Genomic DNA, 57671 nt, shown 5'->3' with positions numbered 1-57671 from the left:
TTCTTTCTGCTGATTAGCCTCTTGTTTACGACTACCGCTTCGGCGCAACAGCCAACAACGTCACAGGACCCTACGGCGCTTGGCCATATGTTCTTCAAAGCTTTGCTCGATGAAGACAGCAAGACACTAGAGCGGGTCATTTCGAGCGACCTGGATGTCATCAGCTTCGATGGGCAGTCCGTAGACGGCGACTTACTGGTACAGGGTGTGAGTGACGGAGCGATCATTATCGAAACAGGCACCGTTTCGGATGAGGTCACGCGCGAGTACAATAACGACTCGGCAGTGATGACCGGCAACTGGAAATCGAAGGGCAACATTCAGGGCCAGGCCTTTGACAGTAGCGTTACGTTTTCGGTGATGATCGCCAAACAAGCGGGCATCTGGAAAATCGTCAATGTACAGTTTACGCCCACGCGCTAGTCACCGTTCAGTAAGTGAAACCCTAAAATTCAGCCCATTCACTAATCCTGAATGGGCATTTTCGTCTATCTTCGGCACCTCACAACCACCGTTCATGCAAACCTTACCCTACCTTCGCAACGTCCTCATCATTAGCCTGCTATTTTCTCTTCTCTCCCAATGTTCGCGCTTACCGTTCAGCGACGTCTCAGTTGTCGGGCGCAACTTCGACGACGAAGTTCAGCAGACCCAGAATTTGACCTTTACGTTCAACAAAAACGTCGGTCCGACCAGTCAGTTTGGTGATTGGGACTCAACACAGTATATACGCTTTATTCCGGCTGTACGGGGGAAGTTCAAATGGACGGCTCCCAACGAACTGGTGTTCTCGCCCACCCTTGCCTTTGATCCTGCCACGGACTACCGGGCCGAGCTGACCACCGATTTACTGAAGAATTCTGACAAAAAAGACCTGACTGTTTCGGGCGAAGCCATTGCCTTTCATACCCCGTATCTGCAACTGACGGGCGTCGAAAACTGGTGGGCGCGCGCTCGGGAAACGGGGCAGCCCGTTGCCAAAACCCGCCTGAATTTCAACTATCCGGTTTCGGCCGCAAACGTAGTTGAAAAAGTAGCCGTTTCGTCGGACGAAAAACCGCTCACGGTATTAAGCACACCAAACGATGCGCAAAATTCGATTGGCTTAACGCTCACGAATGCGCCCGCCCTGAAAAACGAGCAGCCCCTGTCCATAAAACTAAGTAAAGGGATAAAGGTGCCAAACACAGCCTTCGTTAGCAAAGAGGCCATCGAAGAAACCAGTACACTACCATCCCGCTACAAGGTTGAAATCGCCGATGTACAAACAAGTTTCGACAATAATACGGGTGTCGTCAAGATCATTACGACGCAGGAATTACAGGCCGGGGAACTTAGTCAGTACTACACCATTCAGCCACAGGTTGAAACAACGGCTGAACTAACGGAGAATGGCTTCGTGATCCGCGGACATTTCACCGAGACAGACACCTATGTCCTAACACTGACCGACCAGATCCGGGGCGTTTTGGGAACAAAACTGGAGGAGCCGACAACCCGTGATCTGTTTTTTGGGAAAATGCCCGCCAGCATTCAGTTTGCCAATAAGAAAGCCCTATACCTATCGTCGAAAGGCGCCCGGAATATTGGCCTTAGCATCGTTAATGTCCCCAAAGTACAGGTCAAGATTGCGAAAGTATATGAGAATAACATCCTGAATTATTTACGCGCAAACCGGTACGAAGAGTATAAAGAAAAAGCCAACGGGGAGTGGGGGCCATCCGGATCGTTTACTTACAGCGACGATGACGCGGGCGACCTAAGTGATGTGCTCGTCAACAAAACCGTCGAAACCGCCGATTTGCCCAAAGTAAGGGGCGTGTCGGCGTTAAATCTGGCCCTGCCCGACTATAATACTACCTTTCGGGAGCATCCCTTACGAGGTGTCTATCTCGTCTCCGTATCATCGAAGAACGAAGCCTATTTGCAGGCGAGCCAGCTCGTGTCGGTATCTGACATTGGGTTGGTAGCGCGCCATACAAACGACGAAGTACTGGTTTGGGCCAACTCGATCCGAACCGGCGAACCCTTGCAGAGCGTTGAGATCACCCTGATCAGCAGCAACAACCAATCGGTATATACACTGAAAACGGATGGCACGGGCTTCGTCAGATTCGAGAAGGTAAGCGAGAAGGCCCCTGGCTTCAAGATCGCTCTCATAACGGCCAGCATTACCAATACGGCGGCTGTAAGGCTATCGGATCAGGACGATTTCAACTTTCTGTTTTTGCCCGATACACAAGTCGAAACATCCCGGTTTGAGGTCGACGGCAAGCGGGATAATGAATCCGGTTTCGATGCGTTTGTGTACGGTGACCGTAACATTTACCGCCCCGGCGAAACGATACACATCAATACCATTATCCGGTCGCAGAGCTGGCAAAGCGTAGGCGAAGTACCCGTACTGGTCCGCCTTCTGGCCCCCAATGGCCGTGAAGTTCGGATATTCCGCAAAACGACCAATGCGCAGGGTGCCGTGGCTACTGATGTACTACTCGATCCGGCGGCCGTGACCGGCACGTATACCGTTGAGGTATTGAATGCCAACAATATCCTGCTGACATCGGAGCCAATCAGCGTCGAAGAGTTTGTGCCCGATCGGATCAAGGTAGATGTGACGATGGATCGACAGGTTGACCCAGCTATACCCGCGATCTACAAATCGGGGCAAACGGTCACGCTTTCGCTCACAGCAATGAATTTATTCGGCCCACCCGCATCCGACCGGGCTTACGAAGTGGAGCTGCAACTGAAACGGAAGGCGTTTGCGCCCAAAGGTTTCGGCGACTATGATTTTAGCATCGCCAACGGCCTGTCGCCAACAAATGGTGAAGCCAAAACCGATGTATTTCCAAAAGAGGTACGCCAGGGCCGAACGAATGCCAGCGGGCAGGCAAGCGAAAAATTCCCAATCTCAGCACTTTATCAGGACATTGGCTTGCTGGAAGGCAAACTCTTCGTCACGGTCTTTGATGAAAATGGTCGCCCAGTCAATCGGCTTCGGCGGCTGAACGTTCTGACGCAGGATACTTTTTTTGGCGTACGGATACCCAACAGTTACGTTGCCACCAACACCCCTCTCGCGGCCGATCTGGTTGCCCTTGATCCGGCTGGCCAGATACGTTCGGCGGCTTCGGCACTAGTTGAGGTTGTCCGCTACGAGTACCAGACAGTGATCGAAAAAGAAGGTAATGGAGATCAATCCCGCATCAAATACACGACCAAACGCCGGGAGAAACAGGTGTACGCCAACACGTTACTGTTCAAATCCGGGAAAGCGGCATTCCGGTATGTTCCAACGGTTTCCGGCGAATATGAAATTCGCGTTCGTCGGCCGGGCGCAGTGGCAGCGGCTTACGCGACCACCCGTTTTTATGCCTATGGCTTTGGGAGTACTTCGGCTTCATCGTTCGATGTCAGTCAGGAAGGTCAGGTGCTCATGACGCTCGACAAACCCGCCTACCAGACCGGCGACAAAGCAAAAGTACTTTTCAAAGCTCCCTTCGATGGCAAGCTACTGGTAACCGTGGAGCGCAACCGCGTGCTTGAACAACACTGGCTTACCACCAACAACAAATCGGCGGAGTGGAGCTTTTCGGTGGGAACGGATCATCTGCCCAATGTGTACGTCACGGCTACGCTTATCCGGTCCATTGATGGCACAAACCTTCCCCTCACGGTGGCACACGGGTTTGCCCCGGTTTCGGTACAGGACCCAGATACAAAGCTTCCCGTAACCCTCACCACCGTTGGACAATCCCGCTCGAAAACGAAGCAGACTATTCGAATCAAAACGGCGGCTAACGCCCAGGTAACGGTGGCCGTTGTCGACGAGGGTATTTTGCAATTAAAAAACTTTAAAACGCCGGATCCACATGGCTTTTTTTACCAGAAACGTGCCCTGGAGGTAGATAGCCATGACTTGTATGCCCTGCTTTATCCCGAACTTTCGCTAAAGTCAAGATCGAGTGTTGGGGGCGATGGCTATGACCTGGAACGGCGGGTTAATCCGCTCAGCAATGGGCGTGTTCGTCTGGTGGCGCTATGGAGTGGCATTCTGGAAACCGGCTCTGATGGTGAAGCCGAATTTGCGATAGACATTCCGCAGTTTTCGGGCGATTTGCGTGTCATGGCCGTTGCTTATAAGAACAACGCCTTCGGATCGGCCAATACCAACATGAAAGTAGCGGACCCCATCGTTATCAGCACCGGCGTCCCCCGTTTTTTAACGCCCGGCGATAACCTGGAGTTGCCCGTCAACCTTATCAACACCACCAAACAGGCGGTTACGGTCACTGCCGGTCTAATGCTGACAGGTCCATTGGTAGCCGATAGTGTGCGTATGCAGAAACTAACCATTCAACCGGGTCGGGAAAGTCGCGCTCTGTTTCGCATTTCGGCCAAACAGGCAATCGGAGCCGGAGCCATTACCGTAACGGTCAAGAGCCTTAACGAAACCTTTACGGAGAAAACGGACGTTACGGTTCGCCCGGCGGCCTCGTTGCAAAAAACTACGCTAGCGGGTGCCGTCGCTGCCGGATCGACCCAAACACTCCAGTTGGCCAATGGCTTTCTGCCCGGAACCGCTCAGGCAAGCCTGACGCTGAGCCGGTCACCGGTTGCACAGTATGGCCGGGAACTATCCTACCTGCTGGGTTACCCACACGGCTGCCTGGAACAGACCCTTTCCAAAGCTTTTCCGCAACTGTACTTTGCGGATTTATCCAAACAGCTATCGGCCAACACATACTTCGTTCGGGCAGGCGACAGCGATTTGAATCCGACCTCCAACGTCCGGCAGGCAATTCAGAAAGTCGAGGGGCTTCAAATACAGAACGGCGGGTTTAGTATGTGGCCTGGCATGGTCGTAGATGGTTCAACGACAGGTTCAACCGTCGACCCCTGGGTTACGGCCTATGCCGTGCATTTTCTGGCCGAAGCCCAGGAAGCGGGCTACGAAGTGCGCTCATCGGTGCTAAGTTCAGCCATCGACTATCTGACAACCCTTACCAACAGCCCCGCCACCGAAAATGCGGTTACAGTGCGTGAAGGTCAGTCGAGCCGAACCGTAAGTCAGGTAACAAGTCGCACCAGTGTCTACGCACTTTATGCGCTTGCGGTAGCGGGTAAGCCCAATCGGTCGGCCATGAACTATTACAAGCAGAATGTAGCCTCGTTGACACCAGATAGTCGCTATCTGCTGGCGTCGGCCTTCTTCCGTATTGGCGACACCCGCAGCTACGCGGCTCTCCTACCGAAGCGGTTCTCGGATACTACCACGGGGCGGCAAACGGGCGGGAGTTATGCATCGCCTTTACGAAACTTAGCCCTCGTCCTCGACGCCCTTGTAGATACCGACCGCGATAATATCCAGATTCCAGTTCTAGCCCGACAGTTAGCCAATACCCTCAAACAGAGCATCTACCTTAACACGCAGGAAGCTGCGTTCTCTTTCTTGGCACTCGGTAAACTGGCGCGCCAAACAGCTGGCAGTACAGCCACCGCCACCTTGACAGCCGCCGGAAAACCACTTGGCACGATGAGCACCGCGTTACTGAACATAAAACGGGTTCCGACCAACGTGCCCCTTAGCCTGAGTGCCAAAGGCTCCGGTAACGTCTATTATTTTGCGCAGAGCGAAGGCGTACCGGCAAACGGCAGAATCAGCGAGGAAGACAATGGTTTACGGGTTCGGCGACAATACCTTAGCCGCGACGGGAAACCAATTAATGCGATTCGTCAGAATGATCTGGTTGTCGTAAAAATTACGTTGACCAGTATGAATGGCCTGAATGTTGAAAACGTGGTGGTAACCGATTTGCTACCCGCCGGACTGGAAGTGGAAAACCCACGCCTTACCGGAGCACCGGGACGCGATGCCGGGGATATGACCTGGATTGGCAAGTCAGCGACCGGCGCGCTGGACCGTCCTTCACATTTTGATCTGCGCGACGACCGGATCAATTTTTACACGACAGCCACCGGTGCCGAACGAACATTTTATTACCTGGCACGCGCCGTGTCGAAAGGGCGCTTTGTGGTGGGTCCGGTTTCGGCCGATGCTATGTACAATGCTGAGTATCGTAGTTACAATGGGGCGGGAACTATACTCATTCGCTAGCGGGCATTTAGACAGACTAATTCCTAACATTTACTCTGTGTCGTTGTTATATCAGACAAAAACAGCGTTGACACATCGTCTGGCTGATTTTAAAGATATACTCAACACAATGATACTAACGTTATGAAACGCAAAACATGGGTAGTAGGTGCTCTTTTAGTGGCAATGGCAGGTTTATCCTCCTGCGCGTCAACGGAGCGACTGATTTACGGAAATAATGAGAATAGCCGGGAAGACATTGTTCAACGGGATTCAAGAAGCCAACAGCGTCCGAAAGCCCGCCGGAGCTACGACGACGATGAAGGGGGTATCTTCAGCCGTCGAAACAGAGATCGGGACGATGACCGCATGAGCCGGAACGACTCACGTGGTTCGCAGGAAAATAGCTCGTACCGGAATCCGTATCGGTCAGATGATCGGATGGGTTACCGCAGTGATAACTCAGACGGCCCAAACCGGATGTCTGGTAGCGATTCGTACAACAATCCATATAGCAGCCGCTCGTATGATCGGCAGGATTCGTACAATGACCGGGACCGCGACTACAACGATCGTTCATATAGCCGGCGCGATTCCTATAATGATCGCTATGATGACCGGTCATCGAACGACCGCTACGACAATCGGAACTCCCGCGATTCGTACAATGATCGCTACGACGACCGGTCAAGCAATAACCGCAATGATGATCGGTACGATGACCGACGCAGTTCTTACAATGACCGCTCATCGAACGACCGCTACGATAGCCGTAATTTCCGCGACTCAGACAACGGCCGGTCGGATAACTACCGGAATGATAACCGTAATTATGACCGTCAGAACGATGATCGTTACTCGTCGAACGATCGGAATGATAACCGCCGGAATGACGACCGTATGCGGGATGGACGCGACAACGACCGGGATTACCGGAACATGAACGACGACCGTCGGAATGATAATCGGGATAATCGCCGGGATGACGACCGCAATGATCAAACTAATGATCGCAACAGCCGCCAGGATAACTATCGCTCCGACGATCGTAACTCAAACTCGTCCAACGACCGCGACAGCCGTCGTAATTCCGATAATCGCGACGACCGAAACAACGGCGACAGCCGGGACAACAACCGCAACAGTGGTCAGTCCAACGACCAGAGTTCGGACCGCGACAAGCGTGATTTGACAGATCGTATTTCGGAGCAGATGGACAAAGTTGACAAGCAACTTGACGATGCGAAAGCCGAAGTAAAAAACGAAAGCAAGAGGGATCGCCGGAAACGCGAAGATCGCGTGAAAGACCTCGAAGACAAACGTCGTCAATTAGCTGATTCGTACTATAAAGTGCAGCGCTCGAGTTCTGACGATTTCGATAAAGTGAAGAAAGAGACGTCTAAAATGATCGACGACCTAGGCAAGGATCTTGACAAAGCCGCCGAGAAGTTAGAGAAAAACAAGTAATTGATTAAGATTGTACAGGAAGGGCTGGTTCGATGAATCAGCCCTTTTTTCGTAAGCGACTGAAACGATACGGTACATACCACGTCAGAGACCTATCTTTGCGTTATGGCACTCATTAAATCTGTTCGGGGAAACCACCCCCAATTCGGCGAAAACTGCTGGTATGCCGACAACGCAACGATCGTTGGCGAGGTTATCATGGGGCGCGACTGCACAGTCTGGTTCAACGCGGTTGTGCGGGGGGATGTCAACAGCATTACGATTGGCGACCGAACCAATATTCAGGATGGGGCGGTGATTCACTGCACCTATCAACGGCACAAAACCGTTATTGGCAACAGTGTATCGATTGCCCATAATGCCGTCGTTCATGGCTGCACCGTTGAGGATAATGTGCTGATTGGCATGGGCGCCATTGTGATGGACGGGGCAGTTATTGGTACGGGCAGCATCATTGCCGCCGGTGCCATTGTTACTCAGCATACTGTTGTTCCGCCCGGCACTATTTACGCGGGCAATCCGGCCCGATTCCTGAAAGCGGTTTCGCCCGAGCAGGCCGAGGTGTTCAGCAGAACGGCCAATAACTATGTCATGTACGCAGGCTGGTTCAAGGAATAGCGCATGGACGATTTTCTCATTTATCTCCGCTTAGGCTTCGACCATATTACGGATCCCAGCGGTTACGACCATATTTTATTTGTTGTCGCACTATGTGCCATTTACACCGTTCGGGAATGGCGTCAGGTGCTTATACTAGTTACGGCTTTCACCATTGGCCACTCTATCACACTGGCGCTGGCAACGCTTCAGCTCATTCATTACAAAACGGCCCTGATCGAGCTACTCATTCCAATTACCATTCTGATTACCGCCATTATTAACTTTTCCTTTCAGGAATCCAGATCGAGATCGTCAATCACACCACCAACATATCGCTCCGGGCGATATATTCTTGCCCTAGCCTTCGGACTGATTCATGGCATGGGGTTCTCCAACTACCTGCGAAGTCTGCTCGGCCACGAAGCTGCTATTGTTAAACCACTGCTGGCGTTTAATATTGGCCTGGAATTGGGCCAGTTGGTTATTGTAAGCCTCATTCTCGGGCTGGCCTTTATCCTTATTGATATACTCAAACGCAGCCGTTTACGCTGGACACTCGTCGTATCGGGCCTTGTTGCAGGCATGGCGTTATCACTGATTATCAATAATGAGTATCTACGCGAATTGATGAAGTGAAGAGAAACATAAAGCATCTCCGCTCATCATATTCAAAAACCGCACAATCTCTTTTTTTCGTACTTTTACCTCTCTTATCAACAACTACAATCTAACTTATGCAAAAGATAGTTTTGCTGGTGGCGAGTTTGGCCATTCCGCTAGGATTGGTGCAGGCGCAAGCCCCAACACAGCATGCTAACACACGCTTCGAGCAGCTCGGCCCCATTCTACCCACGCCGAATACCTTCCGAACAGCATCGGGCGCCCCCGGAAAAGATTACTTCCAGAACCGCGCCGATTATGATATAAAGGCTACGCTCGACGATACAAAACAGAAAATCACGGGATCGGAAACCATCACCTACCATAATAATTCAGGCGATGCGCTTCCTTTTTTATGGTTGCAGCTGGATCAGAATTTGTTCCGGCCCGATGCTACTGGCAATGTCGCCAAGACCAGCAGTATCAACCCCGAACAGGGCTCTTCGCTGCGGCAGATAGATCCCAGCGCAGCACTGGTCGGAAAAGATTATGGGCACAAAATCACCTCCGTTCGTGACCAGGCCGGCAAAGCCCTGAAATACACGATCAATCAAACCATGATGCGGGTCGACCTGCCACAGGCTGTAGCACCGGGTAAGACTGTGACCTTTTCTATTGACTGGAATTTCAACATCATCGACGCTAAAAACGTTGGCGGCCGGTCGGGGTACGAATTCTTCCCGAAAGATGGTAACTACGTGTATGAAATTGCGCAGTGGTTTCCGCGCCTTTGCGCGTATAATGACGTAAATGGCTGGCAGAACAAGCAGTTTCTGGGTCAGGGTGAGTTCACCCTCATTTTCGGCAATTACAAAGTAGCTCTGACCGTTCCCAACGATCACGTTGTTGGTGCAACCGGCGAGTTACAAAACCCGGCTCAAGTACTGACCGCTACCCAGCAGAAACGCTGGAACGAAGCAAAAGGCAAAGGCGATAAACCCGGCGAAAATCCAACGCTCATTGTGACACAGGCCGAAGCGGAAGCCGCCGAAAAAGGCAAGCCAACGGGCACGAAAACCTGGATTTATAAAGCCGATAACGTTCGCGATTTTGCGTTTTCGAGCAGCCGTAAATTTATCTGGGATGCCTTGAACCCAACAATTGAGGGAAAAAAGGTCTGGGCGATGTCGCTCTATCCCAAAGAAGCAAATCCGCTTTGGGGCCAATATTCCACCCGGCTCGTCGCGCATACGTTACGGTCCTATTCTCGCCGGACAATCGGTTACCCATATCCGGTTGCTTATTCCGTTCATGGTCCCGTTGGTGGCATGGAATACCCGATGATGTGCTTCAACGGAGCTCGGCCTGAAGAAGACGGTACGTATTCGCAAGGCACCAAAAACTTCCTGATTCTGGTAGTCATTCACGAAGTAGGACACAATTTCTTCCCGATGATCGTTAATTCCGACGAACGGCAATGGTCGTGGATGGATGAAGGCCTGAATAGTTTTCTGGAAGGATTGGCCTGTCTGGAGTGGGATGCCAACTTCCCGGCGCGGGGTATCGAGCCCCAGTCTATCGTTCCGTACATGCAGCTCGATTCGACCAAGCAAATGCCCATTATGAGTAGCTCGGACAACATTCTGCCGGGTACTTTTGGGCCAAACGCCTACAGTAAACCAGCAACGGCCCTGAATATTCTGCGTGAAACGGTGATGGGTCGTGAACTGTTCGACTATGCCTTCAAAGAGTACGCTCGCCGGTGGGCGTTCAAATCGCCCGAACCAGCCGACTTTTTCCGAACAATGGAAGATGCTTCAGGCGTTGACCTGGATTGGTTCTGGAAAGGCTGGTTCTACGGCGTACAGCCCGTTGATCAGTCGCTGGTAAAGGTGGATTGGTTTCAGCCAAATTCACAAAACCCGGAAGTAACGAAAGCCGAAGCCCGCGCTGCCGCGCAGAAACGAGCGAATACGATCAGCAAGCAGCGGGATGCGCTGAGCAAAGATCAGACGGTGGTGGCGCAGGATAGCACGATGAAAGACTTTTACAATCGCTACGATCCATACGCTGTTACCGACGAAGACCGCAAAAAATACCAGGACTATCTGGCCACACTATCGGCCGAAGAGCGGGCTATGGCCGAAGCAGGGACAAACTTTTACACGCTGTCGCTGAAAAATAAAGGGGGTATCCCCATGCCGGTGATTGTCCGGATGGAATTTGAAGATGGGACGGATTCCGTAGCCCGTTTCCCAGCCGAAATCTGGCGCTTCAATGACGTGTCGATCAAAAAAGTGATTGCTACCAACAAGAAAGTGAAGCAATGGACACTCGACCCCTTCTACGAGATAGCGGATATAAACACCGAAGACAACACCTTTCCACCGGTTTCGCAGCCAACTCGTTTCCAGCTATTTAAGCAACAGCAGCGGGGAGGTGGTACTGCGCCAAATCCAATGCAACAACAGCGGCAGCAGTCACCGGCGAAACAAGGCACTGGTCGAAACTAACGAATCTTAACTTTCAATAAACTATGAGAAAACTCGTGTTGATGGCTGGCCTAGCCTTTTGGTCGGCCGCTTCGATGGCACAGGCACCCACGGCCCCTACGCAAAACGCCAACAATCGTTTTGAGCAGCTCGGTCCGATTCTGCCTACGCCGAATACCTTCCGAACAGCCTCCGGTGCTCCTGGCAAGGATTATTTTCAGAACCGCGCCGACTATGATATCAAAGTCGAACTTGACGACGCGAATCAGAAAATCATCGGTACCGAAACGGTTACGTACCATAACAATTCGACGGACGAATTACCGTTCATCTGGCTTCAGCTCGACCAGAATCTGTTCGCTAAAGGTTCTACGGGAAGCATGACCCGGACCGGGGGCGTCAACGAAAGCGGTATGAGTTTCGCACAACTGCAAAACCTGACGTCGGTACGTGAACGCAGCAGCCAGCAGGCTTCCGACAAATACGGCTACAAAATTGTCTCCGTAAAAGATGCCAAGTCGGGTACGGCCTTGAAGTACACAATCAACCAAACCATGATGCGGGTTGATCTGCCGGCAGCTATCAAGCCGGGTGGGAGCTATTCGTTCAATGTTGACTGGAATTACTTTGTCACGGAATACTACGGACGTAGTGGCATGGAGTTTTTTGCCAAAGATGGCAACTATAACTACTTCATTGCTCACTGGTTCCCACGTTTGTGCGCGTATAACGATGTTAATGGCTGGCAGAACAAGCAGTTTCTGGGTCAGGGGGAGTTTACCCTCATCTTCGGCAATTACAAAGTAGCGATCACGGCGCCCGCTGATCACATTGTTGGTGCTACCGGCGAATGCCAGAACTATAAGCAGGTACTTTCGGCTACGCAACAGAAGCGCTTGGCACAGGCATCTACATCGAAGAAACCAGTCGTTATCGTAACGCAGGAGGAAGCAGAGGCCGCTTTGAAAACCAAGCCCGGCGATAAAGTAAGCAAGAAAACGTGGGTATTTGACGCAAAAAATGTACGTGACTTTGCCTTTGCCAGTAGCCGCCGGTTTATCTGGGACGCCATGCAGACGGATGTTTATGGCGACGGTCGTAAAATCTGGTCGATGTCGTACTATGCGAAAGAGGGCAATCCACTTTGGGGGCAATACTCAACCCGTGTGGTTGAGCATACACTGAAATCGTACGGTAACCGGACCATTAAATACCCTTACCCGGTAGCAATCTCCTGCCACGCCACGGCTGGCGGTGGTATGGAATACCCCATGATTTCCTTCAACGGCGGTCGACCAGAAGCGGACGGTACTTACTCTGAGCAGACCAAGGCGGGTATGATCGGGGTTATTATCCACGAAGTGGGTCACAACTTCTTCCCCATGATTGTCAACTCCGACGAACGTCAGTGGACCTGGATGGACGAAGGGCTAAACACATTTTGCCAATATCTGGCTGAAAAAGAATGGGACTATAACTTTCCCAGCCGCCGGGGAGAACCCCAGTACATTGTCGATTATATGAAGTCAGACAAATCGGTACTGTCTCCAATCATGACATCGTCCGACAACGTCATTGGCCTTGGGCCAAATGCCTACGCCAAACCCGCAACAGCCCTGAATATTCTGCGCGAAACGGTAATGGGTCGTGAGTTGTTCGACTACGCTTTCAAAGAGTACGCTCGCCGATGGGCATTTAAATCACCCGAGCCGGCTGATTTCTTCCGCACGCTGGAAGATGCCTCCGGGGTTGATCTGGATTGGTTTTGGAAAGGCTGGTTTTACGGCGTTGAGCCGGTCGATCAGGATCTGGTCGAAGTAGATTGGTTCCAGGTTGATTCGGGTAATCCAGAAGTAACGAAAGCCGCAGCCCGTGCCGAAGCAAAACGTCGCGCTGGTACCATCAGCAAGCAGCGGGATGCGGCTACACAGGCCGAAACGGTTGTTGCGAAAGACTCTACCATGAAGGATTTTTACAACAACTACGACCCTTACACGGTCACTGACGCGGATAAGAAAAAATACCAGGACTATCTGTCGTCTTTAAGCGCCGACGAGCGCAAAACGCTTGAAACGAATGCGGCTACGAATTTCTATACGCTGTCGCTGAAAAACAAAGGGGGCTTACCCATGCCAGTGATCATTCGTATGCAGTTTGAAGACGGCACTGACTCGGTAGCTCGTTTCCCGGCCGAAATCTGGCGCTTCAACGATGTGTCGATCAAAAAAGTGATTGCAACACCCAAGAAAGTGACCCAGTGGATTCTTGATCCTTATCAGGAAATCGCGGATATAGATATAGAAAATAACGCATTCCCACGGATGGCCCAACCCACCCGGTTCCAGCTGTTTAAGCAACAACAGCGGGGAGGTGGTGCAGCCCCTAATCCAATGCAGCAGCAGAAACGGGCGACTCAGCCGCCAGCCGCCCAGGGAAGTAGCAAGAATTAAGTAAGCGTGTAGGATGAGCGATGAAGTGTATAAATATTCGTTATTCTTCATTGTTCATTCTACACTCTTCACTACCTTTGCGAACCGATTCGGGATGTAGCGCAGTCCGGTAGCGTGCTTGCATGGGGTGCAAGAGGTCGTGGGTTCGAATCCCGCCTTCCCGACAGTAGTTTGAGAGAGATGCAACCATTGCATCTCTCTTTTTTTTGCCCTTTCAATAGGATTCCCCTGCGTGTTATGCCTCTCCCAAGGGGTCGAGAGTCTGCTGTTTTCTTAAGACACGCAAATAAATTTCAACTCTTTTTATGGAATTAAGAAGGCTGCAGCATCTATCCTAAGAGAATTAAAAAGCTGTTTTGAAAAGCGCCTTTCAATAATCTTAACAATTATTTTATGACCTACGCTCCGCCCTAACCCGTTATGAATAAGGCCTCCGAACATTTTTTTTTCGGTGCGATGGTTGAGAAACAAGACGTTAGGTAGCCGTTGCCAAAGGCAGGCATTCGGTTAAGAAGTGAGTTCTATCCAACAATATGTTGCTGGACTGCAATTAAGGAGAAACAATAGACTTTAAGAATTGTGTGGTTATTGGCAGAAAACACATATTTTTGTGGAGGTTTGAAGGCATTTCCTTTAAAAATTTAGATGCACAAACCGAAAGAGTCTAAATTTTTCACTTTTTTTACCGGGTAAACCAACTTTTAATATTTAACCCTACAGTCCAGTTCCAATGAAAACACAAACTCCTTCTCCAGCACCCGCCAAAGCAGCGGCACCAAAAAAGAAGTCAGGTGGTCTTAACCCCGCGTTCGTAATTCCGGTATTGTTGCTGATCGGTATCCTGACGTACATGTTCGTCTTCGGTGATGGCAGCCACTTCCAGGAAGGCGACAATACGAAAGAACCACTTCCAGGTGACTACTTCGGTACGGTTTACAAGGGAGGCTTTATCGTACCAATTTTATTTACCTGTTTTCTAACGGTACTGGTATTCTCGATTGAGCGTTTCATCACCATCGGCCGCGCAAACGGTTCGGGTTCTATCGATGATTTCGTTCGGAAAATCAAAAGCCAGCTTGATCGTAATGAAGTTGCCGCTGCTATCCAGGAGTGCGACCGTCAGAAAGGTTCGATCGGTAACGTTGTGAAAACAGCCCTTGTTAAGTATCAGCAGTTAGCTACCGACACGCAGTTGGATAAAGAGCAGAAACTGGTAGCTCTGCAGAAAGAAGTAGAAGAAGCGACGACACTTGAGTTGCCAATGCTGGAAAAAAACCTGACCATCATTGCTACGCTGGCTTCGGTTTCGACACTGATCGCCCTGCTAGGAACGGTACTTGGTATGATTCGCGCTTTCGCAGCCATGGGTGCTACAGGACAGCCTGATACAGGAGCGCTCTCAACGGGTATCTCTGAAGCCCTTGTAAACACGGCTCTGGGTATCGGTACAGCCGCTATCGCTACGATCATGTATAGCTACTTTACGAGCCGTATCGATGTACTGACGTACAACATCGACGAAATCGGCCTGAGCATTCAGCAGAATTTTGCCGCTCATTATTAAAATTTAAGTACAAATTATGCCAGCAGTTAAAGTAAAACGCGCCAGTTCCTCTGTGGACATGACCGCGATGTGCGACGTGGCGTTCCTTTTGTTGACGTTCTTTATCCTAACGGCCCAGTTCCGGTCGCAGGATGCTGCCGCCATCGAAACACCTTCGTCCATCTCCGGAATCAAGGTCCCCGATAACGATATCATGACCATTGGTCTTGGTAGAGATGGCAAAGTCTATTTCGGTATTGACAATGCGCAAAACCGCATTGCTATGCTGGATAACATTGCTGCCGCCAAAGGGCTTTCTTTTTCGAACAATGAAAAGAAAGAGTTTTCTCTAATGTCGAACTTCGGTCTGCCGATCAATCAGTTGAAATCTTACCTGAACCTTCCTAAAGAACAACAGGCAAAAGTAAAACAACCTGGCATCCCAACCGATTCGACCGGCGCAGCGCCAACGAATGAATTGAAAGAATGGGTTTACAATGCCCGGAAGGCCAACAACAATCTTCGAATTGCGTTGAAAGGCGATAACCTCGCTAAATTCCCCGAGTTCAAGAATGTACTGGCTACGCTACAAGCGCAAAACATCAACAAATTCAACCTGATCACGGGCACAGAAGCCCCCCCGGCTGGTTGGAAAGCTGATTAATTGCCTAGCGATTGCGACTATAGTTGATTTTCACCACGCGAATCTGTTAAGAAAACATGGCAGAAATTAATACCGGCGGTGGTGGTGGTAAGCATGATGGTGGTAAGGTACGGTCCAAGAAAGCGTCAACCCGTGTGGATATGACGCCCATGGTCGACCTGGGATTTCTCCTGATTACCTTCTTCATTCTGGCCACTACCCTGAGCAAACCATCTTCGATGACGCTCAACGTGCCGGATAAAACAAAAACAGAGGAAACGGAGCCGATCAAGGCATCCAACGTAATGACGATCTTTCTGGGGAAAGACAACAAAGCGCATTACATTTTCGGTAAAGCGGCTAACGAAGACCCTGAAGTGAAGACCGTTGGTTATGGCTACGAATTCCGCCAGGCACTTCAGGAAAATGCCCGGAAAGTAGGTGGCGAAAAGTTTGTGGTAGTTATTAAGCCAACCAAGCAGTCGACGTACAAGAACATGGTTGATGTGCTGGACGAAATGGCTATCACCAAACTCAAGCGGTATGCCCTGGTGGATGTACTCACTCCGGACGAGAAGAAGCTTCTCAAAGACAAAGTAAAATTAGACGCATAACACCATGGCAGAACTAGACTCCAAGGCAACACTCGATGATATCGTATTTGCCAACCGGAACCAAGCGTATGGTGCCTATGATTTGCGGAAATCGTACCCTAAAACTGTAACACGGGCCCTGGTCATCGGTGGTATCCTGTTCACCTTAGGCGTATTGACTCCAACGATCATTACCGCTCTAACTCCGGAGAAAACCGAACAGGCAATGGTCGAGGTGGACTTGATGAAGCTTCCACCACCGCCTATTGATCCGAACGAACCGCCACCACCGCCACCACCACCGGTAGAACTACCGAAGGTGAACACGGTGAAATTCCTCCCGCCGGAAGTGAAACCGGATGAGGAAGTACCCGAAGAAACGCCACCACCGGCTGTTGAGGAATTGAAGGAAGCTGTAGCTGCCGAAAAAACGCAGGAAGGTGACCCCAATGCCGAAAACATCATTGCCGCTCCTGAAGCATCGGCCGCTCCAACCAAAGTGGAAGTTGCCGTGGAGGCTGCCCCGAAAGAAGAGGAAATCTTTACGGTAGTAGAACAGCAACCTGAGTTTAGCGGTGGTATGGCTGCTCTTGGTCAATACCTAAGCAAAAACCTTCGTTATCCGGCAGCAGCTCAACGGGCTAACGTTTCAGGACGTGTGTTTGTCAGCTTCGTTGTTAACACGGATGGTAGTATTCAGGATGTACAGGTGCTGAAAGGTCTGGGCTTTGGCACAGATGAAGAAGCGCAACGCGTAGTAAAAGGTATGCCGAAATGGCGTCCTGGTAAACAATCAGGTCGGCCGGTTCGGGTAAAATACAACCTACCGATCAACTTCACGCTGGAATAAACCCTATGCGCGGACAAAATCGAGGTCCAGCGCGGCTAACGCTGTATATTTCAGTATTGGCTTCACTGGCATACTTGGGAGGAGGCATCGGACTGATTGCCTCCTCTCAGTCTTTTGGGGTGCTCCCAGAGCCCGGCCCGTTTCGGTATAGTATGGGAGCGTTGCTACTTATTTATGGCGCCTTTCGGGCGTACCGGGCCTATCAACGCTTTCAGGAAGATGATTAGACAACTTTTGTCCATTGCCTTATTGGCTGGTTTGATGGGCTGTGGCAATGGCAAACCGCCGTTAGACAACCCTTCGCGCGGAAACATCGTTATCGCAGCCGATGAATCATTCCAACCACTAGTCACTCAATTGACATCGGCTTACGCTGGTATTTACCCAAACGTTCATTTCGATGTTGTCTATAAGCCTGAGCAGGAAGCTATCAATATGATGCTTCATGACAGTGCCCGATTAGTCTTTACGACCCGTCCACTAAGACCGAGTGAGCGTGCTGTACTTGACAAAAGTAAAATCAGAGGAGCGACCGAGAAAATTGCGACCGATGGTGTAGCACTCATTGTTAACAAGGCCAATACAGATAGCCTGATTACCATGACTGACTTACAGCGCATTTTTAGTGGGCAGACGAAGACCTGGAACCAGCTAAAAAATGGTAATCAAAACAGCCCAATCACACTGGTATTCGATAACAACAATTCCAGTAATTTAGAGTTTGTTTTGAACACCTTCAAGGTCAAAAATGTTAATAACATACGAATCTTCACGACGCGCTCAAATCGAGAAGTTATAAACTTTGTGCGCAAGAATCCATCGGCATTGGGCTTCATCGGCGTCAATTGGATTAGCGATAGCGATGAACCTCTTTCAGTAGAATTAGCCAGGGACTTGCGTGTCATGGGCGTGTCGGATAAGCTGAATCCAACAAAACGCGATGATTACTTTCAACCATTTCAGGAAGATTTAGGCATGCAGCGTTATCCCTTGCGTAGACCCGTCTATATATTAAGCCGTGAAACGCACCCTGGATTGGGCGGAGGACTAATAAACTACATTGCCCGAGATGCAGGTTCGCTAATCATTCGTAAATTGGGCCTTTGGCCCAGAATTCCGTATGATCGCATAATAAATCTAACTAAATAAGTAAGTTTTTGGGTTTATCTGCAATTTTTTAGATTTGCTAATTCGTTTAATAGGTACTAACCAAATTCCCTAATTTCCAACTTGAATTACATGATGAACAACCAGAAGCAATCGCTGATGACCATCCTGTTCGTAGGGGCAACTATGGCGGCCCCTTTGATGGCGCAGGACGTCCAGACAGCCTTGAAAGATGTAGAGGCTGAGCGATATAATAAGGCGGGGCAAACGCTAACGCAGTTGGCCACCAGCTCGCCGACGGCTGACAATCAGTTTTATCTGGGCTATTATTACCTGAGAAGTGGGCAATTGGATAAGGCAAAAGCGACGTTCGAAAAAGGAGCCGCTGCCGATGCTAAAAACCAATTGAACAATATTGGCCTGGCAGGTGTGGCCCTGGCTAAAGGTGATGGAGCAACAGCTAAGTCGTTAATTGATAATGCCGTTGCGCAAACGAAAAGTAAGAATCAGGACGTTCTGATTCGTGCTGCTGAAATGTACACCCTTTCGGATCAGCCAAAGCAAAATGATCCGGCAGCTGCGTTAAGCTTACTGACGGTTGCCGACGAGAAGGATAAAAAGAACGAAAACGCCGAAATCGAAATGTTGATGGGCGATGCATACTTCCTGAAAAATGATGGTGGTAACGCCATTACGAAGTATGAAAATGCTCTGGCGATTAGTCCTAATCTGGCTGAAGCTAATTACAAGATTGGCCGTTTATACCTACGCGGTAAAAACTACGCGAAAGCACAGGAGTTTTTCAAACTGGCTATCCAAAGCGATCCCGAATTTGCTCCTACATATCGTGCATACGCTGATGCTCTGGCTAACTCCCGTGCGTATAAGCCAGCCGCTCAAAACTATGAACTGTATGTACAGAAAAGTGGAACGACAGATCCTGAGCAGTTACTTGATGTAGCTCGCTACAAATTCCTGGCGCAGGATTATCAGGGAGCTGTTGCTTATTTGGATCAACTCAAAGGGAAGGTTAACAACCCAATCATCGACCGAATGTACGGATGGTCTTACAGTGCTCTGGGTAAAAATGCTGAATCCGTTGAAGCGCTCAACCGGTTCATTTCAACGGCACCACAAAAAGTAATGGCCGACGATTACAAATACCTGGGACGGGCCGAAGCGCAACTGGGTACACCAGAGGGAGATTCGCTGAGTATTGTTAACCTGGAGAAAGCAGCTCCAATGGACACAACGGAGAACCTTTATCGTGAGATTGGTAAGAAATATTATGAGACCAAGCGTTACGATAAGGCGGCTAATTATTATGCCAAGACGATTCAGAATGACAAAAAACCACAAAACAATGATTACTTGTGGTTAGGTCTTGCTAATTATCAGTATGCGCCACGGGTTGGCCGGGACAGTTCGGCTGCTCCGATGGATACCGCGCAGATTCGTCAGGTAAAACAACAGTACTATTTGCGGGCTGATTCAGCTTTTGCCTTAATGGCACAGAAAATTGAAGCAGACGGCAAAAAGTACCCGCTGGCTTATTACTATCGTGCAGGAGCTAACTATTACGCCTATCCGAAAGAACAAGAGAAAGCAGCTAGTTTAGCAGGTCCATTGTACGAAAAATTCATTGAGCAGGCATTATCGCCAGACTCGACGGATAAAACGGATTACAGGCGTTATCTGGTAACGGCTTATAAAGCACTGGCTGGATTCGCTCTCTTGAAGAAAGACGATACTAAAGCTAAAGAGTATTTCGATAAAGTGCTGGCTATTGACCCTAATGACGAGAGCGTCAAACGGGCATTGGAAGGGCCTAAGGCTGCGCCAACACCAACGGCTAAGCCTAGTCCGAAAGCACCTGTTAAAAAGAAAGTGGCCAGTAAATAAATGAATTTTCTGATTTCAAGTTATAAAAGCGTAGGTTTAACACCTGCGCTTTTTTTGTTTTTTGGAATAAAGCGGGTGGCTATCAGGGAATACAGCAATTTTATCAAAGGGTATCGTAACTTTGCGAGCGCATTTTTCGACTGATCGACACTACCATTAAAACCGTATGCTTAATCTTGTACTGTTTGGCCCCCCGGGTGCCGGGAAAGGAACCCAAAGCGAGTATTTAATCAAAAAGTATAACCTGATTCACCTGTCAACAGGTGATCTGTTACGATCCCAGATTGCAGCCGGGACTGAACTCGGCTTACAGGCCAAACAATTAATGGATCAAGGTTTACTGGTGCCTGATGAGGTGGTCATCGGTATGATTGAGAGTAAATTACAGGAAAATAAATCTGTTTCAGCAACTTCGGCTGCGGGATTTATTTTTGATGGATTTCCAAGAACGGTGCCACAGGCTCAGGCACTGGATGAGCTTTTAAGCCAGCATAATACGAAAATCACCAAAATGATTGCGCTGGTCGTAGATAGTGAAGAATTAACTCGGCGACTTTTACTCCGGGGACAAACTTCCGGCCGACCAGATGATCAAAACGAAGAATTGATTCGTCGTCGGGTAAAAGAATACAATGACAAAACTGCTCCAGTAGCTGACTATTACAGTCAGCAGGGGAAATTCGCAGCCATCGACGGCATTGGCGAGATCGACACTATTTTCGAGAAAATATGTCATCAAATTGATGAGTCGAATGGGCAGTAATTAGTAACTATGGCTTCATCAAATTTCATTGATTACGTAAAAATAAATTGCCGTTCGGGTGCGGGCGGTGCTGGTTCTGTTCATTTTCGTCGGGAAAAGCATACCCCAAAAGGTGGTCCCGATGGCGGGGATGGTGGCCGGGGCGGTCACATTATTCTACGGGGTAATTCGCAGCTCTGGACGCTTTTACACTTAAAATATAGAAAGCACGTAAAGGCGGGTAACGGTGTGGCAGGCGAAGGTGGTCGTCGGAGTGGTGCTCAGGGTGAAGATGTCATTTTGGAAGTGCCGCTTGGCACAATTGCCCGGGATCCGGAAACGAGCGAAAAATTAGCCGAAATCACGGAAGATGGTCAGGAAATTATTCTTTTCCCTGGTGGAAGGGGCGGTATGGGCAATGACCATTTCAAAACACCTACACAACAGGCCCCTGACTATGCGCAACCTGGTGAACCTGGCCGCGAAGAATGGGTCGTACTAGAGCTAAAATTATTAGCTGATGTTGGGTTGGTAGGGTTTCCAAATGCGGGCAAATCAACATTACTATCTGTATTATCGGCAGCCCGGCCCGAAATTGCCGACTACCCGTTTACAACCCTTGTTCCTAATTTGGGGGTCGTAGCGTATAGAGATTACAAATCGTTCGTAATGGCCGATATACCGGGTATTATTGAAGGCGCTTCGCAGGGCAAGGGATTAGGGTTACGCTTTCTTCGCCACATTGAACGCAACTCTATCTTACTTTTTTTGATTTCAGCGACATCAGAAAATATCCGGCAGGAATATAATACGTTATTAAACGAGCTGCGAGAATTCAATCCAGAGTTGATGGACAAAACCCGCATGCTGGCTATTACAAAGATTGACCTCATTGACGAGGAAGCCCGCCTTAAACTGGCTAATGATTTACCCAAAAAAGTACCCGTTGCTTATGTCTCAGCGGTGAGCCAGCGAGGCCTGGATGAATTGAAGGATATTATCTGGCAAAATCTAACAAGTATCGAGCCAGTCTGATCATACCCATATTTGTTTATCAACAACTAGCCTATTAGGCTAGTTGCGCCTTTAATTATTATGAAAAACGTCTCCGTAACTTTAGGTACGGCCTTTATTTTATTGCTCCCATTTCTGGCAATAGCCCAAATTCAGGTTTCTTTTCCTACAAATCGAGCGGTTCTTCAGCGAAATAATGCCAATCAGGCGACCATCCGCATCACGGGTTATTATACGGCGTCGATAACCCGAGTAGAAGCACGGTTGCAAGCACGTGATGGACAAGGCACCTCAATAGATTGGCGAACTATTCAGAATAATACCGCGGGTGGGGTATTTGCAGGCGATATAGTCGGATCAGGTGGCTGGTATAATTTGGAAGTGCGGGGTATGAACGGCGACCAGCAAGTCGGCAATATAACAACCGTTGAACGAGTGGGCATTGGCGAGGTATTTATAGTAGCCGGCCAATCAAACGCACAGGGAATACACCAAAATGCGCCCAACCCACAAAACGACCGGGTAAATTGTGTAAACTACCGATATCCTGACAATGGTTTTCCAAACGACCCGGCGGTTCCGGTTTACACGCTACTTGATAATTCGCCCGGCTTCACTATTGCCCCCAGGGGAGTAGGGAGCTGGTGCTGGGGCCAACTCGGCGACCTTTTGGTAAAACGCCTGAACGTCCCGGTTATGTTTTTTAATGCGGCCTATACCGGCACATCGTCTCAAAACTGGAGTGATAGTGCTCCAGACGGCGGTGCAGCTTATGGCCCGGGTGGTGCCTATTTACCTCGTCAGCCTTATATAAATCTTAAAATCGCGCTGCAATTTTATGCCAGTTCGCTCGGCGTTCGGGCCGTTCTCTGGGAACAGGGGGAAACAGATAATCTGCTAAATGTTCCGACTAGTCAATACGTAAGGCAGCTTCAGGCAGTAATTGCCCGTAGCCGCTCGGATTTTGGGCAAGCTATTCCCTGGGTTATTACCAGGTCTTCGTATGGGGATAATTTCGGTGTCGATGCTAACATTATTGCAGGGCAGAACCAGGTTATTTCCTCAACTGCCAATGTTTTCGCTGGTCCTTCTACGGATGCTATTCAGGTACCACGAAACCGTCCTCCTCTCAATGATCCCGAAGGATTTCACTTCGACTTTAACGGTCTGATTGAAGTTGCCAACGCCTGGAATGGCAGTTTAAATGATGCTTTTTTTCAGAGTTCAACTCCATCGAGCCCGAAGCTATCCCCTACGCTCTCGGTTGCCTGCGCCAGCAACAATAATCTGACGCTGTCCGTGAACGGCGCGTTTTCAAGCGTTCAGTGGGAGTCGGGCGAGTCGGGTAATACGATTACCAAAGGTGCAGGGACTTACCGTGCTAAAGTGAAAGATGCCCAGGGAAATACCCTTTTTACGGGGCAGGTCAGGGTATCGGATGCCCCGGTAGCAGCTACGACCGACAACCGCCCACCATCTGTTTGCATCGGCAGTAGCCTGGCTCTAACAACAAATTATGATAACGTAACCTGGTTAAATCAGCAGAACAATCAAACAGTAGCTACCTCAAGAAACTTCTCTACGGTTTCAGCAGGCATATACTATGTTCGTTATCGGGATGTAAGTGGGTGTGATTTCACGTCAAATACCCTGAACGTTAGTGTAAATCCATTACCACCTACACCCACAATCTCCAATGAGAAATCAACAACGTTCTGCCAGGGCGACAATACCACACTACGGGCCAGCGCCGATAATATTCGGTACAACTGGAGTGACGGACAAAACGGTAAGGTGATCAGCGTTGGTAATTCAGGAAATTATTTTTTGACCGTCACCGACCAGAACGGTTGCACATCGGCCCAATCCAACACAATTACGGTAACGGCGAATCCAGTACCCGCTAAGCCTGTCATCGCGACAAGTGGTCCAACTACATTCTGTGCCGATCGCAATATTGTTCTAACGGCGCCCCAGAACGTAGCTTATCAATGGACGAGCGGCCAAAATAGCCAGAGCATTACACTTAACCAGTCGGGCAATTTTGCGGTACGGACCACGAATGAATTCGGGTGTACATCCGTCCAGTCAGACGTTGTAACGATCAAGGTAAATCCCTTACCAGACATCCCTTCGGTTTCGGCAGTGGGAGCAACCACTTTTTGCGATGGTAATCGGGTAACCTTAAATGCGAGTAGCCCAATTGATATCGTTTGGTCGAGCGGTCAAACAGATAAGAGTATTATCGTTGGTACATCAGGCAATTACGCGGCACAGGCTCGTGACCAGAATGGCTGTTTGTCACCTTACTCTTCTGTTCTGGCCGTAAAAGTTAACCCATTGCCTGCGACACCAGTCATATTGGCCAACCCATCCCCAATTATATGTGAGGGAGACCGCGCCACGTTGCGGGTCGATGGGCCTTATACGGTTTTTTGGAGTACCGGCGATTCAACGCAGCGAATTACAACAGGCACTCCGGGTAGTTACTCGGCCAGCGTTCGTGATGTAAATGGATGCCGATCGTTACAGGCAGGCTCAATTGCCGTTGAAACGAGACCTCTCCCTCCTGCTCCAACCATAAACGTGATCGGTACCTATACCCTCGAGGCTGTGAGTTCAACGAATGGAACTCAATTTCGCTGGCGTCGGGGTACCGACTCCCTAGCTGCTCAAACAGCTATAATTAAAGCAAACCAATCGGGAGTTTATACCGCCCGCTCCTCTATTGTTTATTCGCAAACACTGACCTGTTTTTCGACCCCATCGTCGCCAATCACCTTTACGATCGACCCCAACAATAGAGGACTGAGTATCTATCCAAACCCAAACCCGGATAAGATTTTGACTCTGGAAACCCAGTTCAATCTTACCAATGCTACTGTTACCGTTTATACATTGACTGGCCAGGTAACGCTGACAGCCGCTGTTCCGGTATTTGATGAACGTAAACAGCTTGTCTTAACGGCCCTTCCGTCTGGTTCTTATATTCTTCGCGTTCAGGCTGCCGACTTCGACGTTTCCAAGCGAATTCTAGTTGGATTGTAATATTAATCGTCTAGTGGCCGTTTAATCATAGAAATTAGCCTTAATTTTGCACTTTATCGGGAAAACGTTTTCGCCATTTAGTACCTTAATCTATACTAAATAGCGGTCTGTTTTTGCGTAGACCAGTATTTAGTAGCCACTTGTGGTAGTAGCTCAATTCAAAAGTTATTGAAAAACAAAAAATGAGAAACCGTTATTTTCTACATTACCTGTTAGCAGTCAGTTTGATGGCCGTTAGTACATCGGTATCAGCTCAGACGGCTAGCCAGGTAATAAAAATTACATACCCCGAAAGTAGGGCTATTTTTCAGCGTGAAAACGATAATACTAGCACGATTTATTTGTCAGGAAGCTTATACCAGCCCGCCGACAGTGTGCAGGCTCGTGTTCAGGCGGAGGAAAGTGGTCAGGGAACCAATACCAACTGGGTCACTATCCAGAAAAACCCACAGGGAGGTATTTTTCAAGGTGCATTGCGAGCTAGAGGAGGCTGGTATCGGTTGGAAGTTCAGGCATTCACGGGTGGTGTGGCTACCGGCACTGATGTCATTCGTAAAGTAGGCATTGGCGAAGTATTCATTATAACGGGTCAGTCAAACGCGCAGGGTTTTCAGAACTATGGCGCCGTGGGTGCTGGCGACGATCGGGTCAACTGTGTAACGTACGACAATAGCACCGCTAACTCGCTTGGCGACCCACCGGCACCAACTTTCCAACAGTTGACGGCCACGTCATTGATTGGACCTCGTGGCCAAAGTGCCTGGTGCTGGGGCTATCTGGGCGATTTACTTGTGAAGCAATACAATGTTCCTGTCTTATTCATCAACACAGCCTGGCAGGGCACTACCATTCAGAACTGGCGGGAAAGCGCCGATGGTAAGATCACAAAGAACCTGTTTGCCTTGGGCACGCCCAACGAAAATTTTCCAACGGGCATGCCTTATGCTAATTTGGTTATAGCGTTGCGGTATTACTGCTCGCTCCAGGGGTTAAGAGCCGTTTTGTGGCAACAGGGCGAGTTCGATAACTTCCCGCTGCACTCTACCCGGAAAGATTATGCCGATAATATGCAGTACCTGGTTAATAAAACACGGGGCGATACCGACCGATATCCTGCCTGGGTCTTGGCCCGTTCGTCGTATAACAATGGCCAGGTCAGTCAGGATATTATTCAGGCACAAAACGATGTGATCAACACGTACAATAACAACGTGTTTGCCGGTCCATTTACGGATAATATCCAGATTCCGCGCTTCGATGATGTCCATTTCGGCAACCGGACAACCAACAATCCAGGCGATAAAGGCCTGAATGATTTGGGACAGGCTTGGTTTGCGAGTATGAACGCCGTTTTTTTCTCCAGTTCACGCCCCTTACCACCTTTACCACAGCCAGTCATTAATGTAGCCTGCGCAACCAATAATAATTCCATCACACTCAGTTTGCCTAGCCTATACAATTCATATACCTGGAATTCAGGACAGAAGACCCAGAACATTACGGTTAATCAATCAGGTGTTTATCGCGCCGTCCTGAAAGACAAAGTAGGCAATACTTATCTGTCACCAGCGCTTGATGTACAAAGCCCTATTCAGCCAACGACACCGACTCTATCGCTGGCCAGCCAACCAGGTACTGTGGTGGCTAATCAACTACAGGTTTGTGCCGATTCTAGTTTATCCCTTCTGGCCAATACGTCGGCAAACAGTACGGGCATTTGGAGTGTAAGCACGACGACAACCGTTAGCAAAACGATCAATCTGAATCAATCAGGAACCTATTCGGTACAGGCGGTAAACGTTTATGGCTGTAAATCAGCTCAGCCTGCTACGATAACTTTAAATGTGCGCCCTAAGGTACCCGTACCCAGCGTCGAGCAAATCGGAGCTTATAGTTTGCAGGCTGTTTTGCCAGTCCCAACAGGTGGTCAACCCGACTTATTCGACTGGCGCCGGGGGGCAGAAGTGATTCCCCAAAGAAGTGCCGTAGTGAAAGTCGTCGTTTCGGCCAACTATTCGGCCCGCACGCAAACAACCTACACTTTGCCGAACAGTTCGACCCTAACGTGCTACTCTGATTTCAGCGTTCCTAAAGCCTTTACGTTCGACCGGTCCAACGGCGGTTTGAGCGTCTATCCAAACCCAGCCACCACAGGTTCGGTCACAATAGAAACTATTGAAGATCTTAAAAACGCAGATGTCAGTATCTTCTCGTTGAGTGGTCAAGAACTTTTTTCCACCCAGGTACCCTCTCTCGATGAACGTAAAGCGATTGATGTTTCAGGCCTGGCTCAGGGCATTTACCTCATCCGGGTCCGTTCGGCTAGTTTCGATATATCCCGGCGTATTATTATTAACAGATAGCGTTATTCTCAGACCTTAGTTGCAGAAGCCGCCTTGTATAAGGCGGCTTCTGCCTTTTAGCCCTTCTAATCTGCTTGTTTAGAGTTGATAAAATAACTCTTGTGGCTTATCTTTGAAAGATAGTGGAACGAACGCCTATGCGTAGGTAAATAGCTTTATTGGTTTTATCGCTACCTTTGCGCTGTTCCTGTCAACTACTACTATGAACGCAACTTATCTTCCGGCCGATTATTTACCGGTGCTTATTCAACTGGGTCTGGCACTTGGCTTCATCGTAACGACGATGATTGTTACACACTCAATCGGACCGAAGCGCAACAGTCAGAAAAAAGATGATCCGTTCGAATGTGGTATTCCTGTACAGGGTGACGCCCGTACTCCGATTTCGATCAAATATTTCCTGATTGCCATTCTGTTCGTCCTATTCGACGTTGAAGTTATCTTTCTGTATCCCTGGGCTGTTAATTTCAAGGGGTTGGGTGTAACTGGATTTATTGAAATGGTGCTGTTCATGGGGCTGCTTCTAGCGGGTTTTTACTACGTGATTCGCAAGGGAGTTTTGAATTGGGAATAAGCATTTAAATGAATTTTAGAACATATTTATTCGTTGTTACAGTAAGCAACTATAACCGCAACAGCGGACGTGTTTTTTATGGCAACTGATATTAAGCTGGCTGAGGCCCCCGCGAGTTATGATGGCCCGGGATTTTCGGCTACTTCGTTCGATAAAATTATTGGACTCGCCAGGGCAAATTCGCTTTGGCCCTTACCCTTTGCGACTTCGTGCTGCGGTATCGAATTCATGTCGACCATGGCTTCCCATTACGATCTGGCCCGATTCGGATCAGAGCGGCCCAGCTTCTCTCCCCGTCAGGCCGATATGCTGTTGGTAGCCGGCACGATTGCAAAAAAAATGGGACCAATCGTCAAGCAGGTATACCTTCAAATGGCCGAGCCCCGCTGGGTTATCGCTATTGGTGCCTGTGCGTCAAGTGGCGGTATTTTTGATACATACAGCGTTCTGCAGGGAATCGATCGCATCATTCCAGTTGACGTGTATGTGCCAGGTTGCCCACCACGTCCTGAACAAATTCTGGATGGTGTGATGCAGTTGCAGGAGCTAGCCAAAAACGAGTCGCTCCGTCGGCGCAATACAGAGGAATACACCAAGTTGCTGAATTCTTATAGCATTCAATAAATAGCAACTCATGGATGAGAGACGGAACGTCACAATTTCGGCTCCATCTCCTGGTTTGCTTAGTCACCCATTCACTCCCTGATAATGCTGACCAACGAAGAGGTTGCGCAGATACTAATAAACCAGTTTGGCGAAAGTGTTACGGACTTTGATGATCCGTACAACCTGTTAACGTGTTCGACCAGCCGGGATCAGATTATTCCGCTCGTTAAGTACCTGCAAGAGCATCCAACACTGAAAATCGGCTTTCTTACCGATATTACGGCGATTCATTATCCGGATTCGACCGGAAAGGAGTTTTGTGTGGTCTATCACTTGCATAGCCTGCCTAATAATTTCCGGGTGCGGATTAAAGTCTACCTAGCCAAAGAGGATCTTCACATCCCAACGATGATTCCGCTCTACGCCAGTGCGAACTGGATGGAGCGTGAAACTTTCGATCTATTTGGTATTCTCTTCGATGGTCATCCCGACTTACGCCGGATCCTGAATATGGAAGAAATGGACTACCACCCCATGCGTAAAGAGTATCCACTCGAAGACGCAACCCGAGAAGATAAAATTGATGCTCTGTTTGGACGATAAATATTAGTGAAAGAGCGAAAGAATGAAAGAGCGTTGAAAATCAGCTACTCGTCATTCTTTCACTCTTTCGCTCTTTCGCTTTTTAACTATGGTTTCCGAAGAACTCGATATAGCGAATAAAAACTTGCCTGCTGAGCAGGGTCCGGTTCAATACGTCAACGAACTGACTACCCTTAACCTTGGCCCGACTCACCCGGCAACGCACGGTATTTTCCAGAACATCCTCCAAATGGATGGTGAGAAAATCGTGTCGGGAGAGCAAACAATTGGCTACATCCACCGAGCATTTGAGAAAATTGCCGAACGTCGCCCTTTTTACCAGATTACAACCCTCACCGATCGCATGAACTACTGTTCGTCGCCCATTAATAACATGGGTTGGCACATGACAGTAGAAAAGTTGCTGGGCGTTGAGGTCCCCAAACGGGCGCAGTATATTCGCGTTATTATGATGGAATTGGCCCGATTGGCCGATCACCTCATCTGCAACGGTATATTGGGGGTGGATACGGGGGCATTTACCGGCTTCCTGTACATCTACCAGGAGCGGGAAAACATTTACGAAATTTACGAAGAAGTTTGTGGAGCCCGCCTGACGACCAACATGGGTCGCATTGGTGGTATGGAGCGGGACCTGTCTCCTACAGCTATTCGCAAAATAAAAGAGTTGCTCGTTCGCTTTCCGAAAGTACTGGCTGAATTCGAGAACCTGTTCAACCGCAACCGGATTTTCATGGATCGCGTCGTCAACGTCGGGGCTATTTCAGCTGAGCGGGCCTTGAGTTACGGTTTCACAGGCCCTAATCTCCGGGCTGCGGGTGTCGATTACGATGTACGGGTTATGAATCCTTACTCGTCGTACGAAGACTTCGAATTCGACATTCCGGTTGGCCAAAGTGGCGACACCTATGATCGCTTCATGGTTCGAAACGAGGAAATGAAGCAAAGTCTGCGAATCATTCAACAGGCAATCGACAACCTGCCCGAGGGTTCATATTTCGCCGACGCCCCTCAGTATTATTTACCTCCTAAACAGGAGGTTTATAAGAACATGGAAGCGCTCATTTATCACTTCAAAATTGTGATGGGCGAAATCGATGCCCCTGTTGGTGAAGTTTACCATGCGGTTGAAGGCGGCAATGGTGAGCTAGGCTTCTACCTGATCAGCGATGGTGGCCGAGCCCCATATCGCCTGCACTTCCGTCGGCCGTGCTTTATTTATTACCAGGCTTACCCGGAAATGTGTAAAGGACTGACTCTGTCGGATGCTATCGTGATCATGAGTAGCATGAACGTCATTGCCGGTGAGCTAGACGCGTAATCTAAAACACAATTGGCCATGAAAGTCGATTGGGAAGAGCTAGTAACAACATCTCATCTGAATACGGTTGGGCTGATTCGCCAACTTGTTGATGAGCACAATTACGAAGAAGCTGGGGAAGGATTAAATGGGCTGTATTAAGCTATGGGAAGAGCCGAACGGCATGCCTTAAGCAGTCAGCCACGTCGATTGATGGTTCATATTCTTACATGGAAATACCAACCAGAAAAGCGTAGTACCAATTGGGTTCGTACTATAGTAAATGCGAGACAGGAAATTAGAGAACTACAAGAATATATGCCATCGCCCAATCGCGACTATGTTGAAAGCGTTTGGCAGCGAACTATGAGTACGGCTATCGAGGGAGCCAAAGCTGAAATGAATCTTTCCAAAAACGATACATTTGAACCAGCTGAACTAACCTGGGATGAAGTTTTTGATGCTGAATACCTGCTGTAAATAATGACGACTGAGACAAATAATTCCGCTGTAACATTTACGCCCGAGCGGGTTGCTAAAGCGCAGGAAATCATCGCCCGCTACCCGGAAGGCAAGCAAAAATCGGCCCTGTTGCCATTGCTACATTTGTTGCAGGAGCAGGAAGGCTGGACCAGCCCCGAAGGCATGGACCATGTAGCCCGAATGCTCGATATCCAGCCGATTGAAGTGTATGAGGTAGCCTCCTTCTATACCATGTACCACCTCAACCCGGTTGGCAAACACGTTATTGAATACTGCCGTACAGGCCCATGTTGCTTGATGGGTGGTGAAGACGTATACGCTCACCTGAAGCAACGGCTGGGTATTGACACCGGGCAAACAACTGTAGACGGTCAGTTTACGCTAAAGGAAGTTGAGTGTTTGGCAGCCTGTGGTATGGGGCCGGTATTCCAGGTGCGGGAAAAATATTACATGCACCTCACCAACGAACGGGTGGATGAGATCATTGACGAATTGTCGAAATAACCCACTATGGCGACCAAGATATTAACCGAACATATCAACGTTCCCGGCATCGAGACCTTCGATGTGTACCGGAAACAGGGCGGCTATACGGCCGTTGAAAAGGCAATCAAGACAATGACGCCCGACGCCATTGTTGAAGAGGTGAAGAAAGCAGGTGTTCGGGGCCGGGGTGGAGCCGGATTCCCGATGGGTATGAAGTGGAGCTTTCTGGCCAAGCCCGAAGGCGTTCCCCGTTACCTTGTCTGCAATGCCGATGAATCGGAGCCGGGTACGTTCAAGGACCACTACCTGATGAAGAACATTCCCCATCTGCTTATCGAAGGGATGATCATCTCGTCGTTTGCACTGGGAGCGAACAAGTCGTTCATCTACGTACGGGGTGAGCTGATGTATGTTATCAACATTCTCGAAAAAGCCATTGCCGAAGCCAAAGCAAAGGGTTTTTTGGGCAAAAATATTCTGGGAAGCGGCTATGATCTTGAATTAGTCGTTCAACCCGGCGGTGGCGCGTACATCTGCGGTGAAGAAACAGCCTTGCTCGAATCGCTGGAAGGAAAACGCGGTAATCCCCGAAATAAGCCCCCCTTCCCGGCTGTAAAAGGACTGTACCAAAGCCCAACGGTGGTGAATAATGTTGAATCCATTGCCACAACGTCATGGATCGTTAACAACGGTGGCGATGCCTACGCAGCCATCGGTATTGGTCGTAGCACGGGGACCAAACTGATTTCGGCGTCGGGCCATATTAACAAACCCGGTGTTTACGAAATTGATCTTGGTGTTCCGGTCGAGGATTTTATTTACGCCGACGAATGGTGCGGAGGGATTCGGCCGGGTCATAAGTTTAAGGCGCTCGTCGCAGGTGGCTCATCCGTCCCCATTTTGCCTGCTAATCTGGCCTTAACCTTGGCGAATGGCGAAAAGCGATTGATGTCTTATGAGTCTCTTTCCGATGGAGGTTTTGCCACCGGTACCATGTTGGGGTCAGGTGGTTTTATCGTTTTCGACGAAACGTCCTGCATCGTGCGCAACACCTGGAATTTCTCGCGTTTCTATCACCACGAGTCCTGCGGACAGTGTAGCCCCTGCCGTGAAGGTACGGGCTGGATGGAAAAAGTTCTCCACCGAATTGAATACGGCCACGGCCATCAGCAGGATATTGATTTGCTGGTCGATGTAGCAAAGAAAATTGAAGGCAATACCATTTGTCCACTGGGCGATGCAGCTGCCTGGCCAGTTGCCAGCGCTATCCGGCATTTCCGGGATGAATTCCAATGGCACATCGACCACCCGACCGAAGCAACCCAACCAGGCGCTGTTTATCGGGGCGATATGGCTTTGGTCTAATTACACTGCGGCTATATGCCGTTTAAGAACAGATTGATTTGCGGTATCATTGCCGCAGCACACTATATGGAAGACGTAAAGCCGCAACTGTTAAAAGTCACTATTGACGGAATTGAAGTTGAAGTGGAGCCGGGAACGACCATTTTACAGGCCGCTCGCAAAATAGGTCCGGCGGTAGCTCCTCCGGCCATGTGCTACTACCAACCGTTGAAAGGGAGTGGCGGCAAATGCCGGGCGTGTTTAGTACGGGTGGCAGCGGGGTCGGCAAAAGATCCACGACCTATGCCAAAACTGGTTGCGTCATGCCTGACGGCGGTTCAGGACGGCATGATTGTCGAAAACGAAACCAGCCCGCAGGTGATTGATGCCCGTAATGGGATCGTTGAATTTCTGTTGATCAACCACCCACTCGATTGCCCGGTCTGTGATCAGGCCGGGGAGTGTGATCTACAGAACTTTGCCTTCGATCACGGCAAGTCGACAACTCGTTACGAAGAAGACCGCCGGACGTTTGAGAAACGGGATATTGGCCCGTACATACAATTGCATATGACACGCTGTATTCTGTGCTACCGTTGCGTATATACGGCCGACCAGATTACCAACAAACGGGTTCATGGGGTGATGAACCGGGGTGATGCATCAGAAATCAGCACGTACATCGAGAAGGCTATCGATAATGATTTCTCCGGAAACGTTATTGATGTATGTCCCGTTGGCGCGTTAACGGATAAAACATACCGCTTCAAAAACCGGGTATGGTTTACGAAGCCCGTCGATGCCCACCGCAACTGTCCGACCTGCTCGGGAAAAGTGACTCTGTGGTACCGGGGAGAAGATGTTATTCGGGTAACGGCCCGCAAGAATGAGTGGAACGAGGTAACCGAGTTTATTTGCAATACCTGCCGCTTCGAAACGAAGAAAACGAGCGACTGGACCATTGAGGGGCCAACCAAAATATCCCGGAGTTCGGTTATTTCTGCAAATAAATACCGCGCCGATACAATCAAACCCAGTTTTGGTGAGCGCCTGGCAGCCGCCGATTACAAGCCGATTCACGATGAACGTGATACTTCGCAATTATCGATTCAGCAACTACCCGCCGAACGGTTTGCCAACGTATTGCCATCCGCTTTAGCGCCAGAACCTTGATAACAGTTGGTATGTAGTTTACGGTTTTCTGCTGGCGGCCATACAATAGTTACCTGGAAACCAACTGAGAACAAAAAACCAAAAACGTTAAAAAATGGACTTAACCATATTACTCGTAAAAGGCATCATTATCCTGGTCATATTCGGGATAACGCTTCTGATTGCGACTTATTCAACGTACGCTGAGCGTAAAGTTGCAGCCTTTCTGCAAGATCGCCTTGGCCCAAACCGGGCAGGTCCCTGGGGCTTGTTGCAACCCATTGCCGATGCGGGTAAGATGTTCTTTAAGGAAGATTTCATTCCGTCGCAGGCAAGCAAGTGGTTGTTCATCCTAGGTCCTTGCCTTGCTATGTTGACCGCGCTGATGTCGAGCGCCGTTATTCCTTTTGGAGACAGCATCCGGTTCGATAATTATTCCATTCCTGTTCAGGGAATCGAGATCAATATCGGCGTATTGTACATCTTCGGCATTGTATCGCTGGGCGTTTATGGCGTGATGGTGGGTGGCTGGGCATCGAATAACAAGTTTTCGCTTTTAGGTGCTATTCGGGCTGCTTCGCAAAACATCAGTTATGAAATTGCCCTGGGACTATCCCTGATCGCTATTCTAATGATGACCGGTTCGTTATCCGTACGAGCCATTGTCGACCAGCAAGCCGGTTTCTTCGAGTGGAATATCTTCACGCAGCCAATCGGGTTCATTATTTTCCTGACTTGTTCGTTTGCCGAATGTAACCGTACCCCTTTCGATTTGCCCGAGTGCGAAACGGAATTAGTGGGCGGCTACCATACAGAATATAGCTCTATGAAACTGGGCTTTTATCTGTTTGCCGAGTACATCAATATGTTTGTTTCGTCAGCGTTTATTTCGTCATTGTATTTTGGTGGATTCCATTATCCATTCATGAACGAAGTCGGTAACGCACTCGAAAAATCGATGGGGGCTATTACCGGTCACAACATTGCAACGGCTATTGGCTTTATCGTATTCTTCGGCAAAATCTTCTTTTTCATCTTCTTTTTTATGTGGGTTCGCTGGACGCTGCCACGCTTCCGCTATGACCAGCTGATGAATCTAGGTTGGAAAACACTCATTCCCCTGTCGATTCTGAACGTCATTTTAACCGGAGCGGGTCTGTTGTTCAATTTCAAATACGCCACTTGGCTCATTGTTGTCGTGATGGTTGTCATGGTCATGGTATCGTCGGCAAAGGCCCCGAAACGGGAAGCTATACCGCAAGGGGTTTAACAGCGACCTGTATCGAAAAACAAACTAACATGCAGTTAACGAATCGCTCCAAACAAGTCAGCAATAAGGAAATGACGCTGGCCGAGAAGATGTACCTACCTGCCATCGTAGGCGGGCTGGCCATCACGATCAGCCACTTTTTCCGCAAAAAACCTACGATTCAGTATCCTGAGGTAAAAAAATACCTGGGTCCCATTTATCGTGGTCACCATGTATTAAAGCGTGATGAGCAGGGTCGGGAACGTTGCACAGCCTGTGGGTTATGCGCTGTTGCCTGCCCCGCCGAAGCCATATCGATGGTGGCGGCAGAACGCAAAAAGGGAGAAGAAGGATTATACCGGGAAGAAAAATACGCAGCGGTTTACGAGATCAATATGCTCCGTTGTATTTTCTGCGGTCTGTGCGAAGAAGCCTGCCCCAAACAAGCCGTTTATCTGCGCCATGACCGAATGGTTCCGGTTTTCATGGAACGTGAAGATGTCATTTTTGGGAAAGATAAGCTGGTCGAGAAAATGGACGACCGGTATATCCGGATTGCCAATTCCGAAGTGCAGACCACCCCAACCGAACCAAGCCTAACACGGGCGGCTACCTAGCCGCCCGTTGTTTCCCTACCATTCTCTATTCGATTGAGCTATGACTGAATTCATTACCTTCTTCAAAACGTTGACCCCAACCGGCTATCTGTTTCTGGGTTTAACGGTCCTTACGCTGTTCAGCGCGATTGGTGTTGTAACCGCCCGAAATCCTATTTATAGCGTCCTGGCGTTAATCGCCACATTCTTCTGTCTTTCGGGCCATTACATCCTGCTGAATGCCCAGTTTTTGGCAGCGGTGAATATAATTGTCTATGCTGGTGCCATCATGGTCTTATTTCTGTTCACGATCATGTTTTTGAACTTGCGGAAAGAAGACGAAGAGTCGAAAACGAATCTGACCAAAATGGCTTCAGTGGTTGTAGGCGGTATATTGATGATTATGCTGATCACAATTTTCCGCGCTAAAAGTGCTCAAGTGCCAACGGTAAGCCCCGCAACTTTCAGTAATAAAACAGGACTAGTGGAAAACCTGGGTCAGCTACTATACAGCGACTACATTTTGCCTTTCGAATTAGCCTCTGTACTATTTCTGGTAGCGATGGTGGGCGCAGTTATGCTTGGCAAACGTGAAGCAGGTGACCGCCATTTCTAATGATCGGGTCTTTCTAATTTATTCATTAATTTGCATTCAAAAGCCGCTCATGGGAGCGGCTTTTTGTTTTCCGGAACGTCTGATACTTGTAAGTTGCACATATCAAAAGAAAATAGTATGCTTGCATAATAATGTGCAGATCACGTGTAATTTTTCGACTAAGAAATAAGTTATTGCCTTGAGATGTCCGCTTAATCAGTAAATCAACATCGCATTTTTATGGACGCATACATTGTAGCCGGATACCGTACAGCCGTGGGTAAAGCACCACGCGGAGGTCTCCGTTTTACCCGCCCTGACGATATGGCGGCTGAAGTGATAAAGCATTTATTAAGTCAGGTCCCTTCGCTTGACCCGGCTCGTGTTGAAGACCTTATTGTTGGTAACGCTGTGCCCGAAGCTGAGCAAGGCATGCAGATTGCCCGCTATATTGCCTTGCTTTCGCTACCTAATAGTGTCCCCGGTATGACAATCAATCGTTATTGCGGCTCTGGGCTGGAAGCGATTGCCATTGCCTCCGCCAAAATTCACGCTGGCTTGGCCGACTGTATTATTGCTGGTGGCACAGAATCCATGTCGATGGTGCCAGTCATGGGCTGGAAAACAGCGCTCAACTACGAAATTGCCAAAGCGCATCCCGATTATTACATTGGCATGGGCCTTACTGCTGAACAGGTTGCTCAGCAATTCAACATTAGCCGCGATGCGCAGGATGAGTTTGCCTATGCTTCCCACCAAAAAGCGCTGGCAGCTCAGAAAGACGGAAAGTTCACGGACGAAATCGTCCCTATCAAGGTAAGCGAAACGTATTTCGACGCAGAAAGTAATAAAAAGAAAACCCGCGAATGGACGGTTACACAAGACGAAGGTCCTCGTAAAGATACGAGTGCTGAAGGCCTGGCTAAATTAAAGCCCGTATTCGCGGCTGGTGGATCCGTTACGGCGGGTAATTCATCGCAAACTTCCGACGGAGCCGCATTTGTTGTCGTGATGTCCGAACGTTTGGTCAATGAGTTGAATCTACAACCCATAGCGCGCATGGTATCCTATGCGACAGCCGGTGTCGAGCCTAAAATTATGGGTATTGGACCTGTTGCGGCTATTCCCATCGCGCTGAAGAAAGGTGGACTCAAACAGGATGATATTGATCTTATTGAATTAAACGAAGCCTTTGCGGCTCAGTCCTTAGCCGTTATTCAGGAATTAGGGCTCGATCCCGGTAAGATAAATCCAAATGGTGGTGCTATTGCGCTGGGCCACGCCCTTGGTTCAACGGGTGCGCGACTGTCGGTGCAGCTACTCAATGAAATGCGCCGTCGGGATCAGAAGTATGGGATGGTTTCTGCCTGTGTCGGTGGCGGTCAGGGTGTTGCCGGAATTTTTGAGCGGCTTAATTAAATGTCGTAATGTTTTTTGAACCGGATACTGGCTTCCAGTATCCGGTTTTCATGTTAAAAGGGTTTTCTGAATACGTTTGCCTTTCTGGAAATCGGTAGGATTGTTTACACAGAAAATATTATTAGTATGCTTGCATACTACTTTCGAATTGATTTTATTTGTTAACGAATTAGTATGCAAGCATAATAAACTCTTTTCAATATGATCGCGGCAGAACCTAAAGCTTCCCTGAAAGGGGGCGAATTTCTGATCAAAGAAACGCAGGCATCACAGGTTTTTATTCCTGAAGAATTTACCGAAGAGCAGCAGATGATTGCGGCTACCTGCCGCGAATTTCTGGAGCGAGAAATTTGGCCACGTCTGAATGAAATTGATAATGCTAAATCGCCGGAACTAATTTCATCATTAATGGATAAAGCAGGTGAACTAGGTATTCTTGGCACTTCAGTCCCTGAACAATACGGCGGCTTTGGCACGAATTTCAATACCTCTATGCTGGTCGCTGAAGTGACGGGGGCAGGTCATTCATTTTCAGTGGCGTTGTCGGCTCATACGGGTATCGGCACGTTACCGATTGTCTACTATGGCAATGAAGATCAGAAGTCAAAATACCTTCCAAAGCTGGCATCCGGTGAGTGGAAAGCTGCTTATTGCTTAACAGAGCCCGATTCCGGGTCAGATGCTAACTCGGGGAAAACCAAAGCAACATTGTCCGAGGATGGTTCCCATTATGTGCTAAATGGGCAGAAAATGTGGATTACCAACGGTGGTTTCGCTGATGTCTACATTGTCTTCGCCAAAATTGACGATGATAAAAACCTGTCAGCTTTCATTGTCGAGCGTGGTTACGAAGGTATCACGATGAACGAACCGGAGCATAAAATGGGGATCAAAGGCTCCGACACCCGCCAGATTTTCTTCAATGACTATAAAGTACCCGTCGAAAACCTGTTATCAGAGCGTGGTAACGGCTTCAAGATCGCCGTTAATATTCTCAATATCGGTCGGATCAAGCTGGGTATTGCTGCGGTAGGCGGTTCGAAAGAAGTGATCAATAACGCCATTCGCTATTCGAATGAGCGGAAACAATTTAAAACGGCTATTTCTCAGTTTGGCGCGATCAAGCACAAACTAGCCGAGATGGCCCTGAAAGTATACGCGTCCGAAACGGCTTCTTATCGGGCTGGCCAGAACATCGATGACCTGATCGAAGATCTTAAAAGCCAGGGCCTGGATGACGCTTCGGCCAAGTTAAAAGCACTGGAGCAGTTTTCTATTGAGTGTGCCATTATGAAAGTGCATGGCTCAGAAGCCCTGGATTATGTCGTTGACGAAGGTGTTCAGGTATACGGCGGTATGGGCTATTCGGCCGATGCCCCAATGGATCGGGCTTACCGCGACGCACGTATTAACCGGATTTTTGAAGGTACGAACGAAATTAATCGGATGCTCGTCGTGGACATGCTGCTGAAGCGCGCCATGAAGGGTGAACTTGACTTAATGGGACCGGCAATGGCCGTTGCCAAAGAGATCATGTCTATTCCCGATTTTAATGCGGAGGAAGAAGAAGGCGAATTTGTGGCGGAGAAAAAAGTTATTCGGAACCTGAAGAAAGCTGCCTTGATGGTGGCGGGTGCTGCTGTGCAGAAGTTCATGATGAACCTCTCGAACGAGCAGGAAATTTTGATGAACGTGGCCGATATGGCTATTGAAATCTACGTAGCTGAGTCAGTTTTGTTAAGGGTTGAAAAGCTCATCGGTATCAAAGGAGAAGAAGCCGTTGCCCTTCAAAAGCAGATGGCGCTGGTTTATCTGCACGAAGCAGTTGAGAAGGTCAATAATTCCGGACGGTCGGCGATTACGTCGTTTGCGGAAGGCGATGAGCTACGCGGCATGCTGATGGGCTTGAAACGGTTTACGAAAATAGACCCAATGAACCTTAAAGATGCGCGTCGCCAGATTGCCGACGCGATGATTGCTGAGAATAAATATATTTTCTAGGAGTAGCTTAATTAACCTACAATAACTTGGCACCGAAACTGGTAGAAAATCCGGCTTCGGTGCTTTTTTTTATGACTCCAACGCCTGTTTAACCAACAAGGTATCAATGAGTCTATTCAAACGGCTATTCATGAAAAATCAAGACTTCAACTCCCGGCGCACGTTTCTACGTAATCTTGGTGCAGGTGCCTCGGCCTTGTCATTACCGCTTCTTGGCTATGGCGAGACGCTTTCTTTGCAGAATGGGCAGAGCCGAATTTACTCACTGGCCAATAATCTCGACAAGGCAGGTCTATCGCAGCCGGGTCGCAAATTGGGTATCGCGCTGGTCGGCCTGGGAAGTTATAGCAAAAATCAGCTAGCTCCGGCCTTGCAATTAACCCAGAACTGCCGTCTGGCCGGCATCGTGACTGGTACGCCTGCCAAGGCCGACGAATGGATGAAGAAGTATAATATTCCAAAGGAAAATGTCTATGACTACAAAACCTTTGACCGGATTGCCGACAACAAGGACATTGACGTAGTGTACGTTGTACTGCCCAACTCCATGCACGAGGAGTATGTGATTCGCGCAGCGCAGGCGGGAAAACACGTCATTTGTGAAAAACCACTGGCGATTATGCCCAAAGCCTGTCAGAACATGATTGACGCCTGTAAAAAGGCAAACAAACAGTTAGCTGTTGGCTACCGGCTGCACTACGAGCCATTCACGAAAGAAGTGATTCGACTTGGCCAGGAGAAAGTGTTTGGAGCGGTCAAGTTTGTAGAAAGCAGTGATGGGTTCCGCATTGGTGATCCAACGCAGTGGCGGATGAAGAAGTCCATGGCGGGTGGTGGCCCTCTTATGGATGTTGGGATCTATGCCATTCAGGGTGCACGGTACGTAACGGGCGAAGAGCCGATTTCGGTAACCGCTCAGTTTTCACCTAAAACCGAGCCCGATAAATTCAAAGACGTTGAAGAGACCATGTTCTGGCAGTTCCAGTTTCCGAGCGGAGCCGTTTCCAACTCAACGACAAGCTATACCGCGGGTGTAGAGCGGCTTAGGGCTTCCTGCGAGAAAGGCTGGTTCGAGTTATCGCCCGCTTTTGGCTATGGTCCACTTAAAGGAATGACCAGCAAAGGGCCAATCGAACAACCGGTTGTCAACCATCAGGCCGCCCACATGGATGGCGTTTGTAAAGACCTTCTCGATGGAAAACAATTGCCCGACCACGTTACCGGTGCTGAAGGCCTACGCGACGTCAAACTCTTGCAGGCTGTTTATCAGGCCGCAGAAACAGGCAGAAAAATAAATTTGAAGGCATAAAACGACCCAGCCCAGCTAGTAACGTAAGCTTCTATACTACACGTTACTAGCTGGGCTGAATAAAAAGTCAAAAAGACGGATAATGTTATTCTTGTTGTAGTGATTGCATCAGCACCTGGGCTTTCCGGATATTCGTGTTCAGTCGATCTGTTTCAATGAGGCCATCGCGGAGTCGAATGATACGGTGGGCGTATTCGGCTATATCTTCTTCGTGGGTAACCATGATTACCGTGTTCCCCTTGCTATGAATCTGGTCAAAGAGGTCCATAATTTCGTAGGATGTTTTGGTATCGAGATTACCCGTTGGCTCATCGGCGAGCAGAATACTTGGGTCGTTGACCAGCGCCCGAGCAACGGCCACCCGTTGCCGCTGTCCACCCGAAAGCTCGTTTGGCCGGTGGCCAGCCCGGTTTTCCAACCCAACATTTTTCAGGGCCATCATTGCCTTTTCAGTGCGGTCGGCTTTGCTATAACCCGCATAAATGAGCGGCAGGGCCACGTTTTCAAGCGACGTTTGGCGGGGTAACAGGTTAAATGTCTGGAAAACGAAGCCGATTTCTTTATTTCTTACCTCAGCCAAGTCGTTTTCACGCATGCTACTCACGTCCTGATTGTTCAGAATATACTGACCCGAGGTCGGTGAATCCAGACAGCCGACTATGTTCATCAGCGTAGACTTCCCCGAACCAGATGGGCCCATAAACGCTACATACTCCCCCTTCTGAATACTAATGGTAATGGTCTTGAGCGCGTCGACAACTTCAGTACCCATAACATAACGTTTGGCAATACTGCGGGTTTCAATAATATTCATAGTTCGGCAAGGCTGAATAAACAAATCTACTTTATTGTAGAAACTTCTCTCTACTCTTTTCGATTGACGCTAATTTTTCCTGATAAGTCGCCATAAATGCCTGATAATCGGTGGGAGTTGTAGCCGCCCGGAGTTTCGTCAGGCCACTTTCTGCATAATCGGGCAAGCTTAACGCCAGACACAACGTAATGTATGTTTTGAGCAGATCAGCATTATCTTCGTTGAAGGGAAGGGCCGTCAAGACGAGGTCGTATGCCGGTTTCGTTTGGTTTTTCTGCTGGGCAAGTTGGGCAGCCGCCGTAACGATCCGAGCGTTTAGGGGCGCGAGCTGAAGCGCTTGCCGATACATTTTCTGCGCCAGATCGATGCGCCGGATACGTTCGTACGTTTGTCCTAACCAATAATCCCGCTCAGCCTGATGCTGCGGCAGGATAAACTCCCTGGCCATCGTTTCCGCTGAACCAACACTCCGTCGGAAAGCCGATAAACGAATGGCTGCCACATTTCGCAGCGAGGTCGCGATAGGGCTTACCTGTTTGGCACTGGGCAAGCCCGACAACACCAACTGCGCGTTTCGCCACTGCATTTGATCAAGGTAATCGTCTATCAGGGCAACGCCCGCCACTGTTTTCAGGCTGGGGTCCAGAATGGTCTCCCAGTTGGCTCCCCGGTTGAGATCATCGATTCGGTACATGGCGTAAAACGCCTTTTCCAGATCCGTTTTTGGCTGGCGTTCCTGATAAAGTACTTGCTTCAAAGCCGCCACAGCGGAATCATTTTTGGCTGATATTTCCCAAAATGACTGCGCCAGGGCAGGATCATGGGCTTTGGTATAGGCCACGGCCCGATAGTAGATCGACGTGGTATCTGAATTTGAGCCGAATGTGTCGGCTGCCTGATGGTACAGTCCCTGCTCCAATAGCCATAAGCCCGTTATGGATCGATAGGCCGGGCCGTTACGCTGATCATTCTCCGCCAGTTGACTCAACAGGCTAAAGGCAACGGGCTGATTATGTCGCTTGTATTCGCCCACCGCACGGGCGAGTAACAAATCGTCCGTAAAATCCTGGTTGATAGGATTTTCTGATAGACGCTGAAGTCTACCCGTTATGGAGCTGTCAGGATTTTGTTCGGCTAGTGTGTAGTTGTATAAGCTGGCAAAACGTCCAACGCTTAAGCCTTGCTCAGCCGCTTCGGTCGACAGCCAAGTGGGTTTAGCCACTTGGGTAATGTTTCCAAATGTGATCAGCTGAAGAGCGAGGGCGTTGGCCTGATATGATTCGTGAGACAGATCTTTCCTGTCCGAAAGCAAGCTTGAATCGGCCGACAGAATCTTAGGATTACGGGCGTAAAGTGCCAACAGATTCGATTCGGGTATCTCATCTCGACCTGCTTGCGTCGTTGCCGATTTTAAATAATAATAAGCCGAGTCGGCTACGCTTGTCCGGGCGTACAGGAATCCAAGATTATTCCGTAGCTCACCACTTTGGGGAAATGCCCGAATACCCCGCTGGAGTGCTTTTACGGCCTCAAAAAATAAGTTTGTCTGCAGGTATATCTGGCTTAGTCCCGCATAATCCTGGGGGTTTGGTTGTTTCAGAAGTGCCTGCTGAAAAAAGAATGCAGCCGCCGTTTGATTGTTCTGCGACAAGGCCAGCGAGGCCAGCGCATAGTTCGACTTATGGTTCTGAAACTCCTGCTCCAGGGCAAGCTGATAAAATGCATTGGCAGATCGGGGCTCATTGGTAGCCGTGTACAGATCGCCCAGCCCGTTAAAATAGCCCGCTATACTCTGTCGAAAAGCAATGGCCCCGCCCGACGCGATCAACACAACGACCCCAAACACGCCCACTACCCGAAACAAGCTTAACTCAAGTCGTTTGGGTTTGTAAAGAATCCGATAAACGGGCAGATTCTGTTGAAAGATTGGCCAGAAATTTATCAGAATATAGGCCACAAAAGCCACGCCCATCGCCAGGTGCGTATAGACAATCACATCCTCGAACATCTCTACCAATGGATCGTTGGCCGTAGCGAAAGCGTAACCGATCGTGAGCGTGGTGAGTAACGCCATCCCCAAATAGAAATAGGCCCCGGCATCCCGAAATGAGAAGGCCTCCTGCTGTTCGATCAACCGTCGAAAACCCCATACGCCCAGCGTGACGGAAATAAGATAAAGCACAAATGGGCTGATAGCCAATACATCCCAGTCAATAGACTTGGTGTTTTTAAGCCAGATGAGAACTAGATTGATTAGGTATAAAAAACTGATAAACAGAAAGTTATTCATCCCCAGAACCCGCCGTTGGCCAGATGGGCCGTCAGATGTTTCTGAACGGTCGGCCGATGTTAGCCAAACCAGCCCGGCAATAATTTCGGTAGCAATGAAGAAAATAAACCCGATACTAAAAACCAGTAGCACCGGCATTCCGTAACTCACAACGACCAAAGCCGGGAATTTTACGGGCGACAATATACCCAGAACCCCCACGATAAGAGCGGTAAGAGCTACGAAGACACCTGCCCGAAAAATAAGGGTAAAATCTGGCCGGAACGCATGGAAGTAGTAGCTGATTGACCCGAAGACAAATGTCAATAGCAGAAACAGGTAATTGTTGCTCAGCCCTGGTATGTCGAGCATTTCCCACCGAAAGAAAGCTAAACCGAGTATGAGCACAGCCATACTGATCAGGTAGCGTATCCGGCTAAACCGGGTAATGGCACTCATCAGAAGCACAAACGAAAGGCATATACCAACCAAGAAGCCTGTGGCTACGGGCGGCCGCACCTGCATACCCGAGGGAATAAATTGTTCCGAAACGGCATATGCTTTTCCATCGACAGCGTAGTCGAGCAAGCCGTCGGAGAAGCGATGAAACGTAATAGGCAGTTCATTAAGCTCACTTAGTACATCCCAGTGAACAACATTACCAAGCCCCTTCGACCAGACAACAGCCAGTGCGACAATACTGACAATGAAGATAATGAGGCTAAACAGATAGGTAAGCCGATGCGGACGGCTCCAATCTTTCCAGAAAAATAAGGATGACATGAAAAAGAAACGCAGTTAGCGCCGGGTTAGTGTCGCTAAACGACATAGGTTTTTCAAAAGCTATCCCCTACCCGTCATCTTTGTCAGTTTCAGCAGCTTCTCCGCAACCTCGTCTGTCAGTTGACCGGAATTCAAACGCCATTGCCAACTCCGTCCACCCGCACCGGGCGTATTCATCCGATTTGTTTCGTCGAGGTTGAGAACGTCCTGAATGGGAAGGATCGCCAACCGCGCCACCGACTGCATGGTCAGGCGGCAAATCTGGTCTACGACATTCTTTTCCGTTATCTCGATACCAATGTATTCGTTTAATCGCTGGCGAAGTTCGTCGTCGGATTCCCGGAACCAGCCTAGTGTTGTATTGTTGTCGTGCGTACCCGAGTACACAACAAAATTTTCGGAGTGGTTGTGTACGGCATAGGTAGATGTCGGCATATCCTCACCAAACCCGAACTGAACAACCCGCATACCCGGAATACCGTAGTGACGCAGATACGCCTGAATCTCGGCTGCTTTAGCGCCCAGATCTTCACCTATAACGGGTAACTGCACAAATTGCCGGTGCATGGCGTGCATGAATGCTTCAATCGGTGCTTTAACCCATTCGCCCACTTTAGCCGTCGGTTCACCAGCCGGGATCTCCCAATAAACGGCAAAGCCCAGAAAATGGTCCAGTCGGGTTAAACTGTACAAGGACATCTGGTGCCGCAACCGGCGCATCCACCAAGCAAATCCGGTGCGTTCATGCTCGGCCCAATCGTAAATAGGGTTGCCCCAGCGCTGGCCATCTTCACTAAAATAGTCGGGGGGGGCACCAGCCACGAACAGTGGCTGAAAATCGTCATCCAGCTTGAACAGAGTCGGGTTCGACCAAACATCGGCGCTATTCAACTGGACGTAGATAGGGATATCACCCATAAGGTGAATTTTCCGGGCATAGCAGTAAGCGATCAGTTCATTCCACTGCCGCATGAAAAAATATTGCAGCACTTTAATTATTTCGATTCGATCGCGCAGCAATTCCCGCTGCCGCTCCAGTTCAGCGGGCTCGCGCCGTACAATAGCCGCAGGCCATCGTATCCAGAAAGGCTCGCCCGTTGCCTCCTGCAACGCGGAGAAAAGCGCGTAATCGTCGAGCCAATCGGCTTGCCAGCTACAAAACCGGTCATAGTCACTTTGTTGACCCGGTGTTGATTCACGCAGAAACGTTTGGGCAGCCTGCTCCAGCAAGGGCCGCTTTTTAATCCAGGCGGCATGCAGTGCAGACGGAGCCGTTGTGAGGGGAGCCGCTATAATGGTGTCCGCGCCATCGTCCAGTGTTTCAGAGACTTCCGTTATAATGACATCACGAATGGGTTGTTTATTAAAGACCGCTAACTCCTCCGGGTCCAGCAACCCCTCGTCCGCCAGTTTTTCAAGGCTAACCAGTAAGGTGTTACCTGCGAAAGCCGATGGGCTGCTGTAGGGCGAAAAGCCAGCACCCGGATCAACGGGTGTTAAGGGTAAAATTTGCCAGTAGGTCTGTCCAGCTTCGGCCAGAAAATCGGCAAATCGATAGGCTTCAGGTCCTAAATCGCCAACGCCGTGGGCCGAAGGCAGTGATGTGATATGGAGCAGTAAGCCACTTGAACGTTGTTGCAGCATGAAAAGAAAAGTTGTGAGTCAACAGCAATGAGCTGTGTATACGGGTCTTAGTTCGTACTTCATCCCCATTTGTGCATGAGACAAACTCCATGCATACACCTCATCAATGGATACAAATTGTCATGGGATGTTCGTACGCCATCAGTAGCAGCCGAACATCAGCCAACCATAGACTTGTTTTTGTACAAATCCGCTCGAAGCCGCTTTTGTTTACTTTTTATCGTAAAAACCTTATTGCCAAACCTATTCCGGTAAGAATCAGCGCGAAAATGACTGGGCCGATCCTTGACCTTACGCAGTTTTTCTCCTACTTTTGCAGTCCCAAACGATGGGCAACATATAATTAAAAGAATATCTTATACAAATGAGTACGGCAACGGCAGTCAATACGGGTAAGATTACGCAAATAATCGGGCCGGTCGTGGACGTGAGTTTCGAGGGCGAAGGCTCACGGATTCCCGCCATCCTGGACGCCCTCAAAGTAACTAAAGCCAATGGACAACAGGTCATTCTGGAAGTTCAGCAACACCTCGGCGAAGACCGTGTTCGGACAATCGCGATGGACTCGACGGATGGTCTATACCGTGGTATAGATGTTACTGACCTTGGCCATCAGATTACGATGCCAACGGGTGAAGGTATCCGGGGTCGGCTTTTCAACGTCGTTGGCGAAGCCATTGACGGCATTCCACAGCCTACCACGACGGGAGTTGGCCTACCCATCCACCGTGCTGCACCAAAATTTGAAGACCTGGCGACTTCGACCGAAGTTCTGTTCACCGGTATTAAAGTGATCGACCTGCTGGAGCCGTACGCGAAAGGTGGTAAAATCGGTCTCTTCGGTGGTGCCGGTGTTGGTAAAACTGTATTGATTCAGGAATTGATCAACAATATCGCCAAAGCCTATGCAGGTCTGTCTGTATTTGCGGGTGTAGGCGAGCGTACCCGTGAGGGAAATGACCTGCTGCGTGAAATGATCGAAGCGGGTATCATCCGGTATGGTGACGCGTTCAAACATTCAATGGAAGAAGGCGGATGGGATCTGTCGAAAGTTGATTTGGCCGAAATGACCAACAGCCAGGCGACATTCGTGTTTGGTCAGATGAACGAGCCACCGGGAGCACGTGCCCGGGTAGCCCTGTCAGGTCTGACCATTGCTGAGCACTTCCGCGATGGCGACGGTGAAGGCGAAGGCCGTGACATTCTGTTCTTCGTTGACAACATTTTCCGCTTTACGCAGGCAGGTTCTGAGGTATCGGCTCTTTTGGGTCGTATGCCATCAGCCGTAGGATATCAGCCGACGCTGGCTACTGAAATGGGCGTCATGCAGGAGCGGATCACATCGACCAAACGGGGTTCGATCACATCGGTACAGGCCGTTTATGTACCTGCCGATGACTTGACTGACCCGGCTCCGGCTACCACCTTTGCTCACTTAGATGCTACGACCGTATTGAGCCGTAAAATCTCCGAGCTGGGTATCTATCCAGCCGTGGATCCACTCGATTCTACTTCACGGATTCTGTCGGCCGAAATTCTGGGCGACGAACATTACAACACAGCGCAGCGCGTAAAAGAAATTCTGCAACGCTACAAAGAATTGCAGGACATTATCGCCATTCTGGGTCTGGAAGAATTATCGGAAGAAGACAAATTGATCGTAAGCCGCGCCCGTCGGGTACAACGCTTCCTGTCGCAACCGTTCTTCGTAGCGGAACAGTTCACCGGTTTAAAAGGTGTTCTTGTCCCTATCGAAGATACGATCAAAGGCTTTAACCAGATCATTGACGGTAAGTATGACCACTTGCCTGAAGCGGCATTCAACCTGGTTGGTACAATTGAAGATGCTGTTGCCAAAGGCGAACGGCTTCTGAAAGAGTCCGGCCAGTAGATCGTTACGCTCTGAACCTAGTCGGCAAATAGCTATTTACTTGCCGACTAGGTTATAGGTTACCTTCCTTTCCTCTCTCAATTCAAATTAGTTTGGTAGTTAAAACAAATCTGTTTTATGAAAACGATTCGATTGAGGGTTGGAATAACCCTTTTGGCAAGCAGTCTGACGATTGCCGCCATGGCTCAGGTTACGACACCGGCCACCCCCTCAGCACCAACCTCACCAACGGTGGGTGGCGCGATTAAGGATACATCCTTTTCGGCTGGGGTAGCCGCTTCAGCGCCGGTACAGGGCGATGCCAATGCGACGGATACTCATTTAGACAAGGCCGTGGCCGCTCTGGATAAGGGCGACAAAGCTACGACAACGCAGGAACTTCAGGCGGGTATTAGTGGCCTGGAAGCTGAAGCACAAGCTAAGCCCACATCGTTCAAAGACAAGTTGCTGGCTCAGGCGAGTAAGCTAAAAGCATTGCTTCCTCTGATTCCAACCGGTGCCTTAGGCAGTGGTGTTTTAGGAAAAGCGGTCAGTCTGGCTAAACTTGCCTCAGGGGGTAATAAGCTGGAAGGCATTTTAGCTGCTGGCTCTTTACTGGGGAAAGGCAGTCAGCTAACGAGTGGCTTGTCGGGTATCGGTAGTGCGTTGTCAGGGCTGGGCGGTAGTTCATCATCGGCAGGCAAATCGTTGCTATCAACAGCTATGGCAACCGTTGGTAAACTTGACCAGGGCGGACTGGTAGCCAAAGCGGCTGAACCTGCTGCGAAAAGCGAAATCAGTAGCTTACTTAATTTTGTAAAAGGAGCTTTATAAAAAGATGTATGATGTATGATGTGTAGTATATGACGAGTATTTTCGATTATATATCATACATCATATATCATACATCATACATCTTTCTTGTATGACAGTAGACATTATCACGCCCGACCGTAAAGTTTTTTCCGGGGAGGCCAATGCCGTTACATTTCCAGGTACCCAGGGGCAATTCCAGGTTTTAAACAACCATGCGCCCTTAGTCAGTACGCTCGATAAAGGACAAGTTGTCGTGCAAACCGCTTCGGGTCAGCAAACCTTCACGGTTGATGGTGGCGTCGTTGAAGTACTTCAAAATAAAGTACTCGTTCTTGCCGAAGCGATAGTACTCTAAGCAATACCTCTTTTTGGTTGAAAGCGATTCACTTTATCCAGGTGGACCGCTTTTTTTATTGATCCTTCATCTCCTGCTATCTTTGATACGTAGTTCTTTACCGAAAACATGACCACCAAACCGTTTATTGTCGGCATCACCGGCGGCAGTGCTTCAGGGAAAACGTCTTTTCTAAAAGGTGTTCTCAACGCCTTCAACAGTGACCAGATTTGCCTGATTTCGCAGGATAATTATTACCTCAGCCGCGATGTAATTCCGGTAGACGACCAGGGAATACATAATTTCGACCTACCTGAAACGATTGACCATCACCTCTACGCACAGCATATCGGCCAGCTTAGTAAAGGCGAAACCATCGTTCAGAAAGAATACACCTTCAACAATCCGAATATCGTCCCGAAGATGCTGACATTTCAGCCCGCGCCAATCATCATTGTCGAAGGCATCTTCGTTTTTCACTTCCGTGAACTGGCCGACCAAATGGATTTAAAAATATTCATCGATGCCAAGAACAGCATCAAACTCGAACGGCGCGTGAAACGAGACGCGGAAGAACGTGGCTATGACCTGGACGACGTCATGTACCGCTGGAAATACCATGTTAAACCCACCTACCGGCAATTTATCAAACCCTACCGTGCCGAAGCCGACATTGTGATACCTAACAACAACCATTACCAAAAAGGGCTGGATGTGGTCATTCAGTTTCTGAAAACAAAAGTGTAATGCCTTGGTTCAGCATTCCTACATTCTGTCCGCATAGCAAGCAGAAGTTATGCAGACAGAATGTGGGAATGCTGAACTACGACGTTACGCCTATTTCAATTACTACCCCATCACTCTCTGGGTAACCGGTACAGGTGAGTACCCAGCCTTCCCGGAGGTCCCGCTCCGTCAATACGTCGTTGATCGTCATGTGGACGCTTCCCGATTGGCAACGGGCTACGCAGGTTGAGCAGCGTCCACCCCGGCAACTGTAAGGTAACGCGATCCCTTCATCCAATGCGGCCTGTAAAATAGATTTATACGCTGGCACCTGAATATCGACCTCACGGGTTTCGGCCTCGCGTCGCCGGATACGGAGCAATACCGTCCGATCCTGGGCAATAAGGGGCGGAGGGGTTAAAACAACCGGTTCAATGACGAAATTTTCCCGGCGAATCTGATCTGGACGAAACCCACTGAAAACAATGGTGAATTGGATCATCCGCATGTAATCGGCAGGACCACAGGTGTAGAAGCCAAGCGTTCGCGGATCCGATGCACCCACTAAATCGGGCAGCAATCGCTCAAGCATTACATTATTTAATCGTCCACGCAGGCCGGTCCAGTCCTCAGCGGGATCACTTAATAAGTTCAACAGCCGAAACCGATCAGAGTACTGGCGCTGAAGATCGTTGAGTTCATCCCGAAAAATAATGGTTCGTTCTGTGCTGTTGCTATACAGCAGTGTTATGCGCCGGTGCGGTTCCGTCCATAAAACTTGTTTGATTATGGCGAACAACGGTGTTATGCCACTGCCCGCCCCCAACATAACCAGATCGCCCGGCAGGTTTTCATCGAGAATGAAACGCCCTGCCGGATGCAGACTGGTCAACACATCTCCGACCCGCAACGTATCGAGCAAATAACGCGAAATCTCTCCATTCTGAATTCGCTTAATCGTCAGGCGTAGCCGCTCGTTTGCCGCCGAACTAAGCGAGTACGATCGACGGACTTCATGCCCATTATGCAACAGCAGGAGTGTCAGAAATTGGCCGGCACGATGCTGAACGGGTCGACCGTCCACAGACTCAAGAAAGTAGCTTTTGGCATCTGACGTCTCTGAATGAATACGAACAATACGGAGCTGAAGAAAATCGTCGGTCATGAACAGGTCGGCTTTATGCCAAAACTAATCAAATGAGGGTTGTTGTTTGAAAGCCCGACTGATTTACTGAAATTCGCCCCACTTGCCATTTGCGCTGTTTGCTGGCCCGACAATTTTTTATCTTTTATCATCCAGGCTGCCTTGAGTCGCAACCGGAATTATTCTAACCTGATGTCGACGGAATCCGCGGGGTTGTTCCTGATACCGTGACATTTTAGCCACATTCGTTGTTTACTATAAAATCGTTTGTAAAACCACCAATGGAAGCACTCCTGGAAGAAGTTCAACGTGTAGGGTATGTGAATAAGCCCGTTGCTGAAGACATAGATTTAGTGGCCGAAATCAATCGGCTCAAGAAAGAAAAGAATGCGGTTATCCTCGCACACTATTACGTAGATGGGGCCATCCAGGATATAGCCGACTACATTGGCGATAGCCTTGGTTTATCACAGCAGGCAGCCGCGACACCCGCCGATATGATTGTATTCTGTGGTGTACATTTCATGGGCGAAACGGCCAAGGTCCTGTCGCCGGAGAAAAAAGTAGTTATTCCCGACCTCAACGCGGGTTGTTCACTCGCCGACTCGGCCCCGGCCGACAAATTTGCCGAGTTTAAAGCGCAGTACCCCGACCATATTGTGCTGTCGTACATCAACTGCTCGGCCGAAATAAAGGCATTATCGGATATTATCGTCACCTCGTCCAATGCGCTAAAAATCGTCGAGAGCTTACCCAAAGATCAGAAAATTATTTTTGCGCCCGACGCCAATCTTGGCCGTTTTGTAGCGAAGAAAACGGGTCGTGAGATGGTACTTTGGGATGGCGCCTGCATTGTCCACATCGACATTTCGCTGGAGAAACTGCACAAGCTCAGGGCTGACTACCCGGAAGCGAAGTTTATTGCTCACCCCGAGTGCCAGGAGCATATTCTGAGCGAAGCCGATTTTGTAGGCTCGACAACTGCCTTGCTCAAATATGTGGTCGATAGTCCCGAGCAAACATTCATTGTGGGAACCGAAGCGGGTATTCTGCACAAGATGAAGGAAGCAGTGCCGCATAAAAAGATCATTCCGGCACCGGCCAGCCAAAACAACACCTGCGCTTGTTCGGAGTGCCCTTATATGAAGATGAATACCATGGAGAAGGTTTACAACGCCATGCTCTACGAACAACCGGAAATCATTGTCCCGGAAGATGTGCGGGTAAAGGCATATGAATCCGTAGCGCGGATGCTGGAGTTGAGTAAGTAGTTAGCGTGAATACAGGTTAACGGTTAACAATCATCAGAACTATGAACTGGCGAGAGTATATTGTATCAGACCCAACAATTATGTTTGGTAAGCCTGTCATTAAAGAGACACGTATTCCAGTTGATTTAATGTTGGAGAAATTGGGGAAGGGCGAAACAATGCATCAGTTGTTAGACTCATACCCGTGCGTTACTGAGGAAGCTATATTTGCCTGCTTTCTGTTTGCGTCGGAAACCGTAAGAAATGAAGTTGTCTATGCTCAAGCGGGATGATTACTCGTTTGTTGCCGATTAGGCATTAGACCCGCCAAATAAAACACCAATGCCCCATCAATTCGATTTTCTAGTTATTGGCTCCGGTATTGCGGGCCTGAGTTACGCCACCAAGCTGGCCATGCACTTCGAGAAGTTGCAGCAGGACATTCGCATCGGTGTCATCACCAAAGTGCAGGCCGACGAAACCAACACTAAATACGCGCAGGGAGGTATCGCAGCTGTTTGGTCGGAGGATGACTCGTTCGAAAAGCATATCGAAGACACGATGGTGGCAGGTGATTTCTTGAGTGACCGGCACATTGTCGAGATCGTGGTGAACGAGGGCCCCGGCCGCATTCAGGAATTGATCAGCTACGGCACGCGCTTCGACAAAGAACACGATGGCGACGAATACGACCTGGCCAAGGAAGGTGGGCACTCCGACTTTCGAATACTCCATTTCAAAGACATCACCGGCGCGGAAATTGAGCGGGCTCTGCTCGAAAAGGCAAACTCGCTGAAATCAATCGAGATATTTACTCATTTCTACGCTGTTGAACTGATCACCCGGCACCAGCTTGGCGAAACGGTTCATCGGTACGATACCGACAACAAATGTTTCGGAGCCTATGTGCTGAATACACAAACCGGTAAGGTTGAGCTGTTTTTGGCCAAAACGACGCTCCTTGCCACGGGCGGTATCGGCAATATATACCAGAACACAACCAATCCCAACATTGCTACCGGCGACGGCATTGCGATGGCGTACCGCGCCAAAGGGATAGGAAAGGACATGGAGTTTATCCAGTTTCACCCCACCGCGTTGTATGAACCGGGCAAGAAACCCAATTTCCTCATTTCTGAAGCCGTACGCGGTTTTGGGGGCATTCTTCGTACGCGCAAAGGGGAAACCTTCATGGAAAATTATGACCCGCGCCTGTCGCTGGCCCCGCGCGACATTGTGGCTCGTGCCATCGACTCCGAGATGAAAAAGGCCGGTGATCCCCACGTTTATCTGGACGTAACCCACTGCGACTACGAGAAATTTATTGAACACTTTCCCAACATCACGGCCTACTGCCGCGACCATCTGGGGCTCGACTTACGGAAAGACTACATCCCGGTTGTACCGGCGCAACACTACCTCTGCGGAGGGATTCGGGTGAACGAATGGGGCCAAACGAATATCCAGTTTCTGTATGCCGTGGGAGAATGCTCCTGCACCGGCCTGCACGGCGCTAACCGACTGGCATCGAACTCGTTGCTCGAAGCCGTTGTATTTGGCCACCGGGCCTACGAGAAAACCGTCGAGTTACTCGATCAGGCCGTTTTACCCGACAATATTCCAGCCTGGAACGATGCCGGTACAACTCACCCCGAAGAACTGGTACTAGTCACCGAAATGAAAAAGGAGCTGGAGTCGATCATGTCCAACTATGTCGGCATTGTGCGAACCAATCGGCGTTTGAAACGAGCTTTGGATCGGCTGGAGCTTATTTACCTGGAACACGAAGAGCTTTATCGTCAGTCAAAGGTATCGGTGCCTATTTGCGAACTTCGAAACATGATTGAAGTAGCGTATCTGGTTATTAAAATGGCCATGGCGCGTCGCGAAAACAGTGGTCTTCACTTTAATCTGGATAATGTGAAGTAACCTGCAGAACCGCTTCCGGCCGTTCCGTACTTTTACCTTTCAGCAACTCATCATGGTAGTTTCCACAGAGCGGCACCAGTGTTTTACCGATGGTAAGCTGGTGCCGCTTACTTTTTCAATCCAGTCGGGTATAGGAACGTCCTCAACTTTGGGAGGACATGGGCAAAATTTGGGACGATGTCAGTACCTTTGGTCAACCTCAATGTAGCGTTATCGTCTATGGCAGCTCCTCATCAGGTGGTTTTGCAGACATAAAATACCCTAGACGAAAACGTACGGATTAGGCCTCTACACATAGGGAATCCATGAACCAGCAAGACATCATCGACTTCATCAATCAAAGCGACAGTCCGAAAATCAAATATGCATTTACTGATATCGACGGCGTGTTGCGGGGCAAAATCATTCACCGCCAGAAATTTCTGGACGGTTTGACCGATGGCTTTGGTTTTTGTGATGTTGTTTGGGGATGGGATTTGGCCGATGCACCCTATGACAATGGAAAAACTACCGGCTGGCACTCTGGTTACCCCGATGCGCCGGTTCGCCTTGATCTGACCACCTTTCGCCAGATTCCCTGGGAAGACAATATTCCTTTTTTTATCGCAGATTTCAGCCCTGGTTCGACTGGCCAGCCTAACCCGTATGCCTTGGCTGCCTGTCCGCGTAGCCTGCTTAAACGCATAGCGGGTCAGTGTCAGGATATGGGCTTTCATGCCGAGTACGCCCAGGAATTTGAGTGGTTCAATTTCCGGGAAACCCCCAGAAGCTTGCAGGATAAAAATTTCCAGCAACTGGAGCCTCTCACCCCTGGCATGTTCGGGTACTCCATTCTGCGTCCTTCGCTCGAGAGTCAATTCTATCACGATCTATTCGATTTACTGGCGCAGTATGACGTTTCGCCCGAAGGCCTGCATACAGAAACCGGGCCGGGGGTATATGAAGCGGCCATCATGCACGATGAGGTTGTCCGGGCGGCCGACAAAGCCACTCTTTTCAAAACGGCTGTTAAAGAAATTGCCTACCGGCATGGTATCGTAGCTACATTTATGGCGAAGTGGAATGCCGATTTACCCGGTTGTAGCGGCCATGTCCACCAAAGCCTCTGGAATCCGGAACAGACGAAAAATCTGTTTTATGACCCTGCCGCCCCCAACCACATGAGCGAACTGATGCGCCAGTTCATAGCCGGGCAGTTATACTGCCTGCCTCATATTACACCCATGTTTGCACCAACCGTCAATAGCTATAAACGGCTGGTAGAAGGCGCCTGGGCACCGACTACAGTCACTTGGTCGATTGATAATCGAACAACGGCGCTCCGGGTTCTCAACCATAAGGAAGCCTATACCCGCGTGGAGCACCGGGTATCGGGTGCCGACACGAACCCTTATCTGGCCATTGCCGCATCCCTGGCATCCGGCCTGTACGGTATCCGCCATAAGCTATCGCTCGACATCCCGGCTTCGGTTGGCAATGGATACACTGACACGAGCAACGGCACTTTGCCTAGAAATCTGGCCGATGCTACCGAGGTTATGGCAAATTCATCGGTAGCGACTGAACTGTTTGGTTCAGAGTTTGTTGACCACTTTACCCGTACGCGCGACTGGGAATGGCGACAGTATATTCGGCAGGTGAGCGACTGGGAATTGAAACGATATTTTGAAATTATTTAATGCGTCTCGTTGATTATTCATCTATTATAAAAAAAGCCTGGGCAGAATTTGATGGATCGGTGCAAATACAGACCATCGAAGACATTAGCGCTAAGGTTTCGACCAATCACGTTTTCAGAGTTACGTTTGAAGATGGTGATCGTATTATTGCCAAGCTCTCCTATTTCGGTACCTACGAACAGTTTCTGGAAGATCATCGGATCATCCACGCGTTAGCCAATAATCTGCTTTACCCATTCGAAAACGTACTGGCGAAATCACTGGTCCGGGACGGCCAGGTATATACCTATCGGCACAAAGACGGTTTTCTAGACGCCTGGGTTGTATTCTATAACCCCATTCGGATCCAGTTGAAATTACCCCGACGGCTGGAAGAACACCACATTCGAATGCTTGGCCGGGAGGTAGCCCGATTCCATAAAGCCTGTTCCCGCGTTAGTCCGGTATTGCCTAAATCCAGCAAAACGTTACGCTCAGACATCTGGGATTTGCTCGACTTGCTGGAAACCGAAACCGGTCAGTTTGAACACCGGATGCATACCGATGAATTGAAACGGCAGTGTGAGCTGTTCCTGGAAAATCGGCAGAAACTGGTTGCCAAATCGGTTGAAACCATGCCTGTTTTTGTGGATTGGAACATCGGCAATTTTTCCGTTACCGATAACCTTGAGCTGTATTCTCGCTGGGATTATGACTGGTTCAGAATCAGCTACCGGGTCATGGATTTCTATTTCTTTAGCCGGGTTGTTTCCAATGCAGGCGACCGAACGGTGTTTAGTTATGTCATCGGACCGTTGATGGAGGACCGCTTTTTATTATTCCTGAAGGAATATCATCGGGTGTTTCCATTGACAGAAAGTGAAATTCGTTTTCTGCCCGAAGCTTATCGCTTCTTCATACTCAATTACGTCATCAAATACGGTCGTTACTTTTTCCACCGAACCTATTCGATTAAACTTCAGCAGGAGGCCTACGACATTTATTTCCCCTCAATTGAGACATTCGATGCCGATAAAATTCTGAAAGCATTAGGCATATAATTACATCTCTGGCCCGTTTGACTGAGTAGTTATTTATTGAAGTTGTCTAAAGTTATGGGCTGATCGAATGCAAAACGGACCACAGAAGTTGATTGGGTGTCGAATCCATCTTACTTACCGTAGTCCGTGCAATTGCTCAGCG

At 49.2% G+C, this 57671-nt stretch carries 46 protein-coding genes and 1 tRNA gene (1 of these 47 running past the window's edge); 43 read left to right on the top strand and 4 right to left on the bottom strand.

Annotated features, from left to right (window positions below; translation table 11 throughout):
• The 34 genes from ACYU8Y_RS02100 to ACYU8Y_RS01935 all read left to right on the top strand — a co-directional run.
• Positions 1 to 423: the 3' portion of a nuclear transport factor 2 family protein gene (locus ACYU8Y_RS02100; RefSeq protein WP_460933703.1), read on the top strand. It extends 12 nt beyond the left edge of the window; the window shows 423 of its 435 coding nt (coding positions 13-435); its start codon lies off the left edge, out of view; its stop codon occupies positions 421 to 423.
• 94 nt (positions 424 to 517) lie between these two features.
• Entirely contained in the window at positions 518 to 6121 is a 5604-nt protein-coding gene (locus ACYU8Y_RS02095) for an alpha-2-macroglobulin family protein (protein WP_460933701.1), read from the top strand.
• A 123-nt stretch (positions 6122 to 6244) separates the two neighbouring features.
• Entirely contained in the window at positions 6245 to 7567 is a 1323-nt protein-coding gene (locus ACYU8Y_RS02090; RefSeq protein ID WP_460933699.1) for a hypothetical protein, read from the top strand.
• A gap of 105 nt (positions 7568 to 7672) precedes the next feature.
• On the top strand, positions 7673 to 8185 hold the full coding sequence (locus ACYU8Y_RS02085; protein ID WP_460933697.1) for a gamma carbonic anhydrase family protein: 513 nt from the start codon (positions 7673 to 7675) through the stop codon (positions 8183 to 8185).
• Positions 8186 to 8188: 3 nt separating this feature from the next.
• Positions 8189 to 8803 carry a HupE/UreJ family protein gene (locus tag ACYU8Y_RS02080; protein WP_460933695.1) on the top strand — a complete coding sequence of 205 codons (615 nt, stop codon included), beginning with the start codon at positions 8189 to 8191 and terminating at the stop codon, positions 8801 to 8803.
• A 98-nt stretch (positions 8804 to 8901) separates the two neighbouring features.
• Positions 8902 to 11280 carry a M1 family metallopeptidase gene (locus ACYU8Y_RS02075; protein ID WP_460933693.1) on the top strand — a complete coding sequence of 793 codons (2379 nt, stop codon included), beginning with the start codon at positions 8902 to 8904 and terminating at the stop codon, positions 11278 to 11280.
• 23 nt (positions 11281 to 11303) lie between these two features.
• Positions 11304 to 13709 (top strand): M1 family metallopeptidase, encoded by a 2406-nt coding sequence (locus ACYU8Y_RS02070; protein WP_460933691.1) that lies wholly within the window; start codon positions 11304 to 11306, stop codon positions 13707 to 13709.
• Positions 13710 to 13799: 90 nt separating this feature from the next.
• Positions 13800 to 13873, top strand: a tRNA-Pro gene (locus tag ACYU8Y_RS02065).
• Positions 13874 to 14439: 566 nt separating this feature from the next.
• A complete protein-coding gene (locus ACYU8Y_RS02060; RefSeq protein ID WP_460933689.1) occupies positions 14440 to 15273 on the top strand; it encodes a MotA/TolQ/ExbB proton channel family protein in 834 nt (277 codons plus the stop codon).
• Positions 15274 to 15289: 16 nt separating this feature from the next.
• Positions 15290 to 15916 (top strand): ExbD/TolR family protein, encoded by a 627-nt coding sequence (locus ACYU8Y_RS02055; protein WP_460933687.1) that lies wholly within the window; start codon positions 15290 to 15292, stop codon positions 15914 to 15916.
• 56 nt (positions 15917 to 15972) lie between these two features.
• Positions 15973 to 16509 (top strand): ExbD/TolR family protein, encoded by a 537-nt coding sequence (locus ACYU8Y_RS02050; RefSeq protein WP_046578748.1) that lies wholly within the window; start codon positions 15973 to 15975, stop codon positions 16507 to 16509.
• Between the two features lie 4 nt (positions 16510 to 16513).
• Positions 16514 to 17338, top strand: a complete 825-nt coding sequence (locus tag ACYU8Y_RS02045; RefSeq protein WP_460933685.1) for an energy transducer TonB — start codon at positions 16514 to 16516, stop codon at positions 17336 to 17338.
• 5 nt (positions 17339 to 17343) lie between these two features.
• Positions 17344 to 17565, top strand: coding sequence for a hypothetical protein (locus tag ACYU8Y_RS02040; protein WP_046578745.1), 222 nt, complete (start codon positions 17344 to 17346; stop codon positions 17563 to 17565).
• Positions 17558 to 18487, top strand: a complete 930-nt coding sequence (locus tag ACYU8Y_RS02035) for a PstS family phosphate ABC transporter substrate-binding protein (RefSeq protein ID WP_460933683.1) — start codon at positions 17558 to 17560, stop codon at positions 18485 to 18487. The genes ACYU8Y_RS02040 and ACYU8Y_RS02035 overlap by 8 nt, the downstream gene beginning before the upstream one ends.
• Positions 18488 to 18577: 90 nt before the next feature.
• Entirely contained in the window at positions 18578 to 20347 is a 1770-nt protein-coding gene (locus ACYU8Y_RS02030) for a tetratricopeptide repeat protein (protein WP_460933681.1), read from the top strand.
• A 166-nt stretch (positions 20348 to 20513) separates the two neighbouring features.
• Positions 20514 to 21110, top strand: a complete 597-nt coding sequence (locus ACYU8Y_RS02025; protein ID WP_460933679.1) for an adenylate kinase — start codon at positions 20514 to 20516, stop codon at positions 21108 to 21110.
• A 9-nt stretch (positions 21111 to 21119) separates the two neighbouring features.
• The gene (obgE, locus tag ACYU8Y_RS02020) at positions 21120 to 22124 is read left to right on the top strand and encodes a GTPase ObgE (RefSeq protein ID WP_460933677.1); all 1005 of its coding nucleotides are present in this window, start codon (positions 21120 to 21122) and stop codon (positions 22122 to 22124) included.
• Between the two features lie 60 nt (positions 22125 to 22184).
• Positions 22185 to 25151 carry a T9SS type A sorting domain-containing protein gene (locus ACYU8Y_RS02015; protein WP_460933675.1) on the top strand — a complete coding sequence of 989 codons (2967 nt, stop codon included), beginning with the start codon at positions 22185 to 22187 and terminating at the stop codon, positions 25149 to 25151.
• A gap of 182 nt (positions 25152 to 25333) precedes the next feature.
• Positions 25334 to 27514: a T9SS type A sorting domain-containing protein gene (locus ACYU8Y_RS02010; protein ID WP_460933673.1), complete on the top strand. Its 2181-nt coding sequence runs from the start codon at positions 25334 to 25336 to the stop codon at positions 27512 to 27514.
• A 202-nt stretch (positions 27515 to 27716) separates the two neighbouring features.
• Positions 27717 to 28088 carry an NADH-quinone oxidoreductase subunit A gene (locus tag ACYU8Y_RS02005; protein ID WP_460933671.1) on the top strand — a complete coding sequence of 124 codons (372 nt, stop codon included), beginning with the start codon at positions 27717 to 27719 and terminating at the stop codon, positions 28086 to 28088.
• Between the two features lie 78 nt (positions 28089 to 28166).
• Complete coding sequence (locus tag ACYU8Y_RS02000) at positions 28167 to 28712, top strand: NADH-quinone oxidoreductase subunit B (protein ID WP_460933669.1); 546 nt, start codon at positions 28167 to 28169, stop codon at positions 28710 to 28712.
• Positions 28713 to 28796: 84 nt separating this feature from the next.
• Positions 28797 to 29297: an NADH-quinone oxidoreductase subunit C gene (locus ACYU8Y_RS01995; protein WP_460933667.1), complete on the top strand. Its 501-nt coding sequence runs from the start codon at positions 28797 to 28799 to the stop codon at positions 29295 to 29297.
• 88 nt (positions 29298 to 29385) lie between these two features.
• Positions 29386 to 30618: an NADH-quinone oxidoreductase subunit D gene (locus ACYU8Y_RS01990; protein ID WP_046578732.1), complete on the top strand. Its 1233-nt coding sequence runs from the start codon at positions 29386 to 29388 to the stop codon at positions 30616 to 30618.
• A gap of 18 nt (positions 30619 to 30636) precedes the next feature.
• Positions 30637 to 30759, top strand: coding sequence for a hypothetical protein (locus ACYU8Y_RS01985; RefSeq protein ID WP_460933665.1), 123 nt, complete (start codon positions 30637 to 30639; stop codon positions 30757 to 30759).
• A gap of 3 nt (positions 30760 to 30762) precedes the next feature.
• Entirely contained in the window at positions 30763 to 31077 is a 315-nt protein-coding gene (locus tag ACYU8Y_RS01980) for a DUF29 family protein (protein ID WP_460933663.1), read from the top strand.
• 3 nt (positions 31078 to 31080) lie between these two features.
• Positions 31081 to 31584 (top strand): NADH-quinone oxidoreductase subunit NuoE family protein, encoded by a 504-nt coding sequence (locus ACYU8Y_RS01975; protein WP_460933661.1) that lies wholly within the window; start codon positions 31081 to 31083, stop codon positions 31582 to 31584.
• A 6-nt stretch (positions 31585 to 31590) separates the two neighbouring features.
• Positions 31591 to 32931, top strand: a complete 1341-nt coding sequence (nuoF, locus tag ACYU8Y_RS01970; protein WP_460933659.1) for an NADH-quinone oxidoreductase subunit NuoF — start codon at positions 31591 to 31593, stop codon at positions 32929 to 32931.
• A gap of 66 nt (positions 32932 to 32997) precedes the next feature.
• Complete coding sequence (locus tag ACYU8Y_RS01965; protein WP_460933657.1) at positions 32998 to 34083, top strand: NADH-quinone oxidoreductase subunit G; 1086 nt, start codon at positions 32998 to 33000, stop codon at positions 34081 to 34083.
• A gap of 94 nt (positions 34084 to 34177) precedes the next feature.
• Positions 34178 to 35332 carry an NADH-quinone oxidoreductase subunit NuoH gene (gene nuoH, locus ACYU8Y_RS01960; RefSeq protein ID WP_460933655.1) on the top strand — a complete coding sequence of 385 codons (1155 nt, stop codon included), beginning with the start codon at positions 34178 to 34180 and terminating at the stop codon, positions 35330 to 35332.
• A 29-nt stretch (positions 35333 to 35361) separates the two neighbouring features.
• Positions 35362 to 35928: a NuoI/complex I 23 kDa subunit family protein gene (locus tag ACYU8Y_RS01955; RefSeq protein ID WP_460933653.1), complete on the top strand. Its 567-nt coding sequence runs from the start codon at positions 35362 to 35364 to the stop codon at positions 35926 to 35928.
• Positions 35929 to 35968: 40 nt separating this feature from the next.
• Positions 35969 to 36523, top strand: coding sequence for an NADH-quinone oxidoreductase subunit J family protein (locus ACYU8Y_RS01950; protein ID WP_460933651.1), 555 nt, complete (start codon positions 35969 to 35971; stop codon positions 36521 to 36523).
• Positions 36524 to 36742: 219 nt separating this feature from the next.
• Entirely contained in the window at positions 36743 to 37921 is a 1179-nt protein-coding gene (locus tag ACYU8Y_RS01945) for an acetyl-CoA C-acyltransferase (protein ID WP_460933649.1), read from the top strand.
• A 201-nt stretch (positions 37922 to 38122) separates the two neighbouring features.
• Positions 38123 to 39922, top strand: a complete 1800-nt coding sequence (locus tag ACYU8Y_RS01940; RefSeq protein ID WP_460933647.1) for an acyl-CoA dehydrogenase family protein — start codon at positions 38123 to 38125, stop codon at positions 39920 to 39922.
• A 130-nt stretch (positions 39923 to 40052) separates the two neighbouring features.
• Positions 40053 to 41231, top strand: coding sequence for a Gfo/Idh/MocA family protein (locus ACYU8Y_RS01935; RefSeq protein ID WP_460933645.1), 1179 nt, complete (start codon positions 40053 to 40055; stop codon positions 41229 to 41231).
• A gap of 85 nt (positions 41232 to 41316) precedes the next feature.
• On the opposite strand, the gene ACYU8Y_RS01930 is transcribed toward ACYU8Y_RS01935, so the two are convergent.
• Genes ACYU8Y_RS01930 through malQ form a run of 3 tightly spaced genes read right to left on the bottom strand, consistent with a single transcriptional unit; the run spans position 41317 to position 46741 of the window.
• Positions 41317 to 42045, bottom strand: a complete 729-nt coding sequence (locus tag ACYU8Y_RS01930) for an ABC transporter ATP-binding protein (RefSeq protein WP_460933643.1) — start codon at positions 42043 to 42045, stop codon at positions 41317 to 41319.
• Positions 42046 to 42076: 31 nt separating this feature from the next.
• On the bottom strand, positions 42077 to 45097 hold the full coding sequence (locus ACYU8Y_RS01925) for a tetratricopeptide repeat protein (RefSeq protein WP_460933641.1): 3021 nt from the start codon (positions 45095 to 45097) through the stop codon (positions 42077 to 42079).
• A 60-nt stretch (positions 45098 to 45157) separates the two neighbouring features.
• Complete coding sequence (gene malQ / locus ACYU8Y_RS01920; RefSeq protein WP_460933639.1) at positions 45158 to 46741, bottom strand: 4-alpha-glucanotransferase; 1584 nt, start codon at positions 46739 to 46741, stop codon at positions 45158 to 45160.
• A 364-nt stretch (positions 46742 to 47105) separates the two neighbouring features.
• On the opposite strand from malQ, the gene atpD reads away from it, so the two are divergent.
• The 4 genes from atpD (at position 47106) to udk (ending at position 50508) form a co-directional block, all read left to right on the top strand.
• Positions 47106 to 48632 (top strand): F0F1 ATP synthase subunit beta, encoded by a 1527-nt coding sequence (gene atpD, locus ACYU8Y_RS01915; protein WP_460933637.1) that lies wholly within the window; start codon positions 47106 to 47108, stop codon positions 48630 to 48632.
• A 117-nt stretch (positions 48633 to 48749) separates the two neighbouring features.
• Complete coding sequence (locus tag ACYU8Y_RS01910) at positions 48750 to 49445, top strand: hypothetical protein (protein WP_460933635.1); 696 nt, start codon at positions 48750 to 48752, stop codon at positions 49443 to 49445.
• Between the two features lie 91 nt (positions 49446 to 49536).
• Positions 49537 to 49782 (top strand): ATP synthase F1 subunit epsilon, encoded by a 246-nt coding sequence (gene atpC / locus ACYU8Y_RS01905; RefSeq protein ID WP_460933633.1) that lies wholly within the window; start codon positions 49537 to 49539, stop codon positions 49780 to 49782.
• Between the two features lie 108 nt (positions 49783 to 49890).
• Positions 49891 to 50508, top strand: a complete 618-nt coding sequence (gene udk / locus ACYU8Y_RS01900; protein WP_460933631.1) for a uridine kinase — start codon at positions 49891 to 49893, stop codon at positions 50506 to 50508.
• A gap of 76 nt (positions 50509 to 50584) precedes the next feature.
• Here udk and ACYU8Y_RS01895 read toward each other — a convergent pair whose 3' ends face one another.
• Positions 50585 to 51652: a 2Fe-2S iron-sulfur cluster-binding protein gene (locus ACYU8Y_RS01895; protein ID WP_460933629.1), complete on the bottom strand. Its 1068-nt coding sequence runs from the start codon at positions 51650 to 51652 to the stop codon at positions 50585 to 50587.
• A 260-nt stretch (positions 51653 to 51912) separates the two neighbouring features.
• On the opposite strand from ACYU8Y_RS01895, the gene nadA reads away from it, so the two are divergent.
• The 5 genes from nadA to ACYU8Y_RS01870 all read left to right on the top strand — a co-directional run bounded on the left by nadA (position 51913) and on the right by ACYU8Y_RS01870 (position 57529).
• Positions 51913 to 52902 carry a quinolinate synthase NadA gene (gene nadA / locus ACYU8Y_RS01890; protein ID WP_460933627.1) on the top strand — a complete coding sequence of 330 codons (990 nt, stop codon included), beginning with the start codon at positions 51913 to 51915 and terminating at the stop codon, positions 52900 to 52902.
• A gap of 41 nt (positions 52903 to 52943) precedes the next feature.
• Complete coding sequence (locus tag ACYU8Y_RS01885; RefSeq protein WP_460933625.1) at positions 52944 to 53174, top strand: DUF433 domain-containing protein; 231 nt, start codon at positions 52944 to 52946, stop codon at positions 53172 to 53174.
• A gap of 49 nt (positions 53175 to 53223) precedes the next feature.
• Positions 53224 to 54810 carry an L-aspartate oxidase gene (gene nadB, locus ACYU8Y_RS01880; RefSeq protein WP_460933623.1) on the top strand — a complete coding sequence of 529 codons (1587 nt, stop codon included), beginning with the start codon at positions 53224 to 53226 and terminating at the stop codon, positions 54808 to 54810.
• A gap of 305 nt (positions 54811 to 55115) precedes the next feature.
• Positions 55116 to 56489: a glutamine synthetase family protein gene (locus ACYU8Y_RS01875; protein WP_460933621.1), complete on the top strand. Its 1374-nt coding sequence runs from the start codon at positions 55116 to 55118 to the stop codon at positions 56487 to 56489.
• Positions 56489 to 57529, top strand: coding sequence for an aminoglycoside phosphotransferase/kinase family protein (locus tag ACYU8Y_RS01870; RefSeq protein WP_460933619.1), 1041 nt, complete (start codon positions 56489 to 56491; stop codon positions 57527 to 57529). The genes ACYU8Y_RS01875 and ACYU8Y_RS01870 overlap by 1 nt, the downstream gene beginning before the upstream one ends.
• Positions 57530 to 57671 lie beyond the last annotated feature (142 nt).

The organism is Spirosoma humi (assembly GCF_054776575.1).
This window is presented reverse-complemented; position numbering and strand designations above follow the sequence as displayed.

What these genes read in the sequence shown, in the direction of transcription:
- ACYU8Y_RS02095 (WP_460933701.1), top strand. Translation starts at nt 518, where the DNA reads ATGCAAACCTTACCCTACCTTCGCAACGTCCTCATCATTAGCCTGCTA.
- ACYU8Y_RS02090 (WP_460933699.1), top strand. Translation starts at nt 6,245, where the DNA reads ATGAAACGCAAAACATGGGTAGTAGGTGCTCTTTTAGTGGCAATGGCA.
- ACYU8Y_RS02085 (WP_460933697.1), top strand. Translation starts at nt 7,673, where the DNA reads ATGGCACTCATTAAATCTGTTCGGGGAAACCACCCCCAATTCGGCGAA.
- ACYU8Y_RS02080 (WP_460933695.1), top strand. Translation starts at nt 8,189, where the DNA reads ATGGACGATTTTCTCATTTATCTCCGCTTAGGCTTCGACCATATTACG.
- ACYU8Y_RS02075 (WP_460933693.1), top strand. Translation starts at nt 8,902, where the DNA reads ATGCAAAAGATAGTTTTGCTGGTGGCGAGTTTGGCCATTCCGCTAGGA.
- ACYU8Y_RS02070 (WP_460933691.1), top strand. Translation starts at nt 11,304, where the DNA reads ATGAGAAAACTCGTGTTGATGGCTGGCCTAGCCTTTTGGTCGGCCGCT.
- ACYU8Y_RS02060 (WP_460933689.1), top strand. Translation starts at nt 14,440, where the DNA reads ATGAAAACACAAACTCCTTCTCCAGCACCCGCCAAAGCAGCGGCACCA.
- ACYU8Y_RS02055 (WP_460933687.1), top strand. Translation starts at nt 15,290, where the DNA reads ATGCCAGCAGTTAAAGTAAAACGCGCCAGTTCCTCTGTGGACATGACC.
- ACYU8Y_RS02050 (WP_046578748.1), top strand. Translation starts at nt 15,973, where the DNA reads ATGGCAGAAATTAATACCGGCGGTGGTGGTGGTAAGCATGATGGTGGT.
- ACYU8Y_RS02045 (WP_460933685.1), top strand. Translation starts at nt 16,514, where the DNA reads ATGGCAGAACTAGACTCCAAGGCAACACTCGATGATATCGTATTTGCC.
- ACYU8Y_RS02040 (WP_046578745.1), top strand. Translation starts at nt 17,344, where the DNA reads ATGCGCGGACAAAATCGAGGTCCAGCGCGGCTAACGCTGTATATTTCA.
- ACYU8Y_RS02035 (WP_460933683.1), top strand. Translation starts at nt 17,558, where the DNA reads ATGATTAGACAACTTTTGTCCATTGCCTTATTGGCTGGTTTGATGGGC.
- ACYU8Y_RS02030 (WP_460933681.1), top strand. Translation starts at nt 18,578, where the DNA reads ATGATGAACAACCAGAAGCAATCGCTGATGACCATCCTGTTCGTAGGG.
- ACYU8Y_RS02025 (WP_460933679.1), top strand. Translation starts at nt 20,514, where the DNA reads ATGCTTAATCTTGTACTGTTTGGCCCCCCGGGTGCCGGGAAAGGAACC.
- obgE (WP_460933677.1), top strand. Translation starts at nt 21,120, where the DNA reads ATGGCTTCATCAAATTTCATTGATTACGTAAAAATAAATTGCCGTTCG.
- ACYU8Y_RS02015 (WP_460933675.1), top strand. Translation starts at nt 22,185, where the DNA reads ATGAAAAACGTCTCCGTAACTTTAGGTACGGCCTTTATTTTATTGCTC.
- ACYU8Y_RS02010 (WP_460933673.1), top strand. Translation starts at nt 25,334, where the DNA reads ATGAGAAACCGTTATTTTCTACATTACCTGTTAGCAGTCAGTTTGATG.
- ACYU8Y_RS02005 (WP_460933671.1), top strand. Translation starts at nt 27,717, where the DNA reads ATGAACGCAACTTATCTTCCGGCCGATTATTTACCGGTGCTTATTCAA.
- ACYU8Y_RS02000 (WP_460933669.1), top strand. Translation starts at nt 28,167, where the DNA reads ATGGCAACTGATATTAAGCTGGCTGAGGCCCCCGCGAGTTATGATGGC.
- ACYU8Y_RS01995 (WP_460933667.1), top strand. Translation starts at nt 28,797, where the DNA reads ATGCTGACCAACGAAGAGGTTGCGCAGATACTAATAAACCAGTTTGGC.
- ACYU8Y_RS01990 (WP_046578732.1), top strand. Translation starts at nt 29,386, where the DNA reads ATGGTTTCCGAAGAACTCGATATAGCGAATAAAAACTTGCCTGCTGAG.
- ACYU8Y_RS01985 (WP_460933665.1), top strand. Translation starts at nt 30,637, where the DNA reads ATGAAAGTCGATTGGGAAGAGCTAGTAACAACATCTCATCTGAATACG.
- ACYU8Y_RS01980 (WP_460933663.1), top strand. Translation starts at nt 30,763, where the DNA reads ATGGGAAGAGCCGAACGGCATGCCTTAAGCAGTCAGCCACGTCGATTG.
- ACYU8Y_RS01975 (WP_460933661.1), top strand. Translation starts at nt 31,081, where the DNA reads ATGACGACTGAGACAAATAATTCCGCTGTAACATTTACGCCCGAGCGG.
- nuoF (WP_460933659.1), top strand. Translation starts at nt 31,591, where the DNA reads ATGGCGACCAAGATATTAACCGAACATATCAACGTTCCCGGCATCGAG.
- ACYU8Y_RS01965 (WP_460933657.1), top strand. Translation starts at nt 32,998, where the DNA reads ATGGAAGACGTAAAGCCGCAACTGTTAAAAGTCACTATTGACGGAATT.
- nuoH (WP_460933655.1), top strand. Translation starts at nt 34,178, where the DNA reads ATGGACTTAACCATATTACTCGTAAAAGGCATCATTATCCTGGTCATA.
- ACYU8Y_RS01955 (WP_460933653.1), top strand. Translation starts at nt 35,362, where the DNA reads ATGCAGTTAACGAATCGCTCCAAACAAGTCAGCAATAAGGAAATGACG.
- ACYU8Y_RS01950 (WP_460933651.1), top strand. Translation starts at nt 35,969, where the DNA reads ATGACTGAATTCATTACCTTCTTCAAAACGTTGACCCCAACCGGCTAT.
- ACYU8Y_RS01945 (WP_460933649.1), top strand. Translation starts at nt 36,743, where the DNA reads ATGGACGCATACATTGTAGCCGGATACCGTACAGCCGTGGGTAAAGCA.
- ACYU8Y_RS01940 (WP_460933647.1), top strand. Translation starts at nt 38,123, where the DNA reads ATGATCGCGGCAGAACCTAAAGCTTCCCTGAAAGGGGGCGAATTTCTG.
- ACYU8Y_RS01935 (WP_460933645.1), top strand. Translation starts at nt 40,053, where the DNA reads ATGAAAAATCAAGACTTCAACTCCCGGCGCACGTTTCTACGTAATCTT.
- ACYU8Y_RS01930 (WP_460933643.1), bottom strand. Translation starts at nt 42,045, where the DNA reads ATGAATATTATTGAAACCCGCAGTATTGCCAAACGTTATGTTATGGGT.
- ACYU8Y_RS01925 (WP_460933641.1), bottom strand. Translation starts at nt 45,097, where the DNA reads ATGTCATCCTTATTTTTCTGGAAAGATTGGAGCCGTCCGCATCGGCTT.
- malQ (WP_460933639.1), bottom strand. Translation starts at nt 46,741, where the DNA reads ATGCTGCAACAACGTTCAAGTGGCTTACTGCTCCATATCACATCACTG.
- atpD (WP_460933637.1), top strand. Translation starts at nt 47,106, where the DNA reads ATGAGTACGGCAACGGCAGTCAATACGGGTAAGATTACGCAAATAATC.
- ACYU8Y_RS01910 (WP_460933635.1), top strand. Translation starts at nt 48,750, where the DNA reads ATGAAAACGATTCGATTGAGGGTTGGAATAACCCTTTTGGCAAGCAGT.
- atpC (WP_460933633.1), top strand. Translation starts at nt 49,537, where the DNA reads ATGACAGTAGACATTATCACGCCCGACCGTAAAGTTTTTTCCGGGGAG.
- udk (WP_460933631.1), top strand. Translation starts at nt 49,891, where the DNA reads ATGACCACCAAACCGTTTATTGTCGGCATCACCGGCGGCAGTGCTTCA.
- ACYU8Y_RS01895 (WP_460933629.1), bottom strand. Translation starts at nt 51,652, where the DNA reads ATGACCGACGATTTTCTTCAGCTCCGTATTGTTCGTATTCATTCAGAG.
- nadA (WP_460933627.1), top strand. Translation starts at nt 51,913, where the DNA reads ATGGAAGCACTCCTGGAAGAAGTTCAACGTGTAGGGTATGTGAATAAG.
- ACYU8Y_RS01885 (WP_460933625.1), top strand. Translation starts at nt 52,944, where the DNA reads ATGAACTGGCGAGAGTATATTGTATCAGACCCAACAATTATGTTTGGT.
- nadB (WP_460933623.1), top strand. Translation starts at nt 53,224, where the DNA reads ATGCCCCATCAATTCGATTTTCTAGTTATTGGCTCCGGTATTGCGGGC.
- ACYU8Y_RS01875 (WP_460933621.1), top strand. Translation starts at nt 55,116, where the DNA reads ATGAACCAGCAAGACATCATCGACTTCATCAATCAAAGCGACAGTCCG.
- ACYU8Y_RS01870 (WP_460933619.1), top strand. Translation starts at nt 56,489, where the DNA reads ATGCGTCTCGTTGATTATTCATCTATTATAAAAAAAGCCTGGGCAGAA.